Raw genomic sequence first — 55413 nt, forward strand, 5'->3', positions numbered from 1 at the left:
GCCAGCATGCGCCGAAACCCTCGAACTACGACATTTCAACTTTGCCCAGATGCGACATTACAACTTTGCTCCTACACTCAATAAAGCGATAAACAGCATTATGTAAAATCACAATGCAGCATCGAAAAACGTCAAGCCCCTTCGTCACTTGCGGCCCGCAGCAACATCAAATTCACCTTGTGCGCCCCGATGCCGATGCGCCGTTCGGATCAGTTGTGCGTCGCGGCAGGCACGTCCGTGCACGTCGACAGACAGAGCTTGATCTCGTCTCGCACGACATCCTGACAGCCGCACGACGCCTTCTCGAGACCGCGGAGATCGCCAAGTTCAATGGAACCGCGATACTGCCGGATCAAGCCGAGCTTCTGCAGTTGGCCCAACGCGTCCGTGATCGTTTCTCGGCGCACGCCGAGCATCTGCGCGAGCATGTGGTGCGTGATCTGAATCTCGATGCTGCGTGACCGGTCGTATGCAAGCAGGAACCATCGGCACAACTGGTGCTTGAGCACATGATGGCGACTGCAGAGCGTGATCTGAGACATCTGCGCCATCAGCAGCCGCACGCAGGCGAACACGAGTTGGCGAATCTCCGGCGACGCATCGAACGCGACGTCGAATACACGGCGATCGAGCCTGTAGGCGGCCCCGTCGCGACACACGACGACGCGGCGCGGCATCCTGCCGCGGCCGCCGATCACATCGTCGCACACCACGCTTTCGCTACCGATTCCTGCTACTTCGAGCGTCATGCCGCCGGACGCCACGTACTGCAGAGAAATCGCCGTCGTCACGGGTAGATAAACCGCAGCGAGCATTTTGCCCGGTTCGCAGAGCACTTCTCCGGATTTGAGATGCACGAGTTGCAGGTGAGCGGCCAGCGTGGCGCGCTCGTCATGGCCGAGCATCGCGAGAAACCAGTTGGCGTCGAAACTATGGGAAAGCTCGATCATAAACGGCTGCCATCATGAAACGTGCCGATGAAAAGACAATATCGACCGTGAATTTTACGAGCCGGAAAGACAAATCCCGTATGGCGTTATCCCCAACCGCTTCTTCATTTTCACGCCCATGCAAAACCATAAAGAAGGCGGGCTGCCGAACGACAGCGCCGCCATAAAGGTCATTAATGTAGACCAGGCACGAACGCGCCATACAGGATAGAACGGCGCGTCAATGGAATTCTACGCGCGCGAATCGACATATTTCCGATCCGTCATGAAATTGGATCATTTAAATACTAATCTGGGACTTTTCGTAGAGTTGTAAGGCCGTTGTCACGCTCGCCTTGCGGTTCGTCGGACGAAATCGCGACGAAGACGGCATAGTTCGCAGGACACTGCGCCGCCCCCGCCCCATCACGCGAGCCGAGAAATGAGACCCTTGCCCGTCAATCCGTCCGCTCGATGGCGGACCTCGCCAGCCTCGTTGGCTTCAGCAGCCCGTTTCATCGCGTCGTTCGTGCCGGATCAACCGTGATCAAGAAAGGCGGTCATCCACGCGCTGAATGTAGGGTTCTGCAGATCGGTCGATACGCTGGGTTGCATTCGCGCGCAACGCACTGCCCGATCTTGCATCTCCCTTGGGGTGCAATCAAACTCCGCCTTGAAGACTCGACTGAAGTGTTTCTCGTTCACGAAACCATGACGACGCGCGACCTCTCCGATCCGCGCACGCAACGACGTTGGATCCGCCAGCGCGCTGCGCGCGCGACGCAGTCTCTTTTGGAGGATGACGTGTGACACACCTGCGCCCGTCGTCGATTCGAACAGACGATATAGACTCGAGCGGGAAATACCTATTTCCTTGCAGATTCGGTCCGGTCCAAGATCCGGCTCCAACAGATGTGCGTCGATGTAGCGTTTCACGCGTTCAAATCGGAGCGCATCAAGTTCGGACTGCGCTTGAGCCAGTGAATCCGCGGCCGGCTGCAGGCAGGCTCGCAAGATATCGGCCGTCGCCTGCGCAACGTACGGCATTTCTGCGACGGACATCCGTGCGAGACGGGCGTGTAGCGACTGCATGTAATCCGCCAGCAGACCGGCGAGGCCGCTCGTCAGCGTTTGACCGTGAAGTGCGGACATGTCCACTGGAAGAATGCTTCTCGGTACGATCATATAAATCGTGTCACCGAGTGTTACCGAATAGTCAGCTGTCTTCGCCCGGTCCAGAAAAAGCAACTGGCCGCCGCATACGTTCACTTCGCGCGTACCAGCCCAGCCTTGTATGAGTTCGGATTGATGCAACTCCAGGCAGTAGTAGTCGAGGCCGTCCGCACGAATGTGCCGTGTCGAACGTCGGGCGCGATGCGGGACCTGCCTCGCGGAATTCTTCCATATCCGCTGCCCTGCTACGAATTGACCGAGCTGAACGGCCTGCATCGATGCGTCGAAGTGGACGGTGGGGTCGTCCGGCGCTTCAAGGTCGATTATGCCGTTCAGCTGATTCCGCCATGCATCGAATTTTTCGTGCTGCGATAGAGGTTCCGTCGAAAATCGAAAAATGGGGAGCGACGCGTTGTTGTCCACGGACGACCCTGCTTTTGATGCCCACAATGGAAAAATGATACTTGGTCACCTATAACACCATTGTCAAACATCGTCATATTTCGAGCGCATTCAGGGCTTTCGGCGATAAATGGGCCGCCAACGACTCGAGTTACCGATTTCCCCCTTCGAACCGCTCATTCATTTTCAATGTCCATTTTATTTTTTTCTGAAAAATATATTCCTCTTCGCAGAATATCGCCCCGAGAATTCCGTACATTGAAGCATGGGCATTTCATTCATATAACCCGCCTTCATCTTTCAATCCGGCATAACTCACTCCCCGACCACCTCGGCCTGACGATCGTCGCTTCGTCACCGCCACCCGCCGGCCGTTTCGCCCGATCGACGCCACCACCCGAAACGCCACCGACGCAAACCCCAGCCCGCACATCGTTGCGGCCAGCACGCCCCCAAACGCGCCTGTCCCGATCGACCGCCGGCTCTCCGCACCCGCGCCCGTCGCCAGCACCAGCGGCACAACGCCGAGCAGAAACGCCGTCGACGTCATCACGATCGGCCGCCGACCGTCCCAATGGACCTCGCGTCTTTACATGTCGCCTGCGCACAACAGGTTGATCGTCTGGCCACGCTTCCGCATTTCTAACAATCTCATTTCTTAATTTAAACAATAACATTACGGCCGACCGGGTGCCGCAGCATGTTATCCGCAACGGCCGCGAGATGGAAATCCCACGGCGCCGGCCTGACGGCGCGTACGTCGAGCCGCAGCCGCTTGCACCGGCACTTGACCTCACATTCAGCCGTGATTCGCTAAATATTACAAATAACTTTCTGATCACGCGCAATTTTCCGCAACAATCTGCACCGTTAATTTCTTCATATGAAATAAATACATTGCGAATGAGAATTGCTTCTATTAGCATTCGCCGCCGGTAACTAACCGTAATAAATCAAGGAGGCACACCGTGCGTGGCTTCGCAGCCTGACGAAGCACGCATCGCGTGGCAAACGACATGAGAAGACAAGCATCCCGTACGTTCACGAAACTGGCCGCAGCGTTCGGACTGGCGGCCGCGTGTGCGGCCGGCGCCGCGCACGCCGGCGAATCGCCGTTCGGCTGGATCTACACCGCCGACGTGATGCCGAAAGGCCATTTCGAACTGGAACACAGCTCGTTCTTGCAGCAAGGCCAGACGCAAGGCACCTACAACTATCTGAAGAACCGCGAGGAGATCGAGTACGGCTTGACGGATCGCTTGCAGTTGTCCGGCTACGTGAACTGGAGCTACACGAACGCATTCCGCAACGGCATCGACGGCATGACCGGCGGCCCCGGCACCGACCTCGGTCCCAACGACGATCCGGCCGGCCGCTATCGCAAGACGCGCTTCGACGGCGTATCGCTCGAAGCGATCTACCAGGTGCTGAACCCCGTGACGTCGCCGATCGGCCTCGCGTTCTACCTCGAGCCGGAAATAGGCCCGCGCGAGCGCGCGCTCGAATGGCGAGTCATCCTGCAGAAGAACTTCCTCGACGACCGGCTGATCGTCGCCGCGAACATCATGGGTGAGCACGAGAAGGAAAAGACCGCGATGGGCGACGTCGAGCGCGCGTCGATGATCGACCTGACCGCGGGCGTGTCGTACCGGTTCACCAACAACCTGAGCGCCGGCGTCGAAATGCGCAACCATCGCGAGTTCAGCGGCTACTGGTACAACCGCCGCGAGCATTCCGCCTGGTTCCTCGGGCCGAACCTCCATTACGCGACCAAGCACTGGTGGGTGACCGCCGCGTGGCGCCATCAGATGCCGTGGGTGCAAACCTTCAACGAGGATCAGGAAGCCGTCAGCGCCGGCGGCCGCATCTTCGGCGAAGAGCATGCGCGCAACGAATTCATGGTCAAGGTCGGCGTGCCGTTCTGAGGAGAAGCGCGATGAAATGGATGCCCTTTGCCGTCCTTCCGGTCGCGCTCGCCGCGGCGCCCACGTATGCGGTCGAATACCTGAGCGTCGCGCAGGCGCAGGCTGCGATGTTCCCCGGCATCACGCTGTCGCCGGTCCTGCTGAAGCTGCCCGACACTGTGCGCGACGCGATGCTCGAGCGCTCCGGCGTGCATGAACCGTTCGACGAGAAAGGCGTGTGGAAAGCGCCGGACGGCGGCTGGTTCGTGCTCGACAAGGTGGTCGGCAAGCACGAGAAGATCGCCTACGCCGTCGCGCTGAACGCGAACGGCAGCGTGCGCGGCATCGATATCCTGTCGTATCAGGAGACCTACGGCGCCGAAGTGCGCAACGCCGACTGGCGCGCGCAGTTCGTCGGCAAGACGTCGCACGACGCGATGCAACTCGGCAAGGACGTGCGCAACATCAGCGGCGCGACGTTGTCCTGCAAGCACATCACGCAAGGCGTGAAGCGCGTGCTCGCACTGCACGAGCTCGCGCTCGCGAGGATGTGAGATGCCTGCGCGCGCCCGTCCGCTGCTCGGCACGATCGTCGAGATGCACGTCGACGAACGCGCGGGCGGCGATGCGCTGCCGCATGCGTTCGAGCAGGTCGCGCAAGTCGAGCGGCTGATGAGCTTCCACCGTGCGGACAGCGACCTGGGCCGCCTCCACGCCGCCGCGCTCGATACGCCCGTCGCCGTGCATCCGTGGACATTCCACGTATTGCGGCACGCGCAGCGGCTGTTCCGGCTAAGCGGCGGACTCTTCGATCCGACGGTCGCGCGCACGCTCGTCGCACGCGGGCTTCTTCCCGCGCCGGCCGGCCGCGTGCCCGACGCCAGCGCCTGCTTCGACGCGGTCGAACTGCACGCGGCATGCCGCGTCGTGCGCCGCCGGGATGTATGGATCGATCTCGGCGGCATCGCGAAAGGCTTCGCAGTCGACATCGCGGTCGCCACGCTCCGCCGGGCGGGCGCGACGGCGGGAGCGGTGTCGGCGGGCGGCGATCTTCGCGTGTTCGGCGACGCGCCGCAGCCCATTTCCATACGCACCCCCGACGCGCCAGCGCGCTCCCGGGTGCTCGGCCTCCTGACGCGCGGCGCGGTGGCGACGAGCGGCCGCTACTTCGCGTCGAGCTTCGGTTTTCCCGACGACGCGCAGACGATCGTCGCGACGGCGCCGCATGCCACACACACCGCCGCGCACTATGCGAGCGTGTCGGTCGTCGCGCCCCGCTGCATCTGGGCCGACGCGCTCACCAAGCTCGTGATGCTTACCGGCGCCGACGCGCCGCTGACGGCACACGTTCTTCAATCCCATCACGCACACGCGGTCACATCATGACAACCTCGTCCCGTCCCGGCCAGCGCAAAGGCACCGGCATCCTGCTGCATCCCGCGCACTACCGCCTGACGCTCGCGATCCTGACGATCGTCGCGCTAAGCGGACTCGTTTACTGCGGCGTGCGCGATGTAGCGCAGGTCGAGGACTGGCCGTGGTCGCATCCACTGCTGCAGGCTCACGGCGCGTTTTCGTTCCTCAGCCTGATCCTCCTCGGCTCGCTGCTGCCGCAACATATCCGCTTCGCGTGGAACGCGCGGCGCAATCTCGTCACCGGTGTCATTGCCCTCAGCACGATGGCGATCCTCGCGATCAGCGCGTACGGGCTCTATTACGCGCCAGAGGAATGGCACCTGCTCATGAAGTGGACGCATATTGCGATCGGCGTCGCGCTGGTTGCCACGATCCCGCTGCATATAGTCGTCGGGCGCACACGGCGAGTGCACGGCCATACGCGCGGTCACTCTCATGGCGTACCGCGCGAGCCGGGCGAAGCGAGCGCCGGCCGGCATCCGAAAGCCGACAACAAGCAAGCCGTGTACGCGGAGACGGCGGACGGCTGAACACACGTCCGGAACCGTCGGCATCAAGGAACGCGTCGCGCCTCCACTCAACTGATCCGATTAGCTCGCGATGGGATACTCACCCCGGACATTTCTGATCGCTGCGGACGACTCGATCTGCCGGCTTAGCAAGCGCTACTGGCAAATGCTCGGGCAGCCGGACAGCCACCGTCTGCCGGGTTTTGCCGGGCAGCGGGTGCGCATCGCAAACTTGCTCGTCCAGCTGGTGAACCGTGTCCCGACGCGTGTCGTGTATCGCGACTTCATGATCGTCACCTTTGATGCCGACGGCGCGCTCGACGTCGGCCAGATCGTGGAACGCATGGCCGTGCACGGCGATGTCATTTTGTCCGGCGGCACAGCCGGAACGGCCGCGACGTGAAGATCGTCGATGCGACGGCGCGCAGGGTGGTAAATGGACACCGTCGCCGGTGCTGGCAACGGCTCTCGAAGAGGCGGCACTTGGGCTACGACCGCGCCCTCGGATCTGAAGGGGCGCTTGGCCCAGCTACCCGGTGGGGCGTTAAATTTCCCTTTTTAAATCATCTAATTAAGGTGATTTTGGCGAAAATTTCACGAATCCCGGCCGACCCTCACTGCCGGTCTATGCTGTAGCCGCATCGACGACGACCAAACAACCGACCGTGGTCGCGAACATCGAGGCGGACCGGACATGCTCCGGCGTTCCGCCAGACGCGATGCTCGCATGGGTCGGCGTTCACGCGTCGCATTTCCTCTCCAGCCAACGCCGCCTTTCGTGATATTCCCGATCCGGGAAGCCGGCTTCCTGAACGAACCGACAACGCGTTATATTCTGGTCCCAGGCAGGACCACTCCGGAGCCTCCCGCCATCGCCACCCTTCCCTACGCGCTTCTTCACCCCGAGAGAACGATAAAAATGGACCACGCGCAATATTTCAACCAAAGCTCGATCCAGGCCGCGAATCTTCGCCTGCACTACCTATCGCAGTTGCTGCGCGAGCAGACGGGCTCGATCGTCCAGTACGGCATCCTGCGCGGGTTTCCCATCGGTTTCAGTCATTGGGCGGAAGTCGCGGTCGGCGGCTATCTGCTCGGCACCTACGAGATCGCCGTTTGCGCGATCCTCGAAGCGCTCGGATCGCCTGAAAAGGTGCTGGTCGATCTCGGGGCCGCCGACGGCATTTTCGGCATCGGCCTGGTCAGGAACAACGTCTTTGCGCGCAGCCTGTGTTTCGAGATGGACGAGCAGCGCCGCCACGCGATCCGGCACCGCGCCGCGGAAATGGGGCTGGCGGACCGCGTCGCCGTCTACGGAAAGGCCGATCGCAACCTGCCCGCGATCCTGTCGGAGCACGGCGGGGAGCCGGCCGGACGGGTCATCCTGTGCGATATCGAAGGCGCCGAGTTCGACCTGTTCGACGACGCGCTGCTGGAGCAGCTCTCCGGCAGTCACGTCATCGTCGAAATCCACGACTTCCTGCTTGCCGACCCGGAGCAAGCCGCTCGCGCATTCGATGAATTGAGTCAGCGCGCGAGCAAGTACTTCAACGTGTATGAGATCCGCGACGGGCTGCGGGACATTCGCAACATCCCGTTGCTGCGACACTGGTCGGACTGGGACGCATGGCTGATGTGCGTCGAGGCGCGCTACCGGATGATGCGGTGGCTCTGGCTCGAGCCGAAAAGCCAGCCGCGGCGCTCCGATCACGACATCGATCGCCTGATCCTCGACTACCAGCGCCGGATCTTCGCCGTTTGACGGACACGCGCGGCGTGTATCTGCCGCGGCGGCCGCAACGTCACTGTCGAGCGCATTCGGGTCGTTCCCGGCCCATCCGAGCGAATCGCCGTTCACTCGAACGAAATGCGCGCTGACGATGTATTTCGCACATCGATCTACGGCCGGCTCTGCGGGATCGCGTTCGGCATGGTGTTCGGCACCATGGTCGCGATGGCGTTCTCCTGATCCGGTCGCCCGAATCTTCCGACGAGACCGCTATCGGCGCTGATCAGCAAGCGCTTCCCGTTTCCTCGCATCACCCTGCCACAACCAGCGGATCGAACGACCATCCCACAACGACGCGACATGGGCCGGGCCGTCCAACACGCCGATGCGGGCAAACACGGCCGCGACCTGCCGGTGCTGCGCCACCACGTCGGACTTCATCGGCAACAGCGCGTAGCCTTCGCTGCGCTGGTCGAAAGCGCGCGTACCGGCGCGCCATACTGTTCCCGACGCATGCCGGCCAGCGTCGGATGCCAGACTCTGCCGCCACACCTCGCCCGCCCTACCAACGTTTCGCGGAATCGATATGCGAACGTGCGTAGCGCATCGGTCGGCCCTCGCCTAGCGAGGCGTTGCGTAAACGCATCGTCATGCGAACGACGGGTATTGCGCACATCGAACGATTTCATCGATCGATATGACCGCGCACGTGCATTTTCGACACGCAACGTTCGCGGTCCGCGCGATGCGTTCGCCACAGCAGGCGTGCCGGACGCGATCGTGGCGCACATGCCGGGCCGACGGCAACGCACATTACAAATCGGCCGCGCAGCGATTTACAAACCACGGATCGGCCGTTCGTCGGCGCGTTCGTCGTCAATAGCATCGTGATCCTCACAAACGTATCGATAACGACAGAGGATGGTCATGATCAAAAAAACGGTGGCGCTGGGTTTGGTTTCGATCGGTTCGGTCAGCGCGCATGCGCAGAGTTCGGTGACGTTGTACGGCGTGGTCGACGCCGGCATCGCGTATACGAACAACCAGGGCGGCGCGAGCAACATCCAGCAGACGAGCGGCAAGCTGAGCGGCAGCCGCTGGGGCCTGAAAGGCGCGGAGGATCTCGGCGGCGGCCTGCAGGCGATCTTCACGCTGGAAAGCGGGTTCCGGCCGAGCGACGGCGGGCTCGGCCAGGGCGGCCGCCTGTTCGGCCGGTCCGCGTACGTGGGGCTCGGCAAGAAAGGCCTCGGCACGCTGACGTTCGGCCGTCAGTACGAGCCGATCACCGATCTCGTCGCGCAGTACTCGGGGGCGGGTTTCTGGTCGCCGGCCACGCATGTGGGCGACAACGACAACATGAACCAGAGTTTCCGGCTGAACAACGCGGTGAAGTTCCGCAGCGACACGATCGCCGGCTTCACGGCCGACCTGCTCTATGCATTCAGCAACCAGGCAAATGGCGGCGCGGGCACCGGATTCTCGAACAACAACGCATGGGGCGCATCGGCGAACTACGTGAACGGCCCGCTGTCGATCGGCGGCGGCTATGTGCGATTCAACCATCCGAATGCGACGTCGAATACGAGCGGCGCGGTGGGCGGCGCGACCTCGAGCACCGGCAACGACTACAGCGGCGCGTTCTTCTACGGGCTGAACGGCGGCGTACTGAAGCAGCAGATCGGCGCGGTGGGCGCGAACTACGCGCTCGGCCGTACGACGCTCGGCTTCGCATGGAGCCATACGCAGCTCGACTATCTCGACGGCTCGTCGCGCAAGCTCAACAACTACGACGTGAACGCGCGCTACCAGATCACGCCGGCGGCGACGCTGATCGGCGTCTATACGTTTACCGACGGGCGCGCGAGCGGCTTGCCGGGCACGAGCGGCCAGACGCTGAAGCCGCGCTGGCACCAGTTCACGCTCGGGTTCGACTATGCGTTGTCGAAGCGCACCGATATCTATGTGTCGGGTATCTACCAGCTCGCAGCCGGCGATGCGAGCACCTCGACGCCGGGCGGCTATCGCAAGATTGCGGCGATCTCGAACATCGGCAGCGCGTCGTCGACGAACCGCCAGCTTGCGTTCGTCAGCGGGCTGCGCGTGAAGTTCTGACGGCGCCTGCATCGGGCGCGGCGCGACAAGCGGCATCCGTAGCGTATCGGGACGCCCCGGCACACGTGAAAAGCCGATTTTCAGCTTACGTCATGCATGCGCCGGGATCGATCGCGCTCGGCGCGTCAGTGCTGGATGCCCCAGCGCCGCACGGTCGCGCGTTCGAACGTATCGAACACGAGGTTCTCGATCAGCAGCCCGATCACGATGACGGCCGCGAGGCCCGCGAACACGCGATCCGTATACAGCTCGTTGCGGTTCTGGAAGATATACCAGCCGAGGCCGCCCTGCCCGGCGCTCGCGCCGAACACGAGTTCGGCCGCGATCAGCGTGCGCCATGCGAAGGCCCAGCCGACGCGCAAACCGGACAGGATCGACGGCAGCGCGGCCGGCACGAGGATCAGCGCGATCTGGCGCAGCCCCGTGAGCCCGTAGTTGCGCCCCGCCATTTTCAGCGTGGCGGGCACGCCGGCAAAGCCGGTATACATGCTGAGCGCGAGCGGCCACAGCACCGCATGCACGAGCACGAACAGCAGGCTGCCGGTGCCGAGCCCGAACCACAGCAGCGCGATCGGCAGCAACGCGATCGACGGAAGCGGATTGAACATCGACGTGAGCATCGTGAGCAGATCGCGGCCGATGCGCGTGGATACCGCAAGCGACGTCAGCGCGAACGCCAGCAGCACGCCCAGCGCATAGCCGCGCAGCAACACCGACATCGAGATGCCGGTCTTGACCAGCAGTTCGCCGGACTCGATGCCTTGCACGAACGCGGCCAGCGTCGCGCCGAAAGTCGGGACGAGCAGATCGTTCGCGACGATGCGCGCGACGATCTCCCATGCGGCGATCAGCACGAGCGCGATGACGCTGCGGCGAAACCACGCGGCGGCGCCGATGCGGCGCATGAGCGGCGCCGGCGCCGCGCGCTCGGCGTCGGGCAGCGCGTCGAGCGTGCGCGTGTATTCGGCGCGCACGGGCGGCAGCGGCGGCAGGAGGGGATCGAGCGTACTCACGATGCGGCGTCCTCCGTCGTCGGTGCGTGGGGTGCGTCGGTGTCGAACAGCAGGCGATGGATCCGCGCGACGTTGTCGCGGAAGTCGCCGGTGTCGACGTCGTCGAGCGAATGCTCGTGACTGTTGAGCTCGGCGCGCACGCGGCCCGGATGCAGCGACAGCAGCAGAGTCCGGTTGCCGACCACGAGCGCCTCCTCGATCGAATGCGTGACGAACAGCAGCGTGAAGCGGAATTCGTCCCACAGTCGCAGCAGTTCCTCCTGCATCTTGCGGCGCGTGAGCGCGTCGAGCGCGGCGAACGGTTCGTCCATCAGCAGCACGCGCGGCTGCATCGCCAGCGCCCGGGCAATCGCGACACGCTGTTTCATGCCGCCCGACAGCGTATGCGGATAGGCGTCGGCAAACGTGCCGAGGCCGACCTTGTCGAGATAGTGCAGCGCGCGCTCGCGCGCTTCGGCACGAGACAGCCTCGCGGCGGCACGCAACGGAAACGCGACGTTCTCGACGACCGTCTTCCACGGCGGCAACTGGTCGAACTCCTGGAACACGACGATGCGGTCGGGCCCCGGCCCGCGTACCGGCCGGCCGTCGAGCGCGATCGAACCCGAGACGGGCTCGATGAAGCCGGCGATCGCCTTCAGCAGCGTCGACTTCCCGCACCCCGACGGCCCGAGCAGCACGAAGCGGTCGCTGCCGTACACGTCGAAGCTCACCCGATGCGTCGCGCGAACGATTCGCGCGCCGCTGCGGTATTCGAGGCTGACCTCGTCGATGGCGAGCAGGCGTTCGCTGTGCGCACCGGCGGGCGCGGCGTTCGCCGCGGGCCGCCCGGCAGCACGTGTGTCGGGCGCGGCGGATGCCGGCGACGCGCCGTCACGCGCCGCATACGGCGGCAACCAGGTTCGGGGAGAAGTGGCGTTCACGATCGAATCTCTTGCGGGCAAAGCATCAACATACGGCCGGGCGTCGTGCGGACCAACCATCGATTGCGCATATCGAAACCGCGCCGACGCATAAGCGTCGATCGCGGCGTCGCAGCATCGTCAGCTCAACTGCCGCCGGCCGTCGCGGGATCGTCGAAGAAATAATCGCGCCACGACTTCGGTTCGTTGCGGATCGCGCCGGTGCGATGCATGAACTGCGCGAGCGGCAGCGTATTCTGCGGCGCGGTCTTGAACTGCACCTGCGGATTGCGCAGGATCTTCAGCAGCAGCGCGCGATCGATCTTCGACGCGTTCACGCGAATATAGGTATCGGCCGCCCGCTCCGGATCGGCCGCGATCTGCCGGGCGGCATCGGCCAGCGCGGCGACGAACGCGCGGTAGGTCTTCGGGTTGTCGTCGCGGAATTTCTCGGTCGCGTACAGCACCGTCGCGGAGCTCGGGCCACCGAGCACGTCATACGAATTCAGCACGATGTGCGCGTTCGGGTTGCCGGCGAGCTCCTGCTCCTGGAACGGCGGATTGCCGAAGTGACCGGTGATCACGTTGCTGTTCGCGAGAATCGCGGCCGTCGCGTCGGGATGCGGAATCGCCTGCGTGAGTGCGTCGAGCTTGTCGAACTGCTTGTCGCCCCACTGCTTCGCGGCCGCGTACTGCAGCACGCGCGACTGCACCGACACGCCGACCGCCGGCACCGCGATCCGGTCCTTCGCGCTCAGGTCGGCGATCGTCTTCACGTTCGGGTTGCTGCTCACGAGGTAATACGGAAAATTGCCGAGCGACGCGACGCCCTTCACGTTCTGCCGGCCGCGCGTGCGGTCCCACACGGTCAAGAGCGGGCCGACGCCCGCGCCCGCGACGTCCACCGCGCCGGACAACAGCGCGTCGTTCACGGCCGCGCCGCCCGACAGCCGCACCCAGTCGACCTTGATGTCGAGGCCCGCCTTGCGCCCCTCCTTCTCGATCAGTTGCTGGTCGCGCGCGACGTTCAGCATCAGGTAGACGACGCCGAACTGCTCGGCGATGCGGATGCGGCCCTCTGCGTGCGCAGCTTGCGGGATCGCCGCGCCCGCGAAAGCGAGCGCCGCGGTGAGCATGGCCGCCAGCGCGCGACGCGCCGGCAAAAACGAAAACGACATCGGAACTCCGGTCAGGAAGGGGCGAAAATGAACGACGCGGCGCGCGGCTCAGAAAGGCGCGTTGCCTTCGATCGTCGTGCGGTACAGCTTGCGGCGCAGGTGGTCGGGCGTGCCGGCGGCGAGATGCATCAGCGAACGGTTGTCCCAGAACACCAGGTCGTGGTCGCGCCATGCGTGTCGATACAGGTGCTCGGCGCGCACGCTGTGCGCGAACAATTCGTCGAGCAGCGCGCGGCTTTCGTCGTCGGGCAACCCGACGATGCGCGTCGTGAAATGCTCGCTGACGAACAGCGCCTGGCGGCCGGTTTCCGGATGCGTGCGCACGACCGGATGAACGACCGCCGCGACCTGCGCGATCTGCTCGGGCGACAGGTTGGGCCGCCACGGGCTGCGCGCCTGCAATTCCGCATAACGCGCCAGATACGTATGCTCCGCGCGCCGCCCTTCGATCGCGCGGCGCAGATGGGCCGGCAGCGTGTCCCATGCGAGATGCATGTTCGCGAACAGCGTGTCGCCGCCTTCCGCCGGCAGCTCCTGCGCGTGCAGCAGCGAGCCGAGGCTCGGCTTTTCCTTGTACGACAGGTCGGAATGCCAGAAATGGCCGGCGTCGCCAAGCCCGATCGGTTTACCGTTCTCGACGATGTTGGACACGATCAGCACTTCCGGGTGGCCGGCCAGCGCGAACTGGTGCAGCACGTGAATCTGCAGCGGGCCGAAGCGGCGGCTGAACGCGATGTGCTCGTCCGGCGTGATGCGCTGATCGCGAAATACCAGCACGTGGTGATCGAGATGCGCACGATGGATGCGCGCGAAATCGTCGGCACCGAGCGGTTTCGACAGGTCGAGGCCGATCACTTCGGCGCCGAGCGGCGCGTCGAACGGCACGATGTCGAAGTGCTGCGCCACGCCGTCCGGCCGCAAGGCGGGATGCCCGGTGGAAAGCGTTGCGGCGTCGCGGAGGGCGGTAGTCGTCACGGCACGGCTCCTGATTCGGTCAAAACGCGAATCTACGAGGGTGTGCCGGCGGGCGTCAACGAAGCGATTCGGATACGTTTATCTGCTGCGGTGATAAAGATCGCTGCTCGCGCATACGGCGCCGATTCGGGCGGAATCGGCGATCGGCGTCGATGGCGGGAGGTTCCGGCCGCGTCCGACCGCGTCGCGCCGCCAGCCAACTAAGGTTGCCCGGCGCCACCCGACGCGCCATAGATCTGCCCGGTCACATAGCTCGCGCGCGACGACAGCAGCTCGACATAGATCGACGCGATCTCGGCCGGTTGTCCCGGCCGCCCCATCGGCACCTGTTCGCCGAACGTCTCCACGTTGTGCGTCGTCTGTCCGCCGCTGACCTGCAACGGCGTCCAGAACGGCCCCGGCGCGACGCCGTTCACGCGGATGCCGCGCTTGATCATCTGCTTCGCGAGCCCCTTCGTGAAATTCGCGATCGCCGCTTTCGTCATCGCGTAGTCCAGCAGATTCGCGGACGGGTCGTACGCATTGACCGACGTCGTATTGACGATCGCCGAACCGGGCGGCATGTGCGCAATCGCGGCCCGCGTGATCCAGAACATCGCGTAAAGGTTGGTGCGCAGCGTCCAGTCGAACTGCTCCGTGCTGATGTCGAGGATCGATTCGTGGCTCTGCTGGCGAGCCGCGTTGTTCACGAGGATGTCGAGCCCGCCGAGCGCGGCGACCGCCCGCTCGACGAGCCCGTTGCATGCGCCTTCGCTGCGGATGTCGACCGGCAGCGGCACCGCCTTGCGTCCCGCGCTGCGGATGAGGTCCACGACTTCGCGTGCATCGGGCTCCTCGTCGGGCAGATAGACGATCGCGACGTCCGCGCCTTCTCGTGCACAGGCGATCGCTACCGCGCGGCCGATGCCCGAGTCGCCGCCGGTGATCAGCGCCTTGCGGCCGTCGAGCCGGCCGCTGCCGCGATAGCTACGCTCGCCGTGATCGGGACGCGGCGTCATGCGGCCCGCAAGGCCCGGCCACGGCTGGTGCTGCTGCGGAAACGGCGCATGCGGATAGAGCGTGCGCGGATCGCGCGGCGCCGTATCGCCGGCGTCGGGCGGGCCGCCCGTTTGCGCGATCGTCGGCAGCGCGACGCTGGCGACCAGTCCGGCCGTCGTGCCCTGCACCCATTTGCGACGGGATTCGGAAACTTCGTCTGATGACATGATGGACTCCGGTGCGTGGATGGCGGAACGGAACGGGCGATTCGGGCGGCGGCGCCGCTACAGCGGTCGCGGCCGGTTGCCCGAATCGTCGGGCGCGTCGTGCTCGTCCGGCCACGGCTTGCCGGCCGGATCGCGCGCCTCGGTCTGGCGCGGATCGTCCGGCACGACCTTGCGCGCCTGATCGTCCGGAATCGTGTCCAGCTCGCCGCCGCCGGGCGCATGGCCTGAGCGCGCGGTCGATGCGCGGCCGGGTGTCGGCTTGCGCCGGTCCGGCGCGCCGGCCGCCTCGCGTGCCGGGTCGGGCGACGCGGGGTTCTTTCGTCGAGTGTCCTGGGTCATGACTATCTCCCTGTTCGGATGGTGTCGGGCCGACCACGCGCGGGGTGCACGGGATCCGTAATCGCACGTGGTCCGCCTGCGTCGTCCCGCGGCTGCCGCCGGGTCGCGGCCGGACACGCTTCACCGCCGGCGCCGCCTTTCGTGCGCGACCTCGCCGGTCGGCACCGCGTCGATGTCCTGCAGCGGCTCGCCGGGGATGCGGCGCTTCGCGGACTGATCGGCCGGCAAATCCTCCGTCTGCCCGGCGCGCCCGTCCACGCTGCCGCCTTCCGCATCGAGTTGCTGCTCGGCCCGCCGCCAGTATTCGTCGGCGCTGCCGTCCGGCGCGCCATCCGCCTGCCACAGCCGGTATGCGCGCTCGCGGATCTGCGTTTCCCCGTCTTCGTTCATGCCGTTCTCCGTGTCTGCCATGGCGATCACCGATCCGGGCGCGACGGCGCCGACACCGCGCCGAGCGTCGACGACATTCCGCCGTCCGCGGCGGTAGCCAGATCGCCCAGCGCGACGATGCCGACCAGCCGCTTCTGTCGGTCGACCACCGGCACGCGGCGAATCTGCGCGTCTTCCATCTTCTTTTGCACCGCCGAAACGTCGTCGTCCTCGTAACACCAGTTCGCGGGTCCGCTGACGACGCCCTCGACCGCCTCGTCCGGCGGCACGCCCATCGACACCGCGCGCACGACGATGTCGCGGTCCGTCAGCATGCCGATCAGCCGTGTGCCGTCGCACACGGGCAGCGCGCCGACGTTCAGGTCGTTCATCAGCCTGGCCGCATCGCGCAGGCTCTGCGTCGGGCCGATGGTCGCGGCATCGCGCGTCATCACTTCCGATACACGTGTCATGTTTCGCTCCTTGGAAAGCCGCCCACGGCGGCCTGCTGCACGAGCATCGCGCGTTCCGGCCGTCGCGCGGGTCAGTTCTCCGCCGAGCAGCGGACCGACGTGAGGCCGGCCGATTCGAGGATCCGCATCAGTTGCGTCATCATCACGTCGGCGTCGGCCGCTTCGCGCCACTGCACGAACATCTCCTCCTCGCGCGCCGCGCATGCAGTCGTTTCGCGAAAACTCCTCGTTCGGCACGTGAAACCCGCGTCGCGCAATTTCCCGCCCAGTTGGTTGCGCGCGGCCGACCCGAGCGGATATTCGACCGTGACCAACGCGGTCCTGGTGCGCCGCAAGCGCTGCTCGACGAACCGCAGCGGCCAGACGACCAGCAGCGCCAGCACCAGCCCGAGCGCACCGAGCGACAACTGGCCGCCGCCGATGCACAGCCCGATGACCGTCACGAACCACAGCGTCGCGGCGGTCGTGACGCCGGACACGAGGCCGTCGCGATGAAGGATCGCGCCGCCGCCGATGAAGCCCATCCCGGTCAGGATGCCGAGCGGCAGCCGCATCAGGTCGAGCACCGAGAACGCGCCCTCCGGTTTGCCCGCTTGCAGCAACAGCGCATTGACCTGCAGCATCGACAGGCACGCGGCGAGGCAGACGAGGATCGTCGTGCGCAGTCCGGCCGTCTTGCCGGATTCGCTGCGATCGATGCCGATCAGCCCGCCCGCGACGAGCGCCAGCAGGATCCTGACGAGAACGTCGTGCCACTGCAGTACGACCGGCATCGGTTCCATGCGCGCCTCCCCATGCGAATCGTCATGTGCCGGGGCGCGAACGCCGCCGACGACGCTGAACCGAGCAAGGACCGGGCCCGCATTCGGGGTATGGCGGCGCGTGTAGCGAGTCGGACGGAATTGTAGAAAGGGACGTTCCGCGCGAGAGTGGCGAGCGGCTGCCGTCGGCGTTGGCCCGCGCTTTGCGACGACCGGACAAAATGCGTTCGATCGATCGTTTTCCGTATCCGATCGGATACGGACATTCTCTTCGCAATCATTTCACGACATTCGGTTCCCGATCGGGTACGAAACGACGCCCCGAGCGTCGCGACTACTTTTTCGTTCCCGTACGAATACGAATTGATGCCCGCGCCCGCGAGTTATGCAATACTGTTCCCGATCAGATACGAAGCACGGAGAACGTCATGTCGGAGTCCCGGTCCGTCGACACGATCGGCGCGCTCGCCCACCTCATTCGCGCGACGCGGATCCAGCAGGGATTCACGCGGGACGAACTCGCGAACGCGACCGGGCTGTCGCCAAAATTCATCAGCCAGGTGGAAGCCGGCAAGCCGACCGCGCAAATCGGCAAGGTCATGCTGTTGCTCGGCGAACTGGGGGTGCGGCTGTATGCCGAATCGTCGATCGAGATTTCCGAAGCCACCGCGCTGAAGGCCGCGCAACGCCGCAGGAGCAGCCATGGCGGCTAGAACGCTGATCGCGTCCGCGAACGGCGTGCGCATGGGCACGCTGACCGACGACAAAGGCATCTGGTCGTTCGCGTACGACGCGAACTGGCTCGCGTCGCCCGCCGCGTATCCGCTGTCGCCGGCGTCTTCACCGACACGTCGACCGATCGCCCGGTCCAGTGGTTCTTCGACAACCTGCTGCCGGAGGAAGGCATGCGTACGTCGCTCGCGCGCGAGGCGAAGGTCGATGCGGCCGACGCGTGGGGCCTGCTCGCGTACTTCGGCCGCGAATCGGCCGGCGCGCTGACGCTGCTGGCCGACGGCGAACACGAAGCGGCCGGCGGCCTGCAACCGCTGCCGCTCGACGAGCTCGAACGCCGGATTCAGGCGATGCCCGAGCGCGCGCTGACGGCCACTGCACCCAAGCGCATGTCGGCGGCCGGCGCGCAGCAGAAGCTCCTGCTGGTGCTGCGCGGCGATGCGCCCGACTACGCGCTGTTCGAGCCGGTCGGCAGCGAACCGTCGATGCACCTGCTCAAACCCGACATGCGCGCGGCCGGCTATCCGCATTCGGCGATCAACGAGTTCTTCTGCATGCAGCTCGCGAAGAAGATGGGGCTCGACGTGCCCGACGTTCATTTCCTGCGCGCGCCGTCCGCCTGCTACGTGATCGACCGGTTCGACCGCGACATCACGTCCGAACCGGCCGGGCGCGTGCATACGATCGACGCGATGCAACTGCTGAACTACGACCGCGGTTTCAAATACCAGCGGGCCACTGCGCAGGAGCTTGCCCGTGCGATCGACCGCACCAGCACGCGCGCACTGACACGCCTGTCGGTGTTCCGCTGGACCGTGTTCAACGTGGTGGTCGGCAACGCCGACGCGCACCTGAAGAACCTGTCGTTCTTCGTCGACGCGCGCGGCTACCGGCTCGCGCCGTTCTACGACATCGTCAGTACGGTCGCGTATCACACGCCGACGCACCGCCCCGGCCATCGCGGCGATCACTGGCCGCACTGCGAGCTGACGATGCCGCTCGGGCATGCGACGCGGTTCGCCGATATCGACGTGGAGGCGCTGGTCGCGTTCGGTCAGGCGCTCGGGCTCAGGGAGAAAGCGGCCGCCACTGAATTGCAGCGTTTTCTCGAACCGCTCGATCGTCACGTCGAGCAAACGCTCGATGAAGTGCGGAACGTCGCGCATCCGGACGCCGGGGAAATGCGGTTGCTGAATTCGATCGTTGCCATGCCGATCGCGGAGATGGGGCGCGTGCTGCGGCAGACGCGCGGATAGGCTGCCACGCGCGGGCGTCGTGCCGCCCCCGATACCCGCGCGGCGCCCGGCGAATGTCGGGGCGTCAGCGGCGCGCCGCAAAAGCATCGACACCCGTCGCTGCCGCGGACCACGCCCACAGCCGCGACGCCTCCTCCGGATCGATCGCATGCGGCCGCACGCCCGATTCCTCGTTGCCGCGCGTCACCGCCGCAACGTCGCAATCCTCGCAATAGACGCCGCCGAGATCGGCGATGCGCGGCGACGTCGCCGCCCATACCTGGGTTGCCGCCCCCTGCGCAGGCGTCTTGAACGTCGGATCGACCGGCACGCCGTGCTCGTCGACCCAGCCCTGCGCCATCATTTCTTCTCGCGTCAGATGACGCTGCAGCGGCGTCGCGATCTTGCCGGGATGCAGCGAATACGCTCGGACACCGAACGGCGCCCCAAGCACGTCGAGCTGCACCGCGAACAATGCGTTGGCGGTTTTCGACTGCGCGTACGCCAGCCACTTGTCGTAACCGCGCGCGAACTCGATATCGTCCCAGCGGATCGGCGACAGCCGGTGCCCGAGCGACGACACCGCAATCACGCGCGCGCCGTCGCCGTGCGTCAGCACAGGCCACAGCCGGTTGACGAGCGCGTAGTGACCGAGGTGGTTGACGGCCATCTGCGCTTCCCGACCGTCGCCGACGCGCGTCTCGGGGCACGCCATGATGCCTGCGCTGTTGATGACGATATGCACGTTGCGCCGCGCGTCGACGAACCGCGCGGCGAATGCGGCCACGCTCGCGGCGTCGGCGAGTTCGAGCGGCGCGATCTCCACGCCGGCGATGCCGCGGGTCGCTTCGCGCGCGGCCGCGATGCTCCGTGCGCCGACGACGACGTGCGCGCCGGCTTGCGCCAGGGCACGCGTGGTTTCGAGGCCGAGGCCCGAATGGCCGCCCGTGACGACGGCGGTCTTGCCGTGCAGGTCGACGCCGGCCAGGACATCGCTCGCCGTCGAGGCGGCGTCGAATCCGGAATGAAGAGGGTGCTGCCTGCTCGTCATTGAAGGCTCCAGGAATGGTGCGCGAAGCACGCGGCCGCCCATCGGCCGCGTCACCGCACGAGATCATTCTCCGGCCGCACAGCCGGACTGTGAATGCAATAGAATCCGGTTTTTCGTCGAGATCGTCCGGGGTTGTGCGTGGATCCGCTATCGGAAGTGCTGTCGCTGCTGGAGACGCGCGACTCGTTTTTCACCGGCTTGCGGGCCGGCGGCCCGTGGGCGGTCGACCTTCCCCCACCCGACGGGATCAAGTTCAATGCGGTGGTCGAAGGCAGTTGCTGGCTGACCGTCGACGGTGCGGGACCGCCCGTCCGGCTGCGCGCGGGCGACTGCTTCCTGCTCGCCGCGCCGCGGGCGTTTTCGCTGGCGAGCGATCCGTCGGTCGCGCCGATCCCGGCCGCCGACATGTACCGGCATGTCGAACGCGGTATCGCGCACTATGGCGAACCGGCCGACTGCTTTCTGATCGGCGGCCGCTTCGCGTACGAGGAAGGCATGCCGCTGCTGCTCGGCAACCTGCCGCCCGTGGTGATCGTGAGCGGCGATTCCGAATCGGCAGCGGTGTTGCGCTGGTCGCTACAGCAACTCGCACGGGAATTCGACGCGTCGTCGCCGGGCGGGTCGCTGATGGTTCGGCATCTCGGCCACATGATGCTCGTACAGATTCTGCGGCGCTATGTGGACGCCGGCGCGAACGGCGATGTCGGGTGGCTTGCCGGGTTCGCGGATTCGCGGGTCAGCGCGGCGCTGGCCGCGATTCACGCCGCGCCCGAGCGACGCTGGACCGTCGACGCCCTGGCGGCCTGCTGCCACGTGTCGCGTTCCACGTTCGCGCTGCATTTCAAGCGGCGGCTCGGGTTCGGGCCGCTCGAATACGTGCTGCGGTGGCGGATACAGATGGCGATGCGCGAACTGCGCCGCTCGAACGCGTCGGTATCGGCGATCGCGCAGCGGCTCGGCTACGACTCGGATAGCGCGTTCGGCCATGCGTTCAAGCGCATCGTGGGTTGTTCGCCGCGCGCATATCGTCACGGCGTGACGAGCGAGTCGGGCAGCTAGCGTCGTTACCGCACCCCGGGCATGCGAGTTTGCGATTCCATCGACGCCACGCATTCGCATCGCGACTATCGGGATAAGTATTCTTATCACAATAGCTTCATTATCCGATCAAACCAGCGTTTGCGAAAACGCCCCGCCTGCGGCGAGGCGTCCACCGGTTCACCGCCCGATCGGCAAGCCGGTCGGTTCGATCCAGCCGAGCTTGTATGCGATCAGCAGCGACAGAAACAGCGTGACCGACAACCCGACGCGCGCGGCGAGCGACCACGCCATCCGCTTGGACTTGCCGCGATCGTGATTCATGAAGTACAGCGCGAAGATCAGGCTCGCGATGATCATCGCGAATGCCACAGAGACCAGCAGGGTTTTCATTGCCGTTGCCTTTGAAGTTCCGAATCGGCCCGAATCAGTTCGGCCAGTTTGTGCCGCTCGTCGGCGACGCCGCCGACGCCCGATGCCGGCCAGTCCAGCGCGACGCCGTTGCCGAGCGAATCGCGCACGAGTGCCTGATAGCGCCGGTCGTTGATCGTGCCGTGCTCCATCGTGTCCGAGATCTCGCGCCGGAACGGCAGCGGGAAACTCGCGTACGCGCGCGACAGCGCCGCGTATTGTCTCGCATCGATTTCTTTCGACGATGGTATGACAGTCCAGATCACCACGGCGACGATGGCCGTGAACGGAATCGCCGTGTAGCGAAGGATGAACTTGATCGGGGTCATGAAGCGGTGAGCAGAAGTGATCGCAAGCGCGCGCCGCGCAGCGGCGAAACGGCCAGCCAGCGGCACTTTGCATCATTGTACTGAAAGCACCATCCAGCCAACAGAGTATGATAATGACATTATCATGTTGATCACATGATTCGATGGCCCGGCATCCGCTGCGGGCGGTGTGCCCGTCACGCCGCCCGCAGCCGTTTTCCGCCCGTACCCGCGAACCCGCGACGATTGAGCGAAGCCCTTATGCCAGCGCAGTACTTCCGAAACCTGACGGGGAAACACCGCAGTGCGACCGCGAACCGCCAGCTCGGGTTTTCGCTCGCGTTCGTCGCCGGCGCGGCCAATGCTGGCGGTTTTCTCGCGGTCAAGCAGTACACGTCGCACATGAGCGGGATCGTGTCGGCGATCGCCGACCAAACGGCGCTCGGCGACGTGCGGTTCGCGCTCGCCGGCATCAGCTCGCTCGGGTCGTTCCTGATCGGCGCCAGTTGCTCGGCAATCCTCGTCAACTGGGGGCGCCGCCGCGGGCTGCACAGCCAGTTCATGCTGCCGCTGCTGGTCGAAGCCGCGCTGCTGTTGCTGTTCGGGCTGCTCGGCAGCCATCTCGCGCTGTGGGAAACCTTCTTCGTGCCGGTGACCGTGACGCTGCTGTGCTTCATCATGGGGCTGCAGAACGCGACGATCACGAAGCTGTCGGGCGCGGAAATCCGCACGACGCACGTGACGGGCATCGTGACCGATCTCGGCATCGAACTCGGGAAGCTGTTCTACTGGAACCGCTCCGCCATCGACGTCGACGCGCACGCGGTGATCGCCAACCGTTCGAAACTGAGGATTCACGCGACGATGCTCGCGTCGTTCTTCGTCGGCGGCCTCGCCGGAGCCATCGGTTTCAAGCACGTGGGCTACGTATCGACCGTGCCGCTCGCGGCGATGCTCGTCACGCTCGCGATCGTGCCGGTGATCGACGACCTGCTCGCGCTGCTGCGCAGCAGACGCTGATCGTGCGCTACGGGCGGTGCTTGCGCACGCTAACGCCGAAAGCGGATCGATTATAATTTGATTAACATATCGACCACCCTCGCCCCGTCATGGAAACGAAAACCGCCCGCCTGACCGTCCTGATCGATCCCGCGAAGAAGGAAGCCTTCGAGATGCTCTGCGCGGAGCAGGATCTTACGCCATCGCAAGTCGTGCGGCAGTTGATCCGCGAATATCTCGACCGGCACGGCGTCACGTACAAGACCCGCAGCGCGATCGGCAAGCGCGTGAAGTAAGCGCGACCGCAAAGGCGCGCGCCGCCGCTCAGTGCCCCCAGGTATCCGCAACGACCGTTACGCGCCGATCTCCCAGCGTTCGTGCGACTGCGCGCGCCAGACCAGCCGGCGCGGATCGATGCCCTCGCCGTGCTTCATGCGCCTCGCGGTGGCCGCCAGCTTCAGCTCGCCGGCCTGCGGGCAGGCGAGCGCCCGCTCCAGCAGGATACGCAACGACGGCAGCCGGCTGCCGTCCTTCCATGCGAATGCAACGAAGTTGTTGTCGTCGCCGCACGGCGCCAGCGCATACGACGAACCGAATACCGCTCGCAGTTGCTCGAGGTGTTGCGGCAATGCCGGATCGTCGTCCATGAAGTTGATCGCGAGCACCCCGGATTCGCTCAGGCGCGCGCGGCACGCATCGAGGAAGGTGCGACCCGTACAGCGGCCGCGCATACCGTCGGCGACGAACGCATCGTGCAGGATCACGTCCGTGCGGACGTCCGCCCGTTCCAGATGATCCGCGCCGTCCGCGCATACCACGCGAAAGCGCGCATCGTCGGCAGGAATCCTGAACACGTTGCGCAGCGCGATCACGTCCGGATTGATCTCGACCGCGTCGATCGCCGTGCCGGGCAGGTGGCGATAGCAGTACTTCGCGAGCGAACCGCCGCCGAGCCCGAGCATGCAGATGTGTGCGGGCTCGGCCTGCAGCAGCAGGAAACCCATCATCACGCGCGTATAACCGAGCGTCAGCTGCACCGGATCGCGCAGCGACATGAAGCTTTGGGTGCCGAAATGATCGAAGTGCAGCGAGAGCGCGTGCTGCGTCTTCAGCACGAACGGCCGGCCGTCGTTCAGCGGCGTCGCCAGGAGCCTGACGAACGCGTCGTAGGAAGTTCGATCCTCGGCCATGCGCGGGTACTCGGCTGAAAACGCGGCGGATGAAAACGCGGCGGATGAAAACGCGGATGCAACGGTCGCCTAACCGCGCGCTCAGACCTTCTTCAGGTAGCACGCCTTCAGCATGAAGCCGCCCATGTCGGTCTTGCAGTCGACTTCGTGATCGCCGCCGACGAGCCGGATGCTCTTGACCTTGGTGCCCATCTTCAGCGTGATCGACGAACCCTTCACGCGCAGATCCTTGATCAGCACCACCGAATCGCCGTCCGACAGCACGTTGCCGTTCGCATCCTTGACGACGTCGCCTGCCGGTTCGTCGCCGGCCTCGGCGCCGGCGTCGGCCGACCATTCATGGCCGCAGTCCGCGCACACGGTCAGCGCGCCGTCAGGGTAAGTGTTTTCCATCGCGCATTGCGGGCAGGCGGGGGCGTTCATTGCGGTTTCCATTCGGGGAGGCATTCGGGTCGATCGACGATGCCGGGCGAGCAGATTGCGCGCCCGGAGGTGCGGCGACTCGCCCGCGGCAGGGCCGCAGGCCGGCATCGGCACACACGGCATTATAATACAATTCACATGACCGGACCGATGCATTATAATCGTCCACTTTCGACAATCCGCGAATTTGAACGCACCTTTGCAGCCGATGTCGGCAAGTTCGCGCCGAATGACGCATGCAATCCGCCCGGCCGGCGCCTCGCAACCCTGCGGGAAATCTGCGCGCCGGCCGCCCGAAGTCCCCGCAGCACGTGCGCAACCGTGCATGTCGCGCGCTGCCGCGCCCACCCGCCCGGAGGCTTTCCAGCATCGTGGCAACCGTCGTGTACGTTGAAATCGGCCCCGCATGGAACCGCAATCGGGGTCGCGCCGCGCGCGACGCGGCCGTCGCCGCGGCACGCCGCTTCGAGAGCGACATCCAGTTGATCGCGAACGGGCTCGGCAGCAACGCAAAAGACAGCGGCGCGATTGCGGCGCTCCAGGTTCACGGCGGCACGTCGGCCCAGGTGCTCGCCACCGGCCCCGACGAGGAAGCGGCGCTGCACGCGCTGCTGCCGTTGCTCCAGGCAAGCTGATGCTCGGCGCCGCCGATCGCGCGGCCGCGCGCCGTCCACCCCGAAACGCCATTTCCCGAGGAAGCGATGAACGACAACCTGACGTCCAACACCCCCAACCTGTCGGCCTCCGCGATCTGGGCGCTCGAACGCCTCGCCGATGTTCGCTACGGCCGCGACGCGCCGGCGCTCGGCTGGTCGATCGAACAGGAACTCGTCGGCGCGGGCTTCGTCAGCCATGCGGCGAACGGACGCTCCGGCGCGTCGATCACCGCGCAGGGGCGCAATTTCCTGAAGAGCCGCAAGTAACCCGCCATTCGGCACGGGCACGATCTCGCGTTGTACGCAACACGCAGGCGCGTCGATTGCCGTTGTCAGCAAGCGGACCGACAACTCACCCCAGGCCGTGTTCGCACCGGTATTCGCCACACGGCGGCGAACGGCCCGCATTCGTCGAGCGCCCCGCGTGACGCGCCCCAGACCGCGACGCCGTCACGCGAGCCGGTCCGTGCGAGCACCGCCGGCCCCCGGCCATCCGCATGATGCGGTCGCATGCGCCGATGCGGGCGGGGATTGCATCCACATCGCCGTTTAGCGGTATCGTACGGGGCTCAAGCGCGGCGCCCTGCGTCGCCATCCCTTCCTCATGGAACGCCCGATGACATTCAGCGCCGCCCCCTCCGTCTCGTCCCCGCCCGTTCTCGATACGCCGCGCCTGATTCTCGAAGGCCATCCGCTCGGCGACTTCGACGCACTCGCCGCGATGTGGGCGGAACCCGGCGTCGTCGCGCACATCTTCAACGGCGAGCCTTCCAAGCCGCGCGACTCGTGGATGCGCATGCTCGCGTATCGCGGGCTGTGGCCGCTGCTCGGCTATGGCTACTGGGCGATCCGCGAAAAGGCGTCGGGCCGCTATGTCGGCGATCTCGGCTTCGCGGATTTCCACCGGAACATCGAGCCGCCGATTCGCGGCGTGCCGGAAGCCGGCTGGGCGCTGGCGACGTGGGCGCAGGGCAACGGCTATGCGACCGAGGCGCTCGCGGCCGCGCTCGGATGGCTCGACGCGCAGCAGCGGTTCGAGCGCAGCGTATGCCTGATCGCGCCGACCAACGTCGCATCGATTCGGGTCGCGGAGAAAGCCGGTTACGGCGAGCCGCTGCGCATCCGCTTCAACGACGCCGATTCGTTGATGTTTTCGCGAAAGTGTCGCTGAGCGCGGCGAGCCGGCTCCGGGTCAATCGGCGACCGGTTCGTAGCAATGCATGAACAGGCCGTCGTCCATCGGCCAGCAGTTGCCGCATTCGTCGCGCAGGATCCAGTCGCCCGGCTTCACCGAGCGCCAGCCTTCCGGCGTCGCGACCGCCCACTTGCCGTGACGGCGCTCTACCCGTTCATGGTCGCCGTCGGCGAACCAGCGCGTTGCCTCGACTTGCCCGGCGCGTTTTCTGAATTTCATGCCACCACCGAAAGAAACGAATCTCAGTGTCGCGTTGCCGCGGCACCGGTGTCGTGCGACTGCGGCCGCACACTCGGCGCGCTCGTTGTCGCGCGGGCCGCGTGCAACGCCGTCCAGCCTTCCGCGATGAGCGCCTCCAGCGTGTCGCGCGCGACGGTGGAGATCCGGACGTCGATCTCCTGCAGTTTCATCAGCGCCGACACGACCTCGTCCGGTTGATCGGGTGCGAGCGCAACGATGAACGCCGAACGCCTCTCGGCAGCCCGGACGGCCTCGCTCCAGTCGGCACGCGCCACCGCTGCTTCGATCGCTTGCGTGAGCGACTCGAGACTCAGGACGACTTGCAACGGCGTCATTTCGCCTCCCCGTGAATAATTCGCACTGTCCGCTTGCCCGCTCGCCGGGAGCCGGCGCGGCGTCGATCCGACCCGTGCGCCTCCGGTCACGCATGCGCGCAGCATGACTCGACGTGTCGTCGAAGCAGGCAGTCGATGCGACCGGGAAACGGACGCCACCGCAGTATGCGATGCGCGCGAGTCAGGTTCGGGAATTGTAGGGAGCGAGACGCGACAACGTCGGTAATATTTTGTAATGATATGTCGACTAACCTTGCCTGGCTTAGGTTCGGCCGGTGCGGGCCAGATTCGCGACGCCGGATTGGCGCAAACGTTTTCGTCTGAAGGATGCCCGCTCGCGCATCGTCGCGCGCGCCGCGCCGGATCTCGCATCGACCCGTTTCGATCTCACCCGCGGCCCGCCGCCGCCGCCCCGCGCTTTCCCCCTTCCAGCAGCGATTTGCCCATAGCTCAGTTCACCGAACGATTCAGATTTCGTCACATACCGCCGGAATGTTGCGCAGTATCATCCACGTCGCTTCGGCTACGACGCGCTCGGACTGGGCCTGACCGCTCGCCACCTTCCCGTTTTGCCCCCTTCGTTTACCGATGCCGATCCGAATCCTGCTCGTCGAAGACGACGTCCCGCTGTCCGCGCTGATCGCCGACTATCTGCGCAAGCATCATTACCAGGTGGATACGCTGTACGACGGTGCCGGCGCGGTGTCGGCGATCGTCGCGAGCCGCCCCGACCTGGTGCTGCTCGACGTCAACCTGCCGGGCAAGGACGGTTTCGAGATCTGCCGCGAAGCGCGCGTGCATTACGACGGTATCGTGATCATGGTGACGGGCCGCGACGAACCGTTCGACGAATTGCTCGGCCTGGAACTCGGTGCGGACGATTTTCTCCGCAAGCCGGTCGAGCCGCGCCTGCTGCTCGCGCGGATCAAGGCGCAGTTGCGGCGCACGCGCGTGCCGGCGAGCGACCCCGTGCCCGATACGCCGCAGCGATACGTATTCGGCAAGTTTTCGATCGACCGGGCCGATCGCCGCGTGCATCTTCCCGACGGCAGCGTGCCGCGTTTGACGTCGACCGAATTCGACCTGCTGTGGGCCCTCGTGTGCCGCGCGGGCGAGGTGGTCAGCCGGGAAGAGCTGACGCTGCTGCTGCGCGGCATCGCGTTCGACGGCCTCGATCGTTCGATCGACGGCCGCATCTCGAAGCTGCGCCGCAAGCTGCGCGACGATGCGAACGAACCGAAACGGATCAAGACCATCCGCTCCAGGGGCTATCAGTTCAGCAAGCACGCGTGGGATTGAGGCCGCGCGTGGACCGACGAACGGCATCGCACGCGCGGCCCGCGATGTCCGGCGCGCGCTCGCAGCTATTGCGGGCGAGCCGTACCGGTATCCGCATTCGTGCCCGCGCCGGCCTGCCATCCGCCGCCGAGCGCCTTGTACAGCGCGACGAGATCGGTCGTCGTCTGCAACGCACCCTGCTCGGCCTGCTGCCGGCCCTCCGACCATTGCCGCTCGGCATCCAGCACGTCGAGGAACGGCGACAACCCCTTTCGGTAACGATCGCGCGCAAGGTCCAGCGCGCCCTGTTCGGCCTTCACCGCATCGTCGAGCGCGGCCGCGCGCGCCTGATCGGTGCGGTACACGGCCAGCGCATTGTCGACGTCGCGCAGCGCGACGAGCACCGCCTGCCGGTAGGCGAGCGCCGCCTCGGCCTGGCGCGCCTGCGACAGCCGCAGGTTCGACACGAGCGCGCCGCCGGAAAAGATCGGCAGGGACACGGCCGGCCCGAACGCATAGAACAGATGCGACCAGTGCGCGAGTTCGCGCACGTGCGACGCGCGCAGGCCGACCTGCCCCGTCAGCGAAATGTCCGGATAGAACTGTGCGACCGCGACGCCGACGTCGGCGGTGGCCGCGTGCAGTTCGGCTTCCGCGCGGCGGATGTCGGGGCGCCGGCGCGCGAGCGTCGACGGCAAGCCGACGGGTACGGTCGGCGGCACGTCCGGCAACGCGCGCGGGGCGGCAAGCCAGTCGTCGAGCGCGCCCGGCGCGCCGCCGACCAGGTACGCGAGACCGTTGCGCAGCAGCACGATCTGCTGGTCGAACTGCGGCAGTTGGGCGCGAATCTGCGCGAGCCGCGCGTCGGCGCTGCGCACGTCGAGATCGCTCGCGAGACCATGCGCGGCCTGCTCGCGCGTCAGGTCGAGCAGGTCGCGCTGCGCGCGTTGCAGGTCGTCGGCCAGCGCGCGCTGCGCTTGCGCGCCGCGCAGTTGCAGATAGGTCTGCGCGACCTCGGCCTCGAGCGACAGCAGCGCGTCGTCGCGGCTCGCGACCGCCGCGCTCGTCTGGGCGCCGGCCGCTTCGACCGAGCGGCGCACGCGCCCGAACAGGTCCAGTTCCCACGACGCGTCGAACCCGGCCTGCCACAGGTTGACCGGCGCTTCGAGGGCATCGAGCGCGCCGCGCGCGCCTTGCTGCACGCGCGCGCCGGTTCCCGGCCCGAACCGGTCGAGCGGCGATCCCGGCGCGCCGAGACGATCGACGCGCTGGTCGATGCCCTGCTCCTCGACGATGCCTTTCAGGCCGAGCTGTTCGCGCTGGTAGCTGGCGGTCGCACGCACGTCCGGCAAACCCTGCGCGGCGGCGGCGCGAACCTGCGCGCGCGCCTGTGCGATGCGCAGCACGGCGGCCTGCACATCGAGGTTGTCGTGCGCGGCGCGCTCGACGAGCCGGTCGAGCAGCGGATCGCCGAACGCGCGCCACCAGCGCGGATCGGGGTCGGCGTCGATCGTCGGCGAAGACCGGACGGCCACGCCGGATGCGGGGGCCGCCGCCCGGCCGTCCGCCTGCATCGCATGCCAGGTGTCCGGTGCGTCCGCGTGCGGCGGCTGGTAGTCGGGTCCGACGGTGCAGCTTGCGACACCGGCGTATCCGATGAATATCGTCACCGCGCGACACGCGATAGCGCGAATCCAGCGGCGGTTGCGGTGCTCCCGATGCATGCGCATGTCAATGCCCTCCCGCGCCGCCCGCGGCCTTCGCCGGCGTGAACAGGAACGTCAGCGGAATGCTGAATGCGCAGAACACCGCGAGGATCGCGAACACGTCGATATACGCGAGGATCGTCGCCTGCGCGATGAATGTCTCGTACAGCCGCCCGTTCGCCGTCTGCTGCGCGGCCGGCGGCGGCGCGCCCGTCAGCGCGGCGATCGCGCGCGCGTTCTCCTGCAGCGCGTCCTGGAAGTTCTGCGACAGCGTCGACATGTGCGTGGACAGATGGGCCATGCGCGCCTGCGTGCGTTCGCGGATCAAGGCGGTCGACACCGAGATGCCGATCGAGCCCGCGACGTTGCGGAACATCGTGAACAGCGCGGACGCGTCGTCGTTGAGCCGCTGCGGCACGGTCAGGTACGCGAGCGTCGTGATCGGCACGAACATGAAGCCGATCGCGAGCGACTGCGCACACCGGATCATCATGAGGTGCGTGTAGTCGATGTCGGGCACCAGCGTGCGCGAATAGATCAGCGAGGCGCACAGCAGCACGAAACCGAACCCGACGAGATAGCGCGTCTGCACGTGCGGCATCAGCCGGCTCACGAGCGGAATCTCGAGCGTGATCAGCAGCGCGCCGGGCGACAGCACGAGGCCCGCGAGCGTCGCCGTGTAGCCGAGACGCTGCTGCGCGAGCTGCGGCACGATCACCGCGCTGCCGTACAGCACGGCCGCGAACGTCGCGATCGTCACGCAGCCGAGCGCGAAATTGCGATCGCGCAGGCACGACAGGTCGACCACCGGTTTCTTCGTGCGCAGCAGCCACAGCGTCGCGCCGATCAACCCGAGTGCGGACAGCACGGCAAACACGCGGATGAAGTTCGAGCCGAACCAGTCCTCGTCCTCGCCGCGATCGAGCATCACCTGCAGGCAACCGAGCCCGATCGCGATCAGCCCGATGCCGATGTAGTCGATGGAGATCCCGCGGTCGGCGCCGCGCCGCCACGGCGGATCCTCGACGAGCTGCATCACCGCGAGCACGGTCAGCGCGCCGATCGGCACGTTGAGCAGGAACACCCAGCGCCACGAGAAATGGTCGGTGATCCAGCCACCGAGCGTCGGCCCGAGCACCGGCGCGACGACGATCGCGATCGCCGAGATCGAGAACGCGCGGTTGCGCTGCTCGGGCGGAAACGTATCGAGGATGATCGACTGCTGGTTCGGCTGCAGGCCGCCGCCGAACAACCCCTGCAGCACGCGGAACACGATCAGTTCGCCGAGGTTGGTCGCGACGCCGCACAGGAACGAGCACACGGTAAACGCGGCGATGCACAGCAGGAAGTAGCGCTTGCGGCCGAGCATGCGCCCGAGGAAGCCCGAGATCGGCAGCACGATGCCGTTCGCGACGAGATACGACGTGAGCGTCCAGGTCGCCTCGTCGTAGCTCGCCGACATCGTGCCGGCGATGTGCGGCAGCGCCACGTTGACGATCGTCGTGTCGAGGATTTCCATGAACGCGGCGAGCGTGACGACGATCGCGATGAGCCACGGGTTCGCGGCGGGACGCCACGTGCCATCGGATGCGCCGCTGCGATCGGGCGGCCGGTTCATCGGCGGGCCTCGTCAGGCGGGAACGGCATGCGGGTATCGGGCATCGGATCGCTCCGGTCGAAACCGGCCGCGGCACGGCGGCCGGTCATTTCAGATGGACGGTCGGCTCGACCGACAGGCCGAGACCGAGCGGCGGACGGGTCGGCAGCGGGCCGTCGAGCACGATCTTCACCGGCACGCGCTGCACGATCTTCACGAAGTTGCCGGTCGCGTTCTCGGTCGGAAACGCGGAGAAGCGCGACCCGCTGCCGAGCTGGATGCTGTCGACGTGGCCGTGCAGGTCGAGATCGGGGTACGCGTCGACCGACACGTCGACGCGGTCGCCGATGCGCATCCGCTCGAGCTGCGACTCCTTGAAATTGGCGGTGATCCACACGCGCGGCGTGACGATCGAAAAGATCGACGTGCCCGGTTGCAGGAACGAGCCCAGTTGCACGTTGCGTCGCGTGACCCAGCCGTCGGACGGCGCGCGCATTTCGCAGTACGACAGGTTCAGGTTGGCCGTCTCGAGCTGCGCGCGCGCCTGCAGCACCTGCTGGCGTCGTTCCTCGACGGCCGTCTCGGCCTGCCGGATCTGTTGCGGCACGAGGCTCGCGGTACGCGCCTGCGCCTGGGCCATCGCGACGTTCGCGTCGGCGGTCGCGCGCTGCGCGTCGGCGGCGTCGATCGCCTGCTGCGACGTCGCGCGCGCATCGACCGCGCGCTGCCGCGTCTGCGCGGCGAGCGCCTGCCGGTACGCGGCTTCCGCGGACTCGATCTGCGCACGCGCCTGCCGGTACTGGGCCGGATACTGCACGCGCGCGATATCGAGCTGCACGCCCGCCGCGTCGAGCTGCGCCTGCGCGAGACCGAGCTGCGCCTGCGCCGCGTCGACCTGCGCGCGGTAGTCGCGCGGATCGATCTCGACGAGCACGTCGCCGCGCCGCACGAATGTGTTGTCGTCGATCGCCAGCCGCGTCACGTAGCCGGACACGTGCGGCGCGACCGCGACCGCGTTGCCGTCGGTATACGCATCGTCGGTGCTGACCTGGTTGCGCGTCGCGAACCACCAGACGAACCCGGCGACGAGCAGCACGACCACCACCGCGCCGAGGATGATCAGCGGCTTTTTGCCGGGGCGCTTGCGTTCGCCGTCGCCGTTGCCGCCCTCTCCGTCGCCGCCGGTGCGGCCGCCGCGATCGTCGTGCGGATGATCATCGCCGCCACCGCCGCCCGGGGCGTCGGTCGGGCGCTCGCCATCGTTGCGGCCCGGCGCGGCCGCCGAGCCGCTGCCGCCGCCGGACTGGCCGTCGCCCGCACGCGCGAGCTCGGTCGGCCAGCGGGCGTGCAGCGGCGTCGACAGGGCGACACCGGCCGCCGCCGACGCGAACGCGTCCGGCGCGCCGGTGCCGGGCGGTCCGGGCGTCAGCGCGCGCCGGACCGCGGCGCCAAATCGCTCACGAACGGACAACGGGCACAGGATCGCATCGGGCATAAACGGAACTCCAGGCGGTGGCCGCGAGCGTCATTGCCCGCGCCGACCTCAAGCGCGCGCTCAAGCAAACAGCGGACCCGGGGCGTGCTTCGCCCGAAACCGGCAGCCCGAACCCGGCACGCCCGATGCGCGACACGTACGCTTCGACGGCCCCGACAGGACTCGCGAACCATGAAGCGCTCGACCTCACTCGATACCGACACGCGCAACGAAGATCGCGGCGACAGCACGCCCGGCCCCGAAGGCAAGCGCCGTGGCACAGCCACGCCGCCGCCGCGCAGCGCCCGCGACCCGGCCGAAGGCAAGCCGGCGGAGCCGGAAGGCGGGACGCCGCCGCATCCCACGCCATCGAGCGAACACGGCGATTCGTGAGCGCCGCGCGCCGCACGGAATCGCCGCCCGCGTGGCCGCGACAGGCGGCGGCAGAAATGACAAGCCGTTGAAAAATCGCGGACGACGGCCCGACAGGCGGCCCCGAAACGCTCGCGCGACGGCCGGCGCGGCGGCGACGCAGGAACGCATGTTGCGGCACCGGATCATGGATCTTTCAATCACCCGTCGCCTGCCCTTCATGACGCTCCCCGACCCGTCCGATTTCCCTGTTCGCGCGGTACCGCTGGCGCCGCTGGCGAAGGAACGCGCGACGATCGTCTGCCATCGCAACCAACGCGTGCTGCTGGTCGCCCGCGGACCGTCGTCGCGCTGGACGCTGCCGGGCGGCGTGATTCGCCGGGGCGAATCGGCGCTCGACGCCGCGCATCGCGAACTTCGGGAGGAAACGGGGCTCGCCGATCTCGAGCTCGCCTATTTCTTCTACGTGGACGGCAGCGTGAAACGCCATCACGTATTCGTCGCGAACCTGCCGCGCGGCGCGCACGCGTGCCCGGGCCGGGAAATCGCGCTGTGCCGCTGGGTCGGGATCCACGCGGTGCCGCACTGGCCGGCGAGCGCGCCGACGCAGCGCATCATCCGTCAGTTCGCGGACCTGTGCGCCGCGTGCGGCCTGCCGCCGGCGCCGGTCACGCGTCTTTCGTCGCCTCGTTGAGTCCGGCGACCGGGGATTGCGGATCGCGCGCGAGCCCTTGCGCGAAGACCTTCAATCCTTCGAGAAGCGGCGTCAACGCATCCCACAGCGCCTCGTCGTGCAGCAGCCGGTAGATGCCGCGCACGCCGGGCGCGACATGCTCGTGCTGTGCCGGCTGCCATGCGCCGACGTGATGCAACGCGTCGGCTGCCGCAAACGCGGCACGGCCGAACTGTTCCGGCGGAATGCGCGACAGCGCCGTCACGAGCATGGCGAGATTCTGCATGCCGCTCTGCATGCCGGGTTTGTCGAGCGCGTCGACGAACGTGTCGGCCAGCCGCGCGTTCGCGCTGACCACCTCGTTCGCGAAGCGCAGGAAGCCGTGCCGATGCAGGCTGCCGAGCAGGTGTTCGAGCGCGTCGTGCGCGCCGGGCTCCGGATGCGGAGACGTCGTGTCGGGGGGCTGGCGTTCGGTCATGGGCTTGCTCCGGGTGGGGCGCCAGGCCGCCGTCGTGCCGGCAGCCGTACGTGCGCCGAATGCTTGTCGTATTCGTTCACCGGCCCGCCGGTGCGGGCAGCCGCCGCCGCGTCAGTGCGCATGACCGCCTGGCGGCGCCTTGTATTCGCTGCGCGCGCCCATCGCATCCTCGACGTGATGCACGCCATGCAATGCGGCGACGCCGTCGATCAATGCCTGCCGTTCGGACTCCTCGACCTGCCCGGTCAGGCATACGTTGCCGCGCTCGACGCTCACGTCGATGTCGCGCGGGCGACCGACGAGCCGGCCGAGCGCAGCACGCACGCGCTCGGCGACCTGCACGTCGCTCGCATCGCCCGCGAGCCAGTCCGCCCGCAGGCCGGCAATCGCGCCGCGCGCATGGTCGGCCGCCCGCTTCGCCTGCGTATTCGCATAATCGGCCACGCCATGCCGGCCCGCAACCGCCTTGTCGCGCAGATAAGCGCGTCGCCGCCGGCCGGACGAAGGATCGAGGAAGTACATCGCGGCCGCCCCGCACGCAACGGCCACCGCAAGATTCAACAACGGATTCGAAGGGGTTCTGGAGTTCATGGAGGCACCGTAGGCAATACCCGGGACAGCCGGGCTTCGTTTCGGTATGCAGCACGTGCCGTTCCCCGGTGCAAGCGTCGCGTGCAAGCCGTCGCGCGGCGATGCGGCGCCGGAAACGACAAGCGTTTGAAAAATCATCGGGCCGCGCATCGCTCGACCTGAAGACCGGAAAATCGGAAGATCAGGATTCGGGCGTGCCGGCCGTTTCCGCCCGCTTGCCGCCCGGCTCGTCCTCGCCGCGCTCGGCCGCGCGCTGCGCCATGTCGACGTAGGTTTGCGCCAGCGCGCGCAACTCTTCCTCCGACGCATCCTCGATCCCGATCAGCCGGTCGCTCGCCGCGCGCGTCACCGCGAGCAGTTCGTCGAGCTTCAGATGCAACGCCACGCTGTCGCGGTTCTGGTTGCGTTGCAGCAGGAACACCATCAGGAACGTGATGATCGTGGTGCCGGTATTGATGACGAGCTGCCACGCATCGGAGTAGTGAAACACCGGCCCGCTCACGAGCCACAGCACGGTGATGGCGACCGCGCTGCCGAACGCCACCGGCGAGCCGGCCCAGGTGGTCACGCTCGACGCAAAACGTTCGAACGCGCGGGTGACGGCGTGCCCGGCCGGCCGGGAACCGGCGCCGGCCTCGCACGCCGTGTCGCGACGGTCGCACGGTGGTTCGTTGGGTTCGCGCATGAAAGCCTCCGATTCGATGGTTGGTTTGAATGCGCATGAACCGCGTCGCCGCCCGCCGCGGAGCGCACGCAAGCGAGGGCCGCTCGAGGTTCGGTCCCGTCTGCGCGCCGTCGAGACGAGCATCGCGCGTGCCCGCCCGCACACCCCATCCGGCGGCGGCTTCACTGCGGCGCGTGCGTGTCCTCGTCATCCGGGAAATAGCGCGTGTCGGTCAGCTGTGCGATGCCGTCGAGATCCGGAAAGATCGTCGCGACGCTCACGCCGACGCCGGCAAGCTCCTGCCGGATCGTCGCGAACCGGGCGCCCGGCACGACGATGCGCATGAGGCGGCCGGCGAAGTCCGCATGCTCGTCGAGCGGCACGAAACGCTCGGCGCCGGCGTCGTAACAGTGAATCGTGAACCAGCCATCCTGCGCGGTGATTCTCGGCATCACGTGGCGCGGCCGGAACACCTTGGTGCGCGCGACCTGCAGCGGGGCGCGCCGTTCGGCGGCGGTCGCGATGTCGTCGGCGTCGTGCGACAGGCACCACACCACGCCGTCGCCGCCCGATTCGCCCGCGCGCCTGACCGCGAACCACAGCGCGGCCAGTGCGTTGCCGGACCAGTCGAGCAGACGCGTGCGCATCCCGTGCTGCTGCGCGAGCGCGAGCCAGTCGCACGCATCGAGGTTCTGCCCGGGTTCGAGATGCGGCAGCGCGCGCCGCGTGAATTCGTCCAGCATCCGCGCTTCGACGTCTGGCGACGCGCGCTGCCGCGCGATGCCCGGCACGAGCGGCCAGCCGGCGTTGCACTGGCCGCGAAAGAGCCGCAGCGCCATCGTCCGACGCTGCGCGCCGATCACGGCCATGTAGTCGGCCACGCTGTCGATCGAGCGGCCTGCCGCCTCGTGCTCACCGTCCATGCGTCGCGCCTCCTGTCGCTTTTGCCCGTATTCGCGGCCGTCTCGGCGGCACGTGTTCGGCAGGGTCGCTTGCCGGATGCGGCGCGACCGGTACGGCCGGCTGCGTATCGCCGTATCGCATCGCGGCTCACGGCGTCTTGCCGTGCTCCTTCTGCCAGCGCTCCATCAACGCGATCTCGTCGCGCTGCGCGGCGACGATCCGGCTCGCGAGCTGCCGCAGCGTCGGGTCCTTGCCGTATTTGAGCTCGACCTGCGCCATGTCGATCGCGCCCTGGTGATGCGGCGCCATGTGCGCGACGAAATCGCGATCGGCATCGCCCGTGTACGGCGCACTCTCCATCGCTTCCATCATTTTTCGGTCGGCGCGCTTGAACGCCTGCGTGGACGTGTCGGGCACGCTGACGGGATTGGCGGGGCGCAACTGCCCGGCCGCGGGCAGCGCCGACGCGCACGCAGCCAGCAGTGCGCAGGCGGCGCAACGGCGCAGGGATGAACGGTTGAATACTGGCATGAGACGATTCCTCGACAAGAAAGTGAATGGTTCGCTCGCGGCATCCTCGCTCGTAAGCACGCGTCGTATCGGTCGCTGCGGAGTCGCGCCGCACGATTCACCGCCATCGCGCTCGCGCATGCGAATCGCCGCGTGCGACCAGCGCGCGGATGCGGTCGGCGGTGCGGCACGCGATCGCCTGGATCGTCAGCGACGGATTCACGCCGCCCACCGTCGGAAACACCGAGCCGTCGCACACCCACAGGTTCGGTATGTCCCAACTGCGGCAATCGGCATCGACGACGCTCGTCGCCGGGTCGTCGCCCATCCGCACGGTGCCGGCGAGATGGCACGTGTCGTCCTCCTCGTGCCAGATGTCGCGCGCGCCGGCCGCCTCCAGCGAACGCCCCATCTGCGCGAGCGCATGGCGGATCATCCGGCGATCGTTGTCGTCGTACGAATAGGTCACGCGCGCGACCGGCAACCCGAACGCGTCGCGTTCGTCGGCGAGCGTCACGCGGTTGTCCGCGCGCGGCAGCGTCTCGCCGACGATCTTCAAGCCGGCCTGGAAGTTGTAGCGCGCCATTTCGCGCTTCAGCGCGTCGCCCCACAGCCCGCGCGCGGCGACCTTGCGCGCCCATTCGATCGGCAGCGGCCCCTGGCTCATCCAGCAATAGCCGCCGAAGAAATCCTTGCCTTCGTCCGCATAGTTCCAGTGCTCGGTGATCGACAGCGACGGCGGCCCCTTGTACCAGCGCACTTCGTCGTCCATCGTCCCCCACGACGCCTGGTTGAGCTGCGCCATCAGGTAGCGGCCGACGAGGCCCGAACGGTTCGCGAGCCCCTGCGGATGCCGCCCGTTCGCGGACAGCAGCAGCAGGCGCGGCGTCTCGATCGCATAACCGGCGACGACGACGTTGCGCGCGCGCTGGAACCGGGTGCGGCCGTCGCGCGCGTAGTGCACGCCGGTCACGCGATCGCCGTCGGCCTCGATCCGCAGCGCCATCGCGAGATCGCGCACTTCGGCGCCGGCCGCGACCGCCCGCGGAATCCACGTGACGAGCGCACTCTGTTTCGCGTTGGTCGCGCAGCCGGCGATGCAGAAGCCGCGGTACACGCACGGATGCGCGCGGCCGCGCGGCGCGGACAGCGTCGCGAGCGGCGTCGGCGTCCAGTCGATGCCCAGTGCCTCCGCGCCGCGCGCCAACACGAGCGCGGCCGCGTTCAGTTCGTGCGGACGATACGGATAGCGCGGGCGCGGCGGCCCCCACGGGTAGTTCACGGGCCCGCTGATCTTCAACGCCTGTTCGACCTCGCGGTAGTAGCGCCACATCTCGCGCCAGTCGAGCGGCCAGTCGACGCCGTAGCCGAGCGCGCTGCGCGAGCGAAACCACTCGGGCCGGAAGCGCAGCGACACCATCGCGAAATGCACGGTGCTGCCGCCGATCGCGCGGCCGCTGTTGTTGGTGCCGAGCGTGAGCGGATCGGCGCCGTCGCAGATCCGCTCGTCGGTCCAGAACAGCTTGTGCTGATGCGTCTCGTCGGACGCGAATTCCTCGAGGGGCCGCCACCATGCGCCCGCGTCGAGCGCGACGACCGAGAAGCCGTATTCGGCGAGCTTGCACGCGAGCGTGCCGCCGCCGGCACCGGTGCCGACGATCACGAAGTCGACCGCGTCGTCGTCGCGGAACATCCGCATCGGCGACCAGCCGCCGACCCGCAACGGATCGGGCGCACGGCCATCGCGGCCGCGCGGCGACGGGGCGGACAGCGGTTCATCGGCGGCCATCTCGATCGCCCTCCTCCACGCGCATTTCCGCTTCCCACGGGTCGCGCCGGTTGAAGTCCATCCGCACGTAGCCGCGCGGGCTCGCGGGGCCGCCGAAGCCGATCTCGTTCCACGCGAACGGATGGCCGTAATACGCGCCGCAGATATCCATCAGCACGCGCTTCGCGAAGAACGTGCGCGGGTCCATGCCGGCCCAGGCCGGTTCCATCTGTCGATCGACGTCGCCTTTCTGTACCGCGTGCAGCAACGCGTCGGCGTCGCGCGCGGCGAGCGCCGCGAACGGGCAGCCGTGCGCGTGCCGCGCCATCGCGTCGAGCGCGGCGAGGCCCGTCTGCCACGCGGCGCGCAGCGGGGGAAGACGCGCATCGCGATAGCCGTCGCCGTCGTCGGCCGCGAGCCGCGCGTCGACCAGCGCGGCGGTCGGGATCGCGCCCGCGCCGCCCGGCTGCTGCGGCACGATGCGCGTGCACAACGCACCGAGCGTCGCGAATCGTTCGGCATCCAGATGACGCGGCGCATTCGCAGCCACGCGCAGGCGGGCATCGATCGCACGCCGCGTCGCATCGTTCCACGACGGCGTGTCGCGCTTGGCGAGCACATCGTAGCCCGGATAGCGCGGCAGCGCGACCGGCTTGCGGTTCGCATCGTTCATGACGCCTCCTGTTCGGCGAGCGCGGTCGCGGCCAGCCCCGCGATCGCGAGCGCGGTGAAGCTCGGCGGCGCCGGCAGCGGTGGGCCCGACAGCAGGTTCTGCGACCAGTTGCGCCAGCCGCCCATCTGCCGCGCGACGCCGCGCGCATGAAACGCGACGCCGACGAACCCGAGCACGGCCGTCGCGCGCAGCCACCCGCGGCAGAATCCGCAGTCGGCACGCGGGCGCGACAGCGCGAGCCGGGCAGTCGCCAGCGCGGCAAGCGGCGGCACGACGAGCGGCGCGAACATCGCGCGATGCTGGAACGCGCCGCGAAAATGCAGCAATCCGACTTCGCCGAGCGTGCCGACGAGCCCCGCCGCGACCAGCCCGGCAAGCGCGCGCCCGGCCGGCAGCCCGGCGAGCCGCGGCGCATCGGCAGGGCTCTGGCGCAACCGCTCGCCCGCCGCGCCCAGCGCGCCCGACAGCAGCAGCGCGAACGGCGCGCCGAGCGGTGCGCCATAGAACAGGTTGTGCCAGCTGAAACCGCCCGGCCGCTTCGTCACGTTGTACAGGTGGAACGCGGAACCGGCGACGCCGACCGCGGCCGATGCGACGTGCACCGCGTCGCGCAGCCGGTGACGCACGGGCGTATCGTCCGCGTGGCCGTGCACGCTCGCGATCACCGACAGCGTCGACATCGCGAGCGGCGCGAGCATCGCGCGATTGTGAAAGGTGCCGCGATAGTGCTCGACGCCGCTGTCGGCGAGCACCGAGCCGGCCAGCAGCAACGCGCTGCGGTTCAGCAGCCGCGCGGCGTCGGCCAGCAGCCTGTCGCGCTCGGCGGCGCGATGTCGGCGGTGTCGCATCGTTCCTCCTCCTCGGCAATCAGAGCGCGAAATCCAGCAGATCGGCGGTGCGCAATTCGAGGCCGAGCCCGGCGCGCGTCGCGTCGATTTCCAGTGCGCCGTCGACGAGCGTCGGCGCGCCGTCGAACAGCATCCGCTCGATGCGGACATGATCGTGAAACCATTCGACGTGGCGCAGGCGCGGCGCCGCGCAGCCGATGTGCCTATGCAGCGCGGGCGCGCAATGCGCGGACAGGTCGACGTGGTGCGCATCGGCGAGCGCGGCGGCCGCGAGAAAACCGCTGACGCCGCCGCAGCGCGTCGCGTCGGCCTGCAGCACGTCGACCGCACGGCCTTCCAGCAAGCGCCGGAAATCGTCGGGCGTATACGCGTACTCGCCGGCCGCGACGTCAACCCGCGCGCCGACGTGCTCGCGCACGAATCGCAACCCGGCGACGTCGTCGCTGCTGACGGGCTCCTCGAACCAGCGAACGTCGCAATCGGCGGCCGCCTGCGCGAACGCGAGCGCCGTGCGCGGCGCGTACGCGCCGTTCGCATCGACGAACAGGTCGACGTCACGCCCGAGCGCATCGCGCGCCGCGTGCACGCGCGCCGGATCGCGCGCGTCCTCCACGCCGATCTTGATCTTGCACGCGCGCACGTGCTCGGCGCGCCATCCGTCGAGTTGCGCGGCGAGCGTCGGCGCATCGTAAGTCGTGAACCCGCCGCTGCCGTACACCGGCACGCGTTCGCGTAGGCGGCCCAGCAGCAGCGCGAGCGGCACGTCGGCGAGTTTCGCCTTCGCGTCCCACAGCGCGGCATCGAGCGCCGATATCGCGGTCGCCGCGATCCCGCTGCGGCCGAGGTTGCGCACCGCGCGCCACAGCGCGTCGACGGCGGCCGGGATGTCCACCGCCGGCCGGTGGCGCAGCACGCCGGCCAGCAGCGACGTCACGAGCGGGACGGCGCTCGCATCCGTATACGTATAGCCGAGCCCCGTCACAGACCCCGCGTCGATCTCCACGACGACGACCGTCGTCGCGGTCCATGCATAGGTGCCGTCGGCTTCGGGCCGGTCGGTCGGCACGCGATACGCGCGAGCGCGCACGTCGTCGATCGCCGGCGCGGCGGAAAGGGCCATCGTTGCGCTCCGGTCAACTTGCTTTTTGCTTGCGGACCACGCGTGCAACCGCTGTGCCCGACGCGCGCGGCGCGGCACGTGCCTTGCGCCGCTGCCTCGCATCGGCTCATCCCGAACCAAGGAGAAACGGCATGGCGACAGTGGCGGATTTCATCGTCGAGCGGCTGTACGAGTGGGGCGTGCGCCGCATCTACGGCTACCCGGGCGACGGCATCAACGGCTTTTTCGGCGCGCTGAATCGCGCCGACGGCAAGATCGAATTCATCCAGGCGCGCCACGAGGAGATGGCGGCCTTCATGGCGTCCGCGCATGCAAAATTTACAGGCGAGCTCGGCGTATGCGTCGCGACGTCGGGGCCCGGCGCCGCCCACCTCGTGACCGGCCTGTACGACGCGCGGCTCGACCACATGCCGGTGCTCGCGATCGTCGGCCAGCAGGCGCGCGCGTCGCTCGGCGGCCACTATCAGCAGGAAGTGGATCTTCCTGCGCTTTACAAGGACGTTGCGGGCGCATTCGTTCAGCTTGCGACGGTGCCGGGCCAGGTGCGCCATCTGGTCGACCGCGCGGTGCGCACGGCGCTCGGCGCGCGCACGGTCACCGCGCTCGTGCTGCCGAACGACCTGCAGGAACTCGACTACGCGCCGCCGAAACGCGCGCACGGCACCGTGCATTCGGGGGTCGGCTATACGGCGCCGAAAGTCGTGCCGTATGCGGACGACCTGCGGCGCGCGGCCGACGTGCTCAACGCAGGGTCGAAAATCGCGCTGCTGGTCGGCGCCGGCGCGCTGCACGCGACCGACGAGGTCATCGCGGTGGCCGACCGGCTCGGCGCGGGCGCCGCGAAAGCGCTGCTCGGCAAGGCCGCGCTGCCGGACGACCTGCCGTGGGTCACCGGCTCGATCGGGCTGCTCGGCACCAAGCCGAGCTACGAGCTGATGACCGAATGCGACACGCTGCTGGTCGTCGGCTCCGGTTTTCCGTATTCGGAATTCCTGCCGAAGGAGGGCCAGGCGCGCGGCGTGCAGATCGACCTGAAGGCCGACATGCTGAGCCTGCGCTACCCGATGGAAGTCAATCTGGTCGGCGACAGCGCCGAGACGCTGCGCGCGCTGCTGCCGCTCTTGAACGAGCGTCGCGATACCGCGTGGCGCGACCGGATCGCGAAATGGAACCACGACTGGCACGAGACGCTCGCGGCCCGCGCGGCCGCGAAAGCCAGCGCGGGGCGTGGCGTCAATCCGCAGCGCGCGTTTACCGAGCTGTCGCCGCGCCTGCCCGACGACGTGATCCTGACGAGCGATTCGGGCTCCTGCGCAAACTGGTATGCACGCGATCTGAGGATGCGGCGCGGGATGATGGGCTCGCTGTCCGGCGGGCTCGCGTCGATGGGCGCCGCGGTGCCCTATGCGATCGCCGCGAAATTCGCGTATCCGGTGCGCCCGGTGATCGCGATGGTCGGCGACGGCGCGATGCAGATGAACAACATGGCCGAGCTGATCACGGTCGCCAAATACTGGCGCCAGTGGCCCGACCCGCGATGGATCTGCATGGTGCTGAACAACGAGGACCTCAACCAGGTCACGTGGGAGCAGCGCGTGATGGAGGGCGACCCGAAGTTCGACGCGTCGCAGCAGATCCCGAACGTGCCGTACTACCGCTTCGCGACGCTGCTCGGCCTCAAGGGCATCTACGTCGACGATCCGGAGCAACTCGGCGCCGCGTGGGACGAGGCGCTCGCGTCCGACCGGCCGGTCGTGCTCGAAGTGAAGAGCGACCCCGAGGTGCCGCCGCTGCCGCCGCACGTGACGCTGCAGCAGGCGAAGCATTTCGCCGAAATGCTGGTGAAAGGCGACGCGCGCGAAGCCAACGTGATCGTCGAGACCGCACGGCAGGTGCTGTCGGCCGTGCTGCCCGGCAACGGCGAACACAGCGACAAGGCCGGCAAGGGCAGCAAGGAAGGGAAAGGCGAATCGTAAGCCGGGCAAGCGCGGAACGGCGCGACTAGTCGATGTCGACGTCGTCCCGCCCGTCGCCGTGCAGCGCGAGCGCCGCATTCACGAGCCCGACCTGCGCGAGCGTGAACGGAAAATTTCCGCATAGGCGCCGCGCGTTCACGTCGTACTCCTCGGACAGCAGCCCGACGTCGTTGCGCAAGCCGAGCAGCCGCTCGAACAGCGCGTGCGCGTCGTCGTCGCGCCGCTGCATCCGGTACACCTGCACGAGCCAGAAGCCGGCCGCGAGAAACGCGCCTTCGTCGCCTTCGCAGCCGTCCGCGAAACGCGGCGGGCGATAGCGGAACGGCAAGCCGTCGTCGACCAGCTCGCGCTCGATCGCGGCGACCGTCTCGACCACGCGCGGGTCGGACGCGTCGAGCATCCCCGTGAGCGGAATCAGCAGCAGGCTGACGTCGATGCCGTCGCCGTCGAAACGGTCGACGAAGCGGCCGAGCTGCGCGTGGTAGCCGCGTTCGAGCACCTCCGCGCGCACCGCGTCGGCCCAGCGGCGCCACACGTCGAGCGGCGCGTGGTGGCCGAACGCGCGCGCGGAGCGGTACGCGCTTTCGACCGCGGCCCACACCATCACCTTCGACGACGTGAACGGGTGCCGGCCGCTGCGCACCTCCCAGATGCCTTCGTCCGGCTCGCGCCAGATCGTCGCGAGATGTTCGAGCAGGCGCCGCTCGAGCGTCCACGCGTCGTCGTCGGGCGGCAACCCGTGCCGGCGCGCCTGATACAGCGCGCCGAGCACCTCGCCGTACACGTCGAGCTGCAACTGGTCGGCCGCCGCGTTGCCGAAGCGCACCGGCCGCGCGCCTTCGTAGCCGGCCAGATGCGCGGCCTCCCACTCGGCCGCGCGCCGGCCGCCGTCGGCCGCATACAGCACCTGCAGTTGCGACGGATGATCGGCGATCGCCCGCACGAGCCAGTCGCGCCAGCGCGCGGCCTCGTCGCGATAGCCGCAGCGCACCAGCGCGCGCAGCGTGAAGCTCGCGTCGCGCAGCCAGCAGAACCGGTAGTCCCAGTTGCGCGCGCCGCCGAAGCGCTCGGGCAACGAACTGGTCGGCGCCGCGACGATGCCGCCGGTGCGCAGGCTCGACAGCAGCTTGACCGTGATCAGCGCGCGTTCGACCGCGTCGCGATACGGGCCGTCGGCCGCATTGCAATCCGACCAGACGCGCCAGAATGCCTGCGTGTCGCGCAGCGACGCATACGCATCGGGCACGGCCGGCGCCGGATCGAACGAACGCGCGTAACTGATGCAGAAATCCGTCCGCTCGCCCGCCGAGATCCGGCGTGTGCCGACGAGCCGGTCGCTCTGCACGTCGAGCCGCGCATCCGTGTCGAGCCACATCGCATCGCCGCCCGTCATCATCCGCCAGCGCCGGCCGAAACGCCGGCACCACGGCAGCGCGCTGCCATAGTCGAAGCGCACGCCGAGATCGACGTCGATGTCGACCGTCCCGCGCTCGCCGCACACGCTGCGGATCAGGCACGGATCGCGCGCGTTCCAGCTCATCCAGTCGGTGATCACGATGCAGCCGGACGGCGTATCGAACGTCGTCTCGAGTATCGCGGTGCCCGGCAGATAGCGCCGCGTCACGCGCGCATCCGGCTCGCTCGGCGCAATCCGGAACCGGCCGTTGTCAGGCGTACCGACGAGCGCGGCGAAGCACGGCGGCGAATCGAAGTCCGGCCAGCACAGCCAGTCGACGCTGCCGTCGCGGGCGACGAGCGCCGCGCTGCGGCCGTCGCCGACGAGCGCGTAATCCTCGATCCGCATCGCGCTCACCGGTTCCACTTGCGCGCGACGGCGAGCGCGGTCGCGAGCACGGCGAGCGCCGCGCCGAACGCGAGCGCACGCGATGCGCCGAGCCCGGCCTCGACGCCCGTGCGGCACGCTTCGTCGGTGAACGCGCCGCGCGTCGCATGCCCGCCGGGCACGGCCGCCCACAGGTTCGACCGGCGCGGCCCGGCCGGCGCGGCGCGCTGCTGGCCGCGCACCGCCGTTCGTGCGAGATAGCGGTCGAAGCAACCGGGGGCGATACCGTTCGCGACGATCGCGGCGAGCGACGACCAGCCGACCCAGCGCTCGCGGCACGGATGCCGCGCGGCGTGCACGATCGCGTCGGCCGCCACCTCCGGCGCATAGACCGGCGCAACCGGACGCGGCGCGTGCGGCAGCACGGATTCGGCCCAGTCGAACTGCGGCGTGTCGATCGCGGGCAATTGCACCATCGTCACGCGCACGCGGCTGTGCGCATGCAGCAGTTCGCAGCGCAGCGCGTCGGTGAAGCCGCGGATCGCATGTTTCGCGCCGCAGTACGGCGTTTGCAGCGGAATCGACCGATACGCGAGCGCCGAGCCGACCTGCACGATCGTGCCGCGGTTGCGCGGCGCCATCCGCGCAAGCGCGGCCCGCGTGCCGTACACGCAGCCGAGGTAGGTCACGGCCGTCACGCGCGCATAGTCTTCCGGCGAGATTGCGTCGAACGGCGCGAACACGGTGACCATCGCATTGTTGACCCACACGTCGAGCGGCCCGAGCTCGTGTTCGATCCGCTCGGCGGCCGCGTCGAGCGCGGCCGCATCGCTGACGTCGACGGCGATCGGCAGCGCCCGGACGCCGTACGCACGCACCTCGCACGCGGTGTCGTGCAGTGCTTCCGGGTCGCGAGCGAGCAGCGCGACGTTCGCGCCGCGCCGCGCGAATGCGTGAGCGGTCGCACGGCCGACGCCGGCGCTCGCGCCGGTGATCGCGACGGTCTTCACGGTCGGTTCCTCCCGTTTTTCGATTTTTTCGATGAGGGCCGGCATGCTGACGAAGCTTTTGCGCCGCTGCGTGCCGGAACGCGATCGGCGCAGCAAACGACATGCCGCGGACGATGCGGACCCATGCGGACCGTACCGTGCCGGCGCGCGCCATGAACGGCCACCCGATTTACAAACCGGCTGTAACGTAACCGGCGCGTTGCGTGCGCCATTCCGCCTCGCCGCGGCCGCAAGCGTGCGAGCCGCGTACGCACGAAACTTGCTCGGCCGCGAACGGCCTTCGTCATGCCGCCGCCATCGGCAAGGAGTCGCGTTGCTCGTTCCGCTGTTCAGAAAAACGCGTCATATCGCATGCATCGCACCGTTCGCGTGGGCGGTCGCGCCGCTCGTCGCGCGCGCGGCTGCCGAGCCTGCGGAGTCCGGCAATCCGGCCGCGCCGCTGCCGCTCGCCTACGTCATGCACGCGGCCGGCCCCGCCGCGCAGCCGGTCTTCGTGCTCGGCTGGGCGCTGCTCGCGCTGTGCCTGTTCGTCTGCGTCGCGATCGCCGTGCTGCTGCTGATCGCGCTGTTTCGCCGTCGCGCGCGGGCGGGCGGCGGCCATGGCAGCGGGCTGACGATCGTGACCGTGGGCTCCGCGATCTCGATCCTGCTGCTGTTCGGCGCGCTCGTCTACATGCTGCGCGTGCTCGGCGCGATCGCGACACCGCCGCGCCCGCCCGCACTGACGATCGCGGTGACCGCGTACGACTGGTGGTGGGCCGTTCGTTATCCGGACGATGCCGGCGGCCCGGCCTTCGTCACCGCGAACGAAATCCATATCCCGGTGGGCGAGCCGGTCGCGATCGAACTGAAGAGCGCCGACGTGATCCATGCGTTCTGGGTGCCGCAACTCGCCGGCAAGACCCAGACGATTCCCGGCCAGACCAATCGCCAATGGCTGCAGGCCGACCGGCCCGGCGTCTATCGCGGGCAGTGCTCGCAATACTGCGGCGCGCAGCATGCACACATGGCGTTCGAAGTCGTGGCCGAGCCGCCGGCCGCATTCCGTGCGTGGCTCGCCGCGCAACGCCAACCGGCGCAGGCGCCCGCGGCCGGCGCCGAGCGCCGCGGCCAGCGCGTATTCGCCGCGCGCTGCGCAGGCTGCCACGCGGTGCGCGGCACCGACGCAACGGGCGACGCGGGCCCCGATCTCACGCACGTCGGCACGCGCCGGCTGCTCGCGGCCGGCACGCTCGACAACACGCCCGACAACCTGCGCCGCTGGATCGCGCATGCGCAGCAGATCAAGCCGCAATCGCTGATGCCGTCGATCGCGCTCGCGCCGCGCGACGCCGACGATCTCGCCGCGTATCTCGCGACGCTGCACTGAACCGAGGATGCCGATGGCCATTGCCCGCGACACGCCCACCCCGCTCAGCCGCGTACCCGATCTCGGCGAAGCGCCGCCCGGTTCCGCGCACGAGCGCGCGCTGGCCGAGCAGTGGGAGTCCGAACCCGGCTGGCGCGGCTGGCTCGGCACCGTCGATCACAAGCGCATCGGGCTGCGCTACATCGTCACCGCGTTCGCGTTCCTGCTGCTCGGCGGCGTCGAGGCGCTCGTGATGCGCATCCAGCTCGCGCGGCCGAACGCGACGCTGCTCACGCCCGCGCAATACGATTCGCTGTTCACGATGCACGGCGTCACGATGATCTTCCTGTACGCGTTGCCGGTGCTGTCCGGCTTCGCGAACTACCTGTGGCCGCTGATGCTCGGCTCGCGCGACATGGCGTTTCCGCGGCTCAACGCGTTCTCGTACTGGGCGTTCCTGTTCGCCGGGCTGTTCCTGTATGCGAGCTTTCCGCTCGGTGCGGTGCCGGACGGCGGCTGGTTCAACTACGTGCCGCTCACGTCGCTCGACTACAGCGCCGGTGCGAACCTCGACATCTATGCGCTCGGGATGATCCTGCTCGGCATCTCGACGACGGGCGGTGCCGCGAACTTCGTCGTCACGCTGCTGCGGATGCGCGCGCACGGCATGTCGATCGACCGGCTGCCGATCATCGTGTGGGGCACGCTGACCGCGTCGGTCGCGAACCTGGTCGCGGTGCCGTCGGTGAGCCTCGCGTTCCTGCTGCTGTGGCTCGACCGCAATGCGGGCACGCACTTCTTCGACGTCGCGCACGGCGGCCGGCCGCTGTTGTGGCAGCACCTGTTCTGGATGTTCGCGCATCCGTGGGTCTACGTGGTCGTGCTGCCGGCGATGGGGATCGTGTCCGACGCGCTGCCGACCTTCTGCCGGCGGCCGCTCGTCGCATACGAGGCCGTCGCGGTATCGACCGTCGCGACGATGCTGATCGGCTTCGAAGTGTGGGTCCACCACATGTTCGCGACGGGCATCGCGCCGCTCGCGCTCGCGTTCTTCGGCGCCGCGAGCATGCTGATCTCGATTCCGAGCGCGGTCGCGGTGTTCGCGTGGATCGCGACGATCTGGACTGGCCGCCCCGTGTTCCGCACGCCGTTCCTGTATTTCGCGGGCTTCGTGCTGATGTTCGTGATCGGCGGCGTGTCGGGCGTGATGACCGCGGCCGTGCCGCTCGACTGGCAGCTCACCGATACGTACTTCGTCGTCGCGCACCTGCATTACGTGCTGCTCGGCATCAACGTGTTTCCGGTGCTCGGCGGCGTCGCGTACTGGTTCCCGAAGTTCACCGGGCGGATGATGAACGAGCGGTTCGGCCGCTGGACCTTCTGGGTCGTGCTGGTCGGCTTCAATCTCGGCTTCTTCCCGATGCACGTGTCCGGACTGCTCGGGATGCCGCGCCGCATCTATACCTATCCGTCCGGGATGGGCTGGGATACGTCGAACCTGCTGACGACGATCGGCTCGTTCGTGTTCGGGATCGGCATCGTGATGTTCGTCGTCAATGCGCTGGTGAGCGCGCGGCACGGCGCGCGCGCCGGCGACAACCCGTGGGGCGGTGCCGGACTCGAATGGTCGGTCGCGTCGCCGACGCCCGTGTACAACTTCGCGGTGCTGCCGCTCGTCGCGTCGCGGCATCCGCTGTGGGAAACGCGCGACGATCCGCAGCGCACCAGCCTGCGGATCGGCTACCGGCTCGCGGACGGGCGCGAGGCGCTCGCGGTCACGCCGCTCGCCGCGGCCCCCAGCGCGATCCTGAAGATGCCCGAAGACAGTTGCGTGCCGTTCGTGCTCGCGCTGCTGGCGACCGGCGTGTTCGCGGCGATGCTCGCGCGCTCGCCGACCCTCGTCTGCGCGGCCGTCGCCGGGTGCGCGATCGCCACCGCCGCGTGGCTGTGGCCGCGCCGCACGCTCGGGCAGCGCGCGCGCCTGCCGGCCCGCGCCGACACGCAGGCGCCCGCCGCGGCCGGGCCGCATCCGGACGAGCCGCCGTCGGCGAAAGTGCCGGCCGGCGCGCCGGCCGCGTGCATCGCGCCGCTGCCGGTCGGCAGTTGCGGCGAGCGCGCGGGCGGCTGGTGGGGCGTGCTCGCGCTGATCGTGACCGAGGCCGGGCTGTTCGGCTACCTGCTGTTCTGCTACTTCTACCTGCAGTCGCAATGGTCCGCGCCGTGGCCGCCCGAAGGAATGCCGAAGATCGGGCTCGCGGCCGCCAACACGGTCGTGCTGCTGTCGAGCAGCGTGTTCGTGTGGCTCGCGGAACGCGCGGTGCGCGCCGACCGGCAGGCGCGCGCGGTGGCGATGCTCGTCGTCGCGCTGGTGCTCGGCACCGCGTTCGCGCTGGTCCAGCTGCACGAATGGCGCGACCATCCGTACGGCCCGACCGCGCATCTGTACGGCAGCCTTTATTTCACGATCACCGGGTTCCACCTCGCGCACGTCGTGGCCGGCCTCGCGATCCTCGCGCTGCTCGCCGGGTGGACGGCCGCCGGTTTCTTCAGCCGCGAGCGACGCGTCGCGCTGACGGTCGGCGGGCTCTACTGGCACTTCGTCGACATCGTGTGGCTGTTCATCTTCACCGCGCTGTACGTATCGCCGTTCTGGCTGAGGAGTACCGGATGAACGACACACGCCGCGCGTGGACACCGCTGCTCGCGATCGCGGCCGGCCTCGTCGGCGCGCCCGCGCTGTGGTTCGCCCAGATGCTCGTGTCGGAGACGCTCGCCTCCACCGCGTGCTATCCGCTCGGCGTCGCGCAGGCCGCGCCGCGCTGGGCGCACGTCGGCGTGTGGCTCGCGCTGATCGCCGCGGGCGCGTTCGCGCTGGCCGCGGCCTGCGCGACGTGGCTCGCGCGCGCGTGGCGGCACCGGCACGATGCCGATGCGCCCGCCGCGACGCGCGACGACAGTACGCGCTTTCTCGCGCGCTGCGGGATGCTCGCCGCGCTCGGCTTCGTGATCGGTCTCGTGTTTACGGGGATCGTCACCGCTTTCGTGGGGCCTTGCAGCCCATGGCGCTGATCTCGTTCGCTTCGTGCTTGGTGCCGGGCCGCCGCGCGGGCGCCGCGGTCGCGGTCGCGGTATGCGTCGCGCTCGGCGGATGCGACATGCAGCGCGACGACAACGCGGCCGCCGCGGACACGGCCGGCGCCGCGTCGGCGGCGCAAGCGCCCGAGCCCGCGTCGGGCTGGCGGTTCGTGCGGATTCGCACGTCGGCGGCCGATGCCGGCGCGTCGATGTCCGCGCGCGCACGAGACGATCCGCGCCTTTCCCGGTCGTGGGACGCGGGGGTGGCGGATTCCGGCGCATCTGGTGCATCTGATACATCTGGCGCATCTGGTGCATCTGGCGCGGCCGCCCGGCCGCCGCATGCGGCTTCCGCTTCGACCGCCCGCCGTCCCGCGATTGCCGCGGCCGCCGCGAGCGCCGACGCCGCGACGCTCGCGCGCGGCCGCTACCTCGCGCTCGCCGGCGACTGCGCCGCGTGCCACGACGCGGCCGACCATACGCCGTACGCGGGCGGTCAGCCGGTGAATTCGCCGTTCGGGCCGATCTATGCGCCGAACATCACGCCGGACCCGACGCATGGAATCGGCCACTACACGCTGCGCCAGTTCGACGATGCATTGCGGCGCGGCGTGCGCGCGGACGGCAGCCGGCTGTATCCGGCGATGCCCTACCCGTCGCTCGCGCACCTGAGCGACGACGACGTGCGCGCGTTGTATGCGTATTTCATGCGCGGCGTCGCGCCTTCGCCGAACGCGGCGAAGCTCACGCAGTTGCCGTTTCCGTTCAACCAGCGCTGGGCGCTCGGGCTGTGGAGTCTCGCATTCGCGAACCGCGACCGGTTCGCGCCGCAGCCGTCTCGATCGGCGGAATGGAATCGCGGCGCCTATCTCGTGCAGGGGCTCGGCCATTGCGGCGCATGCCATACGCCGCGCGGGCCGGCCTACAACGAACGCGGCTACGACGAGCGCAGCCCCGCGTTCCTCACCGGCGGCATCAACGATCACTGGTTCGCGCCGAACCTGACCGGCGCGGACCCGGACGGCCTCGGCCGCTGGTCGGCCGACGACATCGCCGCATTCCTGCGCAGCGGCCATGCGGCGCGCGGCGCGGTGTTCGGCGCGATGGCGCCGGTCGTCGGCGAAAGCACCGCGTTGCTGACGGATGCCGACCGCCATGCGATCGCGGTGTACCTGAAGTCGTTGTCCGCGCAACCGACTGCCGCGACGAATCCGGTGGGGGTCGGCGTGCCGCGGCTGACGGTGGCCGGCCCTCGTCCGGAAAGCGGCCAGCAGGCGCCGGGGGCCGGCGTGTATGCGGGGTTCTGTGCGCGTTGCCACGGTGCCGAAGGCAAAGGCGTCCCCGATCGCGGGCCGGCGCTCGCGGGCAGTTCGATCGTGCTCGCGGCCGATCCGACCAGCACGATCCGGATCGTGGTCGAAGGCGCGCGGCCCGCGCCCGGGAAGCCCGAGCCGGTGCAGCGGATGCCGGCGATGCGCGGCGCGCTGACGAGCGGCGAGATCGCCGCGGTGATCAGCTACGTGCGCGGTGCGTGGGGAAATCGGGCCGCGCCGGTGTCGGAGCGGGATGTGAGGCGGTTGCGGGGGGCAATCAAGCGGTAGCGTCGAGCTGCGCTGCGCGCAGGGCTTCTCGTGTAGTGGTCGAGATTTTTCGTGGGCCAGAGCCAGGGGGCTGATAATTGGCTGAGTTCTTACGTTTTTGCGGAAGCCTTAAACCGGCCCTGCGCCAAAGTTGCCGCAGAAGGCGGTGATGATGGTCGGCAGGTCAGCATCGAGGAGCACATTGATACCCGCCCCGTTCCGCCCCATCCGTGTCACGCTGCTCGCCACTGGCAATGGTGCACGAGCAGCGTTTGGCGGCAACGTGCAGCCGGCAATCGGCGGTTGCCGGCTGCATCGAACGCATCGTTCAATACGTGTTGAACATGCGCTGCAGTTCGTGCGGGTCGTTCGTCTTGGTCAAGCCGAGCATGAGCAGGATGCGGGCTTTCTGCGGGTTGAGCGTGTCCGAAGCAACGAAGCCTTGCTTTTCGTCATCCACCTCGCCGTTGCGTGCAACGATCCCTTGACCAACGCGCGATGAACGCACGATGGTTAGCCCCTTGGCGTGCGCCGCGGACAGCGCGGGCAGCATCTTGGTCGAGACGCTGCCATCACCCACGCCTGCGTAGACCACGCCCTTGCTGCCGGCCGAGACAAACGCGTTCAGAGCCGACGGCGTGACCTCCGCATAGCTGTAGACGATGTCGACCCGGGGGAGCGTGTTGAGGTTGCTCACGTCAAACTCCGAATCGGCCGTGTTCTTGCGCGTGGACGCGTGGTAGAACTCCGTGCGGCCGCCCTGGATGTAACCCAAGGCGCCAAGTTCGGGAGACTTGAATGTATCCACCGTAAAAGTGTTCGTCTTGGTGACGTCGCGGGCGCTCAGGATATGGTCGTTCATCACCACCAGTGCGCCTTTGCCGACGGAATTCGGGCTGGCTGCCACGGCGACAGCGTTGTAGAGGTTGAGTGGGCCATCGGCGCTGTGTGCCGTGGACGGTCGCATCGAGCCAGTCAGCACGACGGGCTTGTGGCTCTTGACGGTCAGATTCAGGAAGTACGCGGTCTCTTCCATCGTATCGGTGCCGTGCGTGATCACCACGCCAGCCACATCGGGCTGCGCCAGCGCAGCGTTCACCTTCTTTAGCAGATTCAACCAGTGGTCAACGTCCATGTCGGAGCTGTCGATCTGGTAGACCTGCTCGCCGCTCAGGCGCGCGATCTTGCGCATCTCGGGCACGGCATCGACCAGCTTTTCGATGCCGACCTTGTTAGTCGAGTAGCCGACGACGGTGGTTTTCTCCGCACCGGTCTCCGCAATCGTGCCACCGGTGGCGAGGATGACGACGTGCGGAAGTGTCGCGTTAGCGATTGTGGGGTTGCCCTGCTGGGCGTGTACCGGCAGGCAGAACGCCATCGAGCACGCCGCGACGACGGCGAGCGACCGGATCATGGATGTGGCTTGCATTGTTGTCCCCAAAATTGTGAATGCCGGAGCGGCTGGAAGTGCTGCGTAAGATGGAATCGCGCATGCCGCTCCGCGTTGCTTTTGCTGGAATCCCCTTGTGCTGCGCAGCACTGCGCGCCGGCGGGGCCCGGCGGAAGGGATGTGTGCTGATTGCGTGAGCAAGGGAGATCAAGCCATCCCATCCGTCCGAGGCCGATGGTAGGGGCTGGCCGAATGGGTGGAATGCGAGTGTTGCATACGATCATGCGGATCTCGCATACGTAGGGTAAACATGGGCAATCAGGCATGATCCGCGCAGATAGCCTCCACTCCATTCATCGCACCACGCCGGAGGCAGGACATGGAAGTCAAATGGATCGAGGACTTTATTGCCCTCACGCAACATCAAAGCTTTTCGCGCGCGGCAGAGATCCGCAATGTCACCCAGTCCGGCTTCAGCCGGCGCATCCAGGCGCTTGAACAGTGGGTGGGGGCGGAGCTTGTGGATCGCAGCACCTATCCGCCCACGTTGACGGCGGCTGGCCGCCTGTTCGAAGAGGCCGCGGATGATGTGTTGAGCAAGTTGATCGACACGCGCGCCATCATCCGATCGGAGCACCGCATGCCGGGCCCGGGACTGCAGATCGCGGCTGGCCATACGATTTCACTCAACTTCCTGCCGGGCTGGTTCACCGCGGTCGGTAAGCAGATCGGTACCCTGCGCGCGCGTGTGATACCGGGCAATGTACACGACTCGGTGTTGACCCTCGTCCACGGCGCATGCGACCTAATGTTTGCGTACGATCATCCCGGCCTGCCGTTGCATCTGGACCCAATCAAATACCCCAGTCTCACGGTCGGGCGCGACACCTTTATGCCGGTGAGCAGGCCCAATGCGCGCCTGGGGCCGGCGCATCGTTTGCCCGGCACCACCAACCGCCCCGTGCCGCTGATTTCCTACACCAACACCAGCTATTTCGGCCGTTGCCTGGCATTGCTCCTGAGCCACGCCGACACGCAACCCGTCTTGCGGCTCGACTACGAATCTGACATGGCCGAGGTACTCAAAAAGATGCTGCTCGCAGGTGAGGGTGTCGCCTGGTTGCCCAAGAGTGCTATTGAAACGGAATTGGCTTCCGGCGTGCTGGTGCCCGCAGGCGGCCCGACATGGTCGCTGGATCTGGATTTGCGCGTGTATCGCAACCAGTACACCCGTAATGATTTGTTGGAAACGCTTTGGCGTCACCTCAGTCTGCCCTGAGTGAAACGAGCAGTGACGGGCACTGACTCCCTCTCACCCTCGTTTACCCGGTCTATGCGGCATCCGCATGAGCCTTTGCGGGAGTCGCATCATGGCACGCGCTGCCCCTCCTACA

The 55413-nt window shown here is 67.6% G+C and carries 58 protein-coding genes and 2 pseudogenes; 25 read left to right on the forward strand and 35 right to left on the reverse strand.

Annotated elements, in window-relative coordinates; genetic code table 11:
• Window positions 1–209: 209 nt before the first annotated feature.
• The 3 genes and pseudogenes from WT97_RS30405 to WT97_RS33830 form a co-directional block, all read right to left on the reverse strand.
• A complete protein-coding gene (locus WT97_RS30405; RefSeq protein ID WP_059794297.1) occupies window positions 210–950 on the reverse strand; it encodes a Crp/Fnr family transcriptional regulator in 741 nt (246 codons plus the stop codon).
• A 516-nt stretch (window positions 951–1466) separates the two neighbouring features.
• Window positions 1467–2525: a helix-turn-helix domain-containing protein gene (locus tag WT97_RS30410; protein ID WP_156440342.1), complete on the reverse strand. Its 1059-nt coding sequence runs from the start codon at window positions 2523–2525 to the stop codon at window positions 1467–1469.
• Window positions 2526–2778: 253 nt separating this feature from the next.
• Window positions 2779–3066, reverse strand: a pseudogene (locus WT97_RS33830) (efflux RND transporter permease subunit); the annotation flags it as partial.
• Between the two features lie 454 nt (window positions 3067–3520).
• On the opposite strand from WT97_RS33830, the gene WT97_RS30415 reads away from it, so the two are divergent.
• The 6 genes from WT97_RS30415 to WT97_RS30440 all read left to right on the forward strand — a co-directional run bounded on the left by WT97_RS30415 (window position 3521) and on the right by WT97_RS30440 (window position 8095).
• Window positions 3521–4429: a DUF6662 family protein gene (locus WT97_RS30415; protein WP_060354970.1), complete on the forward strand. Its 909-nt coding sequence runs from the start codon at window positions 3521–3523 to the stop codon at window positions 4427–4429.
• 11 nt (window positions 4430–4440) lie between these two features.
• Complete coding sequence (locus WT97_RS30420) at window positions 4441–4962, forward strand: FMN-binding protein (protein ID WP_060354971.1); 522 nt, start codon at window positions 4441–4443, stop codon at window positions 4960–4962.
• A gap of 1 nt (window position 4963) precedes the next feature.
• Complete coding sequence (locus tag WT97_RS30425; RefSeq protein WP_059794282.1) at window positions 4964–5794, forward strand: FAD:protein FMN transferase; 831 nt, start codon at window positions 4964–4966, stop codon at window positions 5792–5794.
• The gene (locus WT97_RS30430) at window positions 5791–6354 is read left to right on the forward strand and encodes a hypothetical protein (protein ID WP_179949819.1); all 564 of its coding nucleotides are present in this window, start codon (window positions 5791–5793) and stop codon (window positions 6352–6354) included. The genes WT97_RS30425 and WT97_RS30430 overlap by 4 nt, the downstream gene beginning before the upstream one ends.
• A 70-nt stretch (window positions 6355–6424) precedes the next feature.
• Window positions 6425–6736: a hypothetical protein gene (locus WT97_RS30435; RefSeq protein ID WP_082741967.1), complete on the forward strand. Its 312-nt coding sequence runs from the start codon at window positions 6425–6427 to the stop codon at window positions 6734–6736.
• 375 nt (window positions 6737–7111) lie between these two features.
• A complete protein-coding gene (locus tag WT97_RS30440; RefSeq protein ID WP_257128578.1) occupies window positions 7112–8095 on the forward strand; it encodes a hypothetical protein in 984 nt (327 codons plus the stop codon).
• 237 nt (window positions 8096–8332) lie between these two features.
• On the opposite strand, the gene WT97_RS34410 is transcribed toward WT97_RS30440, so the two are convergent.
• Entirely contained in the window at window positions 8333–8503 is a 171-nt protein-coding gene (locus tag WT97_RS34410; RefSeq protein WP_257128579.1) for a hypothetical protein, read from the reverse strand.
• A gap of 486 nt (window positions 8504–8989) precedes the next feature.
• Here WT97_RS34410 and WT97_RS30445 point away from each other — a divergent pair, with 486 nt between their 5' ends.
• Window positions 8990–10174, forward strand: a complete 1185-nt coding sequence (locus tag WT97_RS30445) for a porin (RefSeq protein WP_060355045.1) — start codon at window positions 8990–8992, stop codon at window positions 10172–10174.
• A gap of 125 nt (window positions 10175–10299) precedes the next feature.
• Here the strand turns inward: WT97_RS30445 and WT97_RS30450 are convergent, their stop codons facing one another.
• From WT97_RS30450 to WT97_RS30490, 9 genes are all read right to left on the reverse strand, one after another.
• Entirely contained in the window at window positions 10300–11187 is an 888-nt protein-coding gene (locus WT97_RS30450; RefSeq protein ID WP_060354973.1) for an ABC transporter permease, read from the reverse strand.
• A complete protein-coding gene (locus tag WT97_RS30455) occupies window positions 11184–12170 on the reverse strand; it encodes an ABC transporter ATP-binding protein (RefSeq protein ID WP_060354974.1) in 987 nt (328 codons plus the stop codon). Before WT97_RS30455 ends, WT97_RS30450 begins: the two co-directional genes overlap by 4 nt.
• A gap of 65 nt (window positions 12171–12235) precedes the next feature.
• Window positions 12236–13267, reverse strand: coding sequence for an ABC transporter substrate-binding protein (locus WT97_RS30460; RefSeq protein ID WP_060354975.1), 1032 nt, complete (start codon window positions 13265–13267; stop codon window positions 12236–12238).
• Between the two features lie 48 nt (window positions 13268–13315).
• Entirely contained in the window at window positions 13316–14242 is a 927-nt protein-coding gene (locus WT97_RS30465) for a TauD/TfdA family dioxygenase (protein ID WP_060354976.1), read from the reverse strand.
• Window positions 14243–14442: 200 nt separating this feature from the next.
• Window positions 14443–15447 carry an SDR family oxidoreductase gene (locus WT97_RS30470; protein WP_059794259.1) on the reverse strand — a complete coding sequence of 335 codons (1005 nt, stop codon included), beginning with the start codon at window positions 15445–15447 and terminating at the stop codon, window positions 14443–14445.
• 57 nt (window positions 15448–15504) lie between these two features.
• Window positions 15505–15786 (reverse strand): hypothetical protein, encoded by a 282-nt coding sequence (locus WT97_RS30475; RefSeq protein WP_060354977.1) that lies wholly within the window; start codon window positions 15784–15786, stop codon window positions 15505–15507.
• A 120-nt stretch (window positions 15787–15906) separates the two neighbouring features.
• A complete protein-coding gene (locus WT97_RS30480; RefSeq protein ID WP_179949820.1) occupies window positions 15907–16176 on the reverse strand; it encodes a DUF2934 domain-containing protein in 270 nt (89 codons plus the stop codon).
• A 26-nt stretch (window positions 16177–16202) separates the two neighbouring features.
• The gene (locus tag WT97_RS30485; protein ID WP_059794252.1) at window positions 16203–16628 is read right to left on the reverse strand and encodes a CBS domain-containing protein; all 426 of its coding nucleotides are present in this window, start codon (window positions 16626–16628) and stop codon (window positions 16203–16205) included.
• 71 nt (window positions 16629–16699) lie between these two features.
• Window positions 16700–17410: an MgtC/SapB family protein gene (locus WT97_RS30490; protein ID WP_060354979.1), complete on the reverse strand. Its 711-nt coding sequence runs from the start codon at window positions 17408–17410 to the stop codon at window positions 16700–16702.
• A 407-nt stretch (window positions 17411–17817) separates the two neighbouring features.
• Here WT97_RS30490 and WT97_RS30495 point away from each other — a divergent pair, with 407 nt between their 5' ends.
• The 3 genes and pseudogenes from WT97_RS30495 (at window position 17818) to WT97_RS30500 (ending at window position 19377) form a co-directional block, all read left to right on the forward strand.
• The gene (locus tag WT97_RS30495) at window positions 17818–18102 is read left to right on the forward strand and encodes a helix-turn-helix domain-containing protein (RefSeq protein WP_059499329.1); all 285 of its coding nucleotides are present in this window, start codon (window positions 17818–17820) and stop codon (window positions 18100–18102) included.
• Window positions 18103–18133: 31 nt separating this feature from the next.
• A pseudogene (locus WT97_RS35060) lies at window positions 18134–18333 on the forward strand (HipA N-terminal domain-containing protein); the annotation flags it as partial.
• A gap of 177 nt (window positions 18334–18510) precedes the next feature.
• On the forward strand, window positions 18511–19377 hold the full coding sequence (locus tag WT97_RS30500) for a HipA domain-containing protein (protein ID WP_257128586.1): 867 nt from the start codon (window positions 18511–18513) through the stop codon (window positions 19375–19377).
• 64 nt (window positions 19378–19441) lie between these two features.
• Here WT97_RS30500 and WT97_RS30505 read toward each other — a convergent pair whose 3' ends face one another.
• On the reverse strand, window positions 19442–20407 hold the full coding sequence (locus tag WT97_RS30505; protein ID WP_060035331.1) for an SDR family NAD(P)-dependent oxidoreductase: 966 nt from the start codon (window positions 20405–20407) through the stop codon (window positions 19442–19444).
• A 138-nt stretch (window positions 20408–20545) separates the two neighbouring features.
• Between WT97_RS30505 and WT97_RS30510 the strand changes: the two genes are divergently transcribed.
• Window positions 20546–21466, forward strand: coding sequence for an AraC family transcriptional regulator (locus WT97_RS30510; protein WP_060354980.1), 921 nt, complete (start codon window positions 20546–20548; stop codon window positions 21464–21466).
• A gap of 159 nt (window positions 21467–21625) precedes the next feature.
• On the opposite strand, the gene WT97_RS30515 is transcribed toward WT97_RS30510, so the two are convergent.
• Both WT97_RS30515 and WT97_RS30520 read right to left on the reverse strand, forming a co-directional pair.
• Window positions 21626–21838 carry a twin transmembrane helix small protein gene (locus tag WT97_RS30515; protein ID WP_006489184.1) on the reverse strand — a complete coding sequence of 71 codons (213 nt, stop codon included), beginning with the start codon at window positions 21836–21838 and terminating at the stop codon, window positions 21626–21628.
• Window positions 21835–22185, reverse strand: a complete 351-nt coding sequence (locus WT97_RS30520; RefSeq protein WP_059779919.1) for a hypothetical protein — start codon at window positions 22183–22185, stop codon at window positions 21835–21837. Before WT97_RS30520 ends, WT97_RS30515 begins: the two co-directional genes overlap by 4 nt.
• A 240-nt stretch (window positions 22186–22425) precedes the next feature.
• On the opposite strand from WT97_RS30520, the gene WT97_RS30525 reads away from it, so the two are divergent.
• Window positions 22426–23184, forward strand: a complete 759-nt coding sequence (locus tag WT97_RS30525) for a YoaK family protein (protein WP_059499325.1) — start codon at window positions 22426–22428, stop codon at window positions 23182–23184.
• A gap of 89 nt (window positions 23185–23273) precedes the next feature.
• Window positions 23274–23459 carry a ribbon-helix-helix protein, CopG family gene (locus tag WT97_RS30530; RefSeq protein ID WP_006489181.1) on the forward strand — a complete coding sequence of 62 codons (186 nt, stop codon included), beginning with the start codon at window positions 23274–23276 and terminating at the stop codon, window positions 23457–23459.
• A 57-nt stretch (window positions 23460–23516) separates the two neighbouring features.
• Here WT97_RS30530 and WT97_RS30535 read toward each other — a convergent pair whose 3' ends face one another.
• The gene (locus WT97_RS30535) at window positions 23517–24353 is read right to left on the reverse strand and encodes a spermidine synthase (protein ID WP_060354981.1); all 837 of its coding nucleotides are present in this window, start codon (window positions 24351–24353) and stop codon (window positions 23517–23519) included.
• Between the two features lie 81 nt (window positions 24354–24434).
• Window positions 24435–24788 (reverse strand): zinc ribbon domain-containing protein YjdM, encoded by a 354-nt coding sequence (locus WT97_RS30540; RefSeq protein WP_373557108.1) that lies wholly within the window; start codon window positions 24786–24788, stop codon window positions 24435–24437.
• 224 nt (window positions 24789–25012) lie between these two features.
• Between WT97_RS30540 and WT97_RS35065 the strand changes: the two genes are divergently transcribed.
• The 3 genes from WT97_RS35065 (at window position 25013) to WT97_RS30555 (ending at window position 26603) form a co-directional block, all read left to right on the forward strand.
• Window positions 25013–25411: an HPr family phosphocarrier protein gene (locus WT97_RS35065; RefSeq protein WP_257128580.1), complete on the forward strand. Its 399-nt coding sequence runs from the start codon at window positions 25013–25015 to the stop codon at window positions 25409–25411.
• Between the two features lie 66 nt (window positions 25412–25477).
• On the forward strand, window positions 25478–25699 hold the full coding sequence (locus tag WT97_RS30550) for a hypothetical protein (RefSeq protein ID WP_034209183.1): 222 nt from the start codon (window positions 25478–25480) through the stop codon (window positions 25697–25699).
• Between the two features lie 337 nt (window positions 25700–26036).
• Window positions 26037–26603 (forward strand): GNAT family N-acetyltransferase, encoded by a 567-nt coding sequence (locus tag WT97_RS30555; RefSeq protein ID WP_060035336.1) that lies wholly within the window; start codon window positions 26037–26039, stop codon window positions 26601–26603.
• 21 nt (window positions 26604–26624) lie between these two features.
• On the opposite strand, the gene WT97_RS30560 is transcribed toward WT97_RS30555, so the two are convergent.
• Window positions 26625–26846: a hypothetical protein gene (locus tag WT97_RS30560; protein ID WP_059794237.1), complete on the reverse strand. Its 222-nt coding sequence runs from the start codon at window positions 26844–26846 to the stop codon at window positions 26625–26627.
• Between the two features lie 23 nt (window positions 26847–26869).
• Window positions 26870–27202 carry a hypothetical protein gene (locus WT97_RS30565; protein WP_060354982.1) on the reverse strand — a complete coding sequence of 111 codons (333 nt, stop codon included), beginning with the start codon at window positions 27200–27202 and terminating at the stop codon, window positions 26870–26872.
• A 588-nt stretch (window positions 27203–27790) separates the two neighbouring features.
• On the opposite strand from WT97_RS30565, the gene WT97_RS30570 reads away from it, so the two are divergent.
• Window positions 27791–28501 carry a response regulator gene (locus WT97_RS30570; protein WP_060035340.1) on the forward strand — a complete coding sequence of 237 codons (711 nt, stop codon included), beginning with the start codon at window positions 27791–27793 and terminating at the stop codon, window positions 28499–28501.
• A gap of 65 nt (window positions 28502–28566) precedes the next feature.
• Here the strand turns inward: WT97_RS30570 and WT97_RS30575 are convergent, their stop codons facing one another.
• The 3 genes from WT97_RS30575 to WT97_RS30585 form a co-directional block, all read right to left on the reverse strand.
• A complete protein-coding gene (locus WT97_RS30575; RefSeq protein ID WP_060354983.1) occupies window positions 28567–30210 on the reverse strand; it encodes an efflux transporter outer membrane subunit in 1644 nt (547 codons plus the stop codon).
• Between the two features lies 1 nt (window position 30211).
• Entirely contained in the window at window positions 30212–31804 is a 1593-nt protein-coding gene (locus WT97_RS30580; protein ID WP_060354984.1) for a DHA2 family efflux MFS transporter permease subunit, read from the reverse strand.
• Between the two features lie 85 nt (window positions 31805–31889).
• Entirely contained in the window at window positions 31890–33278 is a 1389-nt protein-coding gene (locus tag WT97_RS30585) for an HlyD family secretion protein (RefSeq protein ID WP_059794232.1), read from the reverse strand.
• Between the two features lie 171 nt (window positions 33279–33449).
• Here WT97_RS30585 and WT97_RS30590 point away from each other — a divergent pair, with 171 nt between their 5' ends.
• Together WT97_RS30590 and WT97_RS30595 are read left to right on the forward strand one after the other, a co-directional pair.
• A complete protein-coding gene (locus WT97_RS30590) occupies window positions 33450–33650 on the forward strand; it encodes a hypothetical protein (RefSeq protein WP_059499316.1) in 201 nt (66 codons plus the stop codon).
• Window positions 33651–33849: 199 nt separating this feature from the next.
• Window positions 33850–34323 (forward strand): NUDIX hydrolase, encoded by a 474-nt coding sequence (locus WT97_RS30595; protein WP_059499315.1) that lies wholly within the window; start codon window positions 33850–33852, stop codon window positions 34321–34323.
• Here WT97_RS30595 and WT97_RS30600 read toward each other — a convergent pair.
• The 9 genes from WT97_RS30600 to WT97_RS30640 all read right to left on the reverse strand — a co-directional run bounded on the left by WT97_RS30600 (window position 34298) and on the right by WT97_RS30640 (window position 41857).
• On the reverse strand, window positions 34298–34780 hold the full coding sequence (locus WT97_RS30600; protein ID WP_060035342.1) for a hypothetical protein: 483 nt from the start codon (window positions 34778–34780) through the stop codon (window positions 34298–34300). The two genes, WT97_RS30595 and WT97_RS30600, sit on opposite strands and share 26 nt — an antisense overlap.
• A gap of 111 nt (window positions 34781–34891) precedes the next feature.
• Complete coding sequence (locus tag WT97_RS30605; RefSeq protein ID WP_059835055.1) at window positions 34892–35371, reverse strand: BON domain-containing protein; 480 nt, start codon at window positions 35369–35371, stop codon at window positions 34892–34894.
• A gap of 181 nt (window positions 35372–35552) precedes the next feature.
• Window positions 35553–36056: a low affinity iron permease family protein gene (locus WT97_RS30610; RefSeq protein WP_060354985.1), complete on the reverse strand. Its 504-nt coding sequence runs from the start codon at window positions 36054–36056 to the stop codon at window positions 35553–35555.
• A 161-nt stretch (window positions 36057–36217) separates the two neighbouring features.
• Window positions 36218–36958: an FRG domain-containing protein gene (locus tag WT97_RS30615; protein ID WP_060354986.1), complete on the reverse strand. Its 741-nt coding sequence runs from the start codon at window positions 36956–36958 to the stop codon at window positions 36218–36220.
• A 127-nt stretch (window positions 36959–37085) separates the two neighbouring features.
• A complete protein-coding gene (locus WT97_RS30620) occupies window positions 37086–37469 on the reverse strand; it encodes a DUF305 domain-containing protein (protein ID WP_059499348.1) in 384 nt (127 codons plus the stop codon).
• Window positions 37470–37566: 97 nt separating this feature from the next.
• Complete coding sequence (locus WT97_RS30625; protein WP_060354987.1) at window positions 37567–39237, reverse strand: GMC family oxidoreductase; 1671 nt, start codon at window positions 39235–39237, stop codon at window positions 37567–37569.
• On the reverse strand, window positions 39224–39889 hold the full coding sequence (locus WT97_RS30630; protein ID WP_060354988.1) for a gluconate 2-dehydrogenase subunit 3 family protein: 666 nt from the start codon (window positions 39887–39889) through the stop codon (window positions 39224–39226). Before WT97_RS30630 ends, WT97_RS30625 begins: the two co-directional genes overlap by 14 nt.
• On the reverse strand, window positions 39886–40737 hold the full coding sequence (locus WT97_RS30635; protein WP_060354989.1) for a hypothetical protein: 852 nt from the start codon (window positions 40735–40737) through the stop codon (window positions 39886–39888). The genes WT97_RS30630 and WT97_RS30635 overlap by 4 nt, the downstream gene beginning before the upstream one ends.
• Before the next feature lie 19 nt (window positions 40738–40756).
• Window positions 40757–41857 (reverse strand): enolase C-terminal domain-like protein, encoded by a 1101-nt coding sequence (locus WT97_RS30640; protein ID WP_060354990.1) that lies wholly within the window; start codon window positions 41855–41857, stop codon window positions 40757–40759.
• A gap of 131 nt (window positions 41858–41988) precedes the next feature.
• On the opposite strand from WT97_RS30640, the gene WT97_RS30645 reads away from it, so the two are divergent.
• A complete protein-coding gene (locus WT97_RS30645) occupies window positions 41989–43833 on the forward strand; it encodes a thiamine pyrophosphate-requiring protein (RefSeq protein WP_060354991.1) in 1845 nt (614 codons plus the stop codon).
• 25 nt (window positions 43834–43858) lie between these two features.
• On the opposite strand, the gene WT97_RS30650 is transcribed toward WT97_RS30645, so the two are convergent.
• Window positions 43859–45637, reverse strand: coding sequence for a glycoside hydrolase family 15 protein (locus WT97_RS30650; protein ID WP_060355046.1), 1779 nt, complete (start codon window positions 45635–45637; stop codon window positions 43859–43861).
• A gap of 5 nt (window positions 45638–45642) precedes the next feature.
• Entirely contained in the window at window positions 45643–46626 is a 984-nt protein-coding gene (locus tag WT97_RS30655) for an SDR family oxidoreductase (protein WP_060355047.1), read from the reverse strand.
• A gap of 313 nt (window positions 46627–46939) precedes the next feature.
• On the opposite strand from WT97_RS30655, the gene coxB reads away from it, so the two are divergent.
• Genes coxB through WT97_RS30675 form a run of 4 tightly spaced genes read left to right on the forward strand, consistent with a single transcriptional unit; the run spans window position 46940 to window position 52650 of the window.
• The gene (coxB, locus tag WT97_RS30660) at window positions 46940–47995 is read left to right on the forward strand and encodes a cytochrome c oxidase subunit II (RefSeq protein ID WP_060354992.1); all 1056 of its coding nucleotides are present in this window, start codon (window positions 46940–46942) and stop codon (window positions 47993–47995) included.
• 13 nt (window positions 47996–48008) lie between these two features.
• Window positions 48009–50645 carry a cytochrome c oxidase subunit I gene (gene ctaD / locus WT97_RS30665; RefSeq protein ID WP_060354993.1) on the forward strand — a complete coding sequence of 879 codons (2637 nt, stop codon included), beginning with the start codon at window positions 48009–48011 and terminating at the stop codon, window positions 50643–50645.
• Window positions 50642–51043 (forward strand): hypothetical protein, encoded by a 402-nt coding sequence (locus WT97_RS30670; protein WP_060354994.1) that lies wholly within the window; start codon window positions 50642–50644, stop codon window positions 51041–51043. The genes ctaD and WT97_RS30670 overlap by 4 nt, the downstream gene beginning before the upstream one ends.
• Window positions 51034–52650, forward strand: a complete 1617-nt coding sequence (locus WT97_RS30675) for a cytochrome c (protein WP_060354995.1) — start codon at window positions 51034–51036, stop codon at window positions 52648–52650. The genes WT97_RS30670 and WT97_RS30675 overlap by 10 nt, the downstream gene beginning before the upstream one ends.
• Before the next feature lie 307 nt (window positions 52651–52957).
• Here WT97_RS30675 and WT97_RS30680 read toward each other — a convergent pair whose 3' ends face one another.
• Window positions 52958–54058, reverse strand: a complete 1101-nt coding sequence (locus WT97_RS30680; protein WP_060354996.1) for a type II asparaginase — start codon at window positions 54056–54058, stop codon at window positions 52958–52960.
• Between the two features lie 340 nt (window positions 54059–54398).
• Here WT97_RS30680 and WT97_RS30685 point away from each other — a divergent pair, with 340 nt between their 5' ends.
• Window positions 54399–55298 carry a LysR family transcriptional regulator gene (locus WT97_RS30685; RefSeq protein WP_060354997.1) on the forward strand — a complete coding sequence of 300 codons (900 nt, stop codon included), beginning with the start codon at window positions 54399–54401 and terminating at the stop codon, window positions 55296–55298.
• Window positions 55299–55413 lie beyond the last annotated feature (115 nt).

The sequence above is a fragment of the Burkholderia sp. MSMB1459WGS genome (assembly GCF_001534535.1).
In the GTDB taxonomy this organism is placed as follows: Bacteria; Pseudomonadota; Gammaproteobacteria; order Burkholderiales; family Burkholderiaceae; genus Burkholderia.

Coding starts and splice junctions, on each gene's coding strand:
- WT97_RS30405 (WP_059794297.1), bottom strand. CDS start 950: ATGATCGAGCTTTCCCATAGTTTCGACGCCAACTGGTTTCTCGCGATG.
- WT97_RS30415 (WP_060354970.1), top strand. CDS start 3,521: ATGAGAAGACAAGCATCCCGTACGTTCACGAAACTGGCCGCAGCGTTC.
- WT97_RS30420 (WP_060354971.1), top strand. CDS start 4,441: ATGAAATGGATGCCCTTTGCCGTCCTTCCGGTCGCGCTCGCCGCGGCG.
- WT97_RS30425 (WP_059794282.1), top strand. CDS start 4,964: ATGCCTGCGCGCGCCCGTCCGCTGCTCGGCACGATCGTCGAGATGCAC.
- WT97_RS30430 (WP_179949819.1), top strand. CDS start 5,791: ATGACAACCTCGTCCCGTCCCGGCCAGCGCAAAGGCACCGGCATCCTG.
- WT97_RS30435 (WP_082741967.1), top strand. CDS start 6,425: ATGGGATACTCACCCCGGACATTTCTGATCGCTGCGGACGACTCGATC.
- WT97_RS34410 (WP_257128579.1), bottom strand. CDS start 8,503: ATGAAGTCCGACGTGGTGGCGCAGCACCGGCAGGTCGCGGCCGTGTTT.
- WT97_RS30445 (WP_060355045.1), top strand. CDS start 8,990: ATGATCAAAAAAACGGTGGCGCTGGGTTTGGTTTCGATCGGTTCGGTC.
- WT97_RS30455 (WP_060354974.1), bottom strand. CDS start 12,170: ATGGTTGGTCCGCACGACGCCCGGCCGTATGTTGATGCTTTGCCCGCA.
- WT97_RS30460 (WP_060354975.1), bottom strand. CDS start 13,267: ATGTCGTTTTCGTTTTTGCCGGCGCGTCGCGCGCTGGCGGCCATGCTC.
- WT97_RS30470 (WP_059794259.1), bottom strand. CDS start 15,447: ATGTCATCAGACGAAGTTTCCGAATCCCGTCGCAAATGGGTGCAGGGC.
- WT97_RS30475 (WP_060354977.1), bottom strand. CDS start 15,786: ATGACCCAGGACACTCGACGAAAGAACCCCGCGTCGCCCGACCCGGCA.
- WT97_RS30480 (WP_179949820.1), bottom strand. CDS start 16,176: ATGAACGAAGACGGGGAAACGCAGATCCGCGAGCGCGCATACCGGCTG.
- WT97_RS30485 (WP_059794252.1), bottom strand. CDS start 16,628: ATGACACGTGTATCGGAAGTGATGACGCGCGATGCCGCGACCATCGGC.
- WT97_RS30490 (WP_060354979.1), bottom strand. CDS start 17,410: ATGGAACCGATGCCGGTCGTACTGCAGTGGCACGACGTTCTCGTCAGG.
- WT97_RS30495 (WP_059499329.1), top strand. CDS start 17,818: ATGTCGGAGTCCCGGTCCGTCGACACGATCGGCGCGCTCGCCCACCTC.
- WT97_RS30500 (WP_257128586.1), top strand. CDS start 18,511: ATGTCGGCGGCCGGCGCGCAGCAGAAGCTCCTGCTGGTGCTGCGCGGC.
- WT97_RS30505 (WP_060035331.1), bottom strand. CDS start 20,407: ATGACGAGCAGGCAGCACCCTCTTCATTCCGGATTCGACGCCGCCTCG.
- WT97_RS30515 (WP_006489184.1), bottom strand. CDS start 21,838: ATGAAAACCCTGCTGGTCTCTGTGGCATTCGCGATGATCATCGCGAGC.
- WT97_RS30520 (WP_059779919.1), bottom strand. CDS start 22,185: ATGACCCCGATCAAGTTCATCCTTCGCTACACGGCGATTCCGTTCACG.
- WT97_RS30525 (WP_059499325.1), top strand. CDS start 22,426: ATGCCAGCGCAGTACTTCCGAAACCTGACGGGGAAACACCGCAGTGCG.
- WT97_RS30530 (WP_006489181.1), top strand. CDS start 23,274: ATGGAAACGAAAACCGCCCGCCTGACCGTCCTGATCGATCCCGCGAAG.
- WT97_RS30535 (WP_060354981.1), bottom strand. CDS start 24,353: ATGGCCGAGGATCGAACTTCCTACGACGCGTTCGTCAGGCTCCTGGCG.
- WT97_RS30540 (WP_373557108.1), bottom strand. CDS start 24,788: ATGGAAACCGCAATGAACGCCCCCGCCTGCCCGCAATGCGCGATGGAA.
- WT97_RS35065 (WP_257128580.1), top strand. CDS start 25,013: ATGCAATCCGCCCGGCCGGCGCCTCGCAACCCTGCGGGAAATCTGCGC.
- WT97_RS30550 (WP_034209183.1), top strand. CDS start 25,478: ATGAACGACAACCTGACGTCCAACACCCCCAACCTGTCGGCCTCCGCG.
- WT97_RS30555 (WP_060035336.1), top strand. CDS start 26,037: ATGGAACGCCCGATGACATTCAGCGCCGCCCCCTCCGTCTCGTCCCCG.
- WT97_RS30560 (WP_059794237.1), bottom strand. CDS start 26,846: ATGAAATTCAGAAAACGCGCCGGGCAAGTCGAGGCAACGCGCTGGTTC.
- WT97_RS30565 (WP_060354982.1), bottom strand. CDS start 27,202: ATGACGCCGTTGCAAGTCGTCCTGAGTCTCGAGTCGCTCACGCAAGCG.
- WT97_RS30570 (WP_060035340.1), top strand. CDS start 27,791: ATGCCGATCCGAATCCTGCTCGTCGAAGACGACGTCCCGCTGTCCGCG.
- WT97_RS30575 (WP_060354983.1), bottom strand. CDS start 30,210: ATGCGCATGCATCGGGAGCACCGCAACCGCCGCTGGATTCGCGCTATC.
- WT97_RS30580 (WP_060354984.1), bottom strand. CDS start 31,804: ATGAACCGGCCGCCCGATCGCAGCGGCGCATCCGATGGCACGTGGCGT.
- WT97_RS30585 (WP_059794232.1), bottom strand. CDS start 33,278: ATGCCCGATGCGATCCTGTGCCCGTTGTCCGTTCGTGAGCGATTTGGC.
- WT97_RS30590 (WP_059499316.1), top strand. CDS start 33,450: ATGAAGCGCTCGACCTCACTCGATACCGACACGCGCAACGAAGATCGC.
- WT97_RS30595 (WP_059499315.1), top strand. CDS start 33,850: ATGACGCTCCCCGACCCGTCCGATTTCCCTGTTCGCGCGGTACCGCTG.
- WT97_RS30600 (WP_060035342.1), bottom strand. CDS start 34,780: ATGACCGAACGCCAGCCCCCCGACACGACGTCTCCGCATCCGGAGCCC.
- WT97_RS30605 (WP_059835055.1), bottom strand. CDS start 35,371: ATGAACTCCAGAACCCCTTCGAATCCGTTGTTGAATCTTGCGGTGGCC.
- WT97_RS30610 (WP_060354985.1), bottom strand. CDS start 36,056: ATGCGCGAACCCAACGAACCACCGTGCGACCGTCGCGACACGGCGTGC.
- WT97_RS30615 (WP_060354986.1), bottom strand. CDS start 36,958: ATGGACGGTGAGCACGAGGCGGCAGGCCGCTCGATCGACAGCGTGGCC.
- WT97_RS30620 (WP_059499348.1), bottom strand. CDS start 37,469: ATGCCAGTATTCAACCGTTCATCCCTGCGCCGTTGCGCCGCCTGCGCA.
- WT97_RS30625 (WP_060354987.1), bottom strand. CDS start 39,237: ATGGCCGCCGATGAACCGCTGTCCGCCCCGTCGCCGCGCGGCCGCGAT.
- WT97_RS30630 (WP_060354988.1), bottom strand. CDS start 39,889: ATGAACGATGCGAACCGCAAGCCGGTCGCGCTGCCGCGCTATCCGGGC.
- WT97_RS30635 (WP_060354989.1), bottom strand. CDS start 40,737: ATGCGACACCGCCGACATCGCGCCGCCGAGCGCGACAGGCTGCTGGCC.
- WT97_RS30640 (WP_060354990.1), bottom strand. CDS start 41,857: ATGGCCCTTTCCGCCGCGCCGGCGATCGACGACGTGCGCGCTCGCGCG.
- WT97_RS30645 (WP_060354991.1), top strand. CDS start 41,989: ATGGCGACAGTGGCGGATTTCATCGTCGAGCGGCTGTACGAGTGGGGC.
- WT97_RS30650 (WP_060355046.1), bottom strand. CDS start 45,637: ATGCGGATCGAGGATTACGCGCTCGTCGGCGACGGCCGCAGCGCGGCG.
- ctaD (WP_060354993.1), top strand. CDS start 48,009: ATGGCCATTGCCCGCGACACGCCCACCCCGCTCAGCCGCGTACCCGAT.
- WT97_RS30670 (WP_060354994.1), top strand. CDS start 50,642: ATGAACGACACACGCCGCGCGTGGACACCGCTGCTCGCGATCGCGGCC.
- WT97_RS30675 (WP_060354995.1), top strand. CDS start 51,034: ATGGCGCTGATCTCGTTCGCTTCGTGCTTGGTGCCGGGCCGCCGCGCG.
- WT97_RS30680 (WP_060354996.1), bottom strand. CDS start 54,058: ATGCAAGCCACATCCATGATCCGGTCGCTCGCCGTCGTCGCGGCGTGC.
- WT97_RS30685 (WP_060354997.1), top strand. CDS start 54,399: ATGGAAGTCAAATGGATCGAGGACTTTATTGCCCTCACGCAACATCAA.